Annotated in this window: 31 protein-coding genes (2 of these 31 cut by a window edge); 14 read left to right on the top strand and 17 right to left on the bottom strand. The window is 74.3% G+C overall.

What is annotated here, in order from left to right; genetic code table 11:
* Together ACQYWQ_RS24765 and ACQYWQ_RS24760 are read right to left on the bottom strand one after the other, a co-directional pair.
* Positions 1-328, bottom strand: partial view of a thioesterase domain-containing protein gene (locus tag ACQYWQ_RS24765; RefSeq protein ID WP_431037577.1) — the beginning only. It extends 536 nt beyond the left edge of the window; 328 of the gene's 864 nt are visible here — the first part of the coding sequence; the start codon lies at positions 326-328; its stop codon lies beyond the left edge, outside the window.
* Positions 306-578 carry an acyl carrier protein gene (locus ACQYWQ_RS24760; protein WP_431037576.1) on the bottom strand — a complete coding sequence of 91 codons (273 nt, stop codon included), beginning with the start codon at positions 576-578 and terminating at the stop codon, positions 306-308. The genes ACQYWQ_RS24765 and ACQYWQ_RS24760 overlap by 23 nt, the downstream gene beginning before the upstream one ends.
* A 1602-nt stretch (positions 579-2180) precedes the next feature.
* Here ACQYWQ_RS24760 and ACQYWQ_RS24755 point away from each other — a divergent pair.
* The 4 genes from ACQYWQ_RS24755 to ACQYWQ_RS24740 all read left to right on the top strand — a co-directional run bounded on the left by ACQYWQ_RS24755 (position 2181) and on the right by ACQYWQ_RS24740 (position 8508).
* Entirely contained in the window at positions 2181-2753 is a 573-nt protein-coding gene (locus ACQYWQ_RS24755; protein ID WP_431037575.1) for a PadR family transcriptional regulator, read from the top strand.
* A gap of 1002 nt (positions 2754-3755) precedes the next feature.
* Positions 3756-5441 (top strand): ABC transporter ATP-binding protein, encoded by a 1686-nt coding sequence (locus ACQYWQ_RS24750; RefSeq protein WP_431039334.1) that lies wholly within the window; start codon positions 3756-3758, stop codon positions 5439-5441.
* Entirely contained in the window at positions 5438-7333 is a 1896-nt protein-coding gene (locus ACQYWQ_RS24745; RefSeq protein ID WP_431037574.1) for an ABC transporter ATP-binding protein, read from the top strand. The genes ACQYWQ_RS24750 and ACQYWQ_RS24745 overlap by 4 nt, the downstream gene beginning before the upstream one ends.
* A 56-nt stretch (positions 7334-7389) precedes the next feature.
* A complete protein-coding gene (locus ACQYWQ_RS24740) occupies positions 7390-8508 on the top strand; it encodes an iron-siderophore ABC transporter substrate-binding protein (protein ID WP_431037571.1) in 1119 nt (372 codons plus the stop codon).
* A gap of 69 nt (positions 8509-8577) precedes the next feature.
* Here ACQYWQ_RS24740 and ACQYWQ_RS24735 read toward each other — a convergent pair whose 3' ends face one another.
* Both ACQYWQ_RS24735 and ACQYWQ_RS24730 read right to left on the bottom strand, forming a co-directional pair.
* The gene (locus ACQYWQ_RS24735; protein ID WP_164282069.1) at positions 8578-8781 is read right to left on the bottom strand and encodes an MbtH family protein; all 204 of its coding nucleotides are present in this window, start codon (positions 8779-8781) and stop codon (positions 8578-8580) included.
* Positions 8782-8819: 38 nt separating this feature from the next.
* A complete protein-coding gene (locus tag ACQYWQ_RS24730) occupies positions 8820-30926 on the bottom strand; it encodes a non-ribosomal peptide synthase/polyketide synthase (RefSeq protein ID WP_431037569.1) in 22107 nt (7368 codons plus the stop codon).
* A gap of 203 nt (positions 30927-31129) precedes the next feature.
* Between ACQYWQ_RS24730 and ACQYWQ_RS24725 the strand changes: the two genes are divergently transcribed.
* From ACQYWQ_RS24725 to ACQYWQ_RS24715, 3 genes are read left to right on the top strand one after another with little or no spacing between them, the layout of a single operon-like run.
* The gene (locus ACQYWQ_RS24725) at positions 31130-32164 is read left to right on the top strand and encodes a FecCD family ABC transporter permease (RefSeq protein WP_431037567.1); all 1035 of its coding nucleotides are present in this window, start codon (positions 31130-31132) and stop codon (positions 32162-32164) included.
* Positions 32165-32167: 3 nt separating this feature from the next.
* Entirely contained in the window at positions 32168-33265 is a 1098-nt protein-coding gene (locus ACQYWQ_RS24720) for a FecCD family ABC transporter permease (RefSeq protein WP_431037565.1), read from the top strand.
* A 4-nt stretch (positions 33266-33269) separates the two neighbouring features.
* Complete coding sequence (locus ACQYWQ_RS24715; protein ID WP_431037564.1) at positions 33270-34256, top strand: ABC transporter ATP-binding protein; 987 nt, start codon at positions 33270-33272, stop codon at positions 34254-34256.
* On the opposite strand, the gene ACQYWQ_RS24710 is transcribed toward ACQYWQ_RS24715, so the two are convergent.
* Positions 34235-35188, bottom strand: coding sequence for a methionyl-tRNA formyltransferase (locus tag ACQYWQ_RS24710; RefSeq protein ID WP_431037563.1), 954 nt, complete (start codon positions 35186-35188; stop codon positions 34235-34237). The genes ACQYWQ_RS24715 and ACQYWQ_RS24710 overlap by 22 nt on opposite strands.
* A gap of 80 nt (positions 35189-35268) precedes the next feature.
* Here ACQYWQ_RS24710 and ACQYWQ_RS24705 point away from each other — a divergent pair, with 80 nt between their 5' ends.
* Positions 35269-36588, top strand: a complete 1320-nt coding sequence (locus ACQYWQ_RS24705) for a lysine N(6)-hydroxylase/L-ornithine N(5)-oxygenase family protein (RefSeq protein ID WP_431037561.1) — start codon at positions 35269-35271, stop codon at positions 36586-36588.
* Positions 36589-36895: 307 nt separating this feature from the next.
* Here the strand turns inward: ACQYWQ_RS24705 and ACQYWQ_RS24700 are convergent, their stop codons facing one another.
* From ACQYWQ_RS24700 to ACQYWQ_RS24685, 4 genes are read right to left on the bottom strand one after another with little or no spacing between them, the layout of a single operon-like run.
* Entirely contained in the window at positions 36896-37339 is a 444-nt protein-coding gene (locus ACQYWQ_RS24700; RefSeq protein ID WP_431037560.1) for an RDD family protein, read from the bottom strand.
* A gap of 14 nt (positions 37340-37353) precedes the next feature.
* A complete protein-coding gene (locus ACQYWQ_RS24695; protein WP_431037558.1) occupies positions 37354-37620 on the bottom strand; it encodes a hypothetical protein in 267 nt (88 codons plus the stop codon).
* Between the two features lie 13 nt (positions 37621-37633).
* A complete protein-coding gene (locus ACQYWQ_RS24690; RefSeq protein WP_431037557.1) occupies positions 37634-38524 on the bottom strand; it encodes a hypothetical protein in 891 nt (296 codons plus the stop codon).
* Between the two features lie 21 nt (positions 38525-38545).
* Positions 38546-39583, bottom strand: coding sequence for a hypothetical protein (locus tag ACQYWQ_RS24685; protein WP_431037555.1), 1038 nt, complete (start codon positions 39581-39583; stop codon positions 38546-38548).
* Between the two features lie 326 nt (positions 39584-39909).
* On the opposite strand from ACQYWQ_RS24685, the gene ACQYWQ_RS24680 reads away from it, so the two are divergent.
* The 3 genes from ACQYWQ_RS24680 (at position 39910) to ACQYWQ_RS24670 (ending at position 45417) form a co-directional block, all read left to right on the top strand.
* A complete protein-coding gene (locus ACQYWQ_RS24680) occupies positions 39910-40914 on the top strand; it encodes a LacI family DNA-binding transcriptional regulator (RefSeq protein ID WP_431037554.1) in 1005 nt (334 codons plus the stop codon).
* Positions 40915-41217: 303 nt separating this feature from the next.
* Positions 41218-43389: an RICIN domain-containing protein gene (locus ACQYWQ_RS24675; RefSeq protein ID WP_431037552.1), complete on the top strand. Its 2172-nt coding sequence runs from the start codon at positions 41218-41220 to the stop codon at positions 43387-43389.
* 99 nt (positions 43390-43488) lie between these two features.
* On the top strand, positions 43489-45417 hold the full coding sequence (locus tag ACQYWQ_RS24670) for a ricin-type beta-trefoil lectin domain protein (RefSeq protein WP_431037551.1): 1929 nt from the start codon (positions 43489-43491) through the stop codon (positions 45415-45417).
* Here ACQYWQ_RS24670 and ACQYWQ_RS24665 read toward each other — a convergent pair.
* Positions 45414-46421 (bottom strand): LysR substrate-binding domain-containing protein, encoded by a 1008-nt coding sequence (locus ACQYWQ_RS24665; protein ID WP_431037549.1) that lies wholly within the window; start codon positions 46419-46421, stop codon positions 45414-45416. The two genes, ACQYWQ_RS24670 and ACQYWQ_RS24665, sit on opposite strands and share 4 nt — an antisense overlap.
* 102 nt (positions 46422-46523) lie before the next feature.
* On the opposite strand from ACQYWQ_RS24665, the gene ACQYWQ_RS24660 reads away from it, so the two are divergent.
* On the top strand, positions 46524-46889 hold the full coding sequence (locus tag ACQYWQ_RS24660) for a YybH family protein (protein WP_431039333.1): 366 nt from the start codon (positions 46524-46526) through the stop codon (positions 46887-46889).
* A gap of 153 nt (positions 46890-47042) precedes the next feature.
* Positions 47043-48125: a winged helix DNA-binding domain-containing protein gene (locus ACQYWQ_RS24655; RefSeq protein ID WP_431037547.1), complete on the top strand. Its 1083-nt coding sequence runs from the start codon at positions 47043-47045 to the stop codon at positions 48123-48125.
* 15 nt (positions 48126-48140) lie between these two features.
* Here ACQYWQ_RS24655 and ACQYWQ_RS24650 read toward each other — a convergent pair whose 3' ends face one another.
* The 7 genes from ACQYWQ_RS24650 to ACQYWQ_RS24620 all read right to left on the bottom strand — a co-directional run bounded on the left by ACQYWQ_RS24650 (position 48141) and on the right by ACQYWQ_RS24620 (position 57288).
* The gene (locus tag ACQYWQ_RS24650; protein WP_431037545.1) at positions 48141-49340 is read right to left on the bottom strand and encodes an acyl-CoA dehydrogenase family protein; all 1200 of its coding nucleotides are present in this window, start codon (positions 49338-49340) and stop codon (positions 48141-48143) included.
* 163 nt (positions 49341-49503) lie between these two features.
* Complete coding sequence (locus ACQYWQ_RS24645; RefSeq protein WP_431037543.1) at positions 49504-49731, bottom strand: hypothetical protein; 228 nt, start codon at positions 49729-49731, stop codon at positions 49504-49506.
* Positions 49732-49826: 95 nt separating this feature from the next.
* Positions 49827-50585, bottom strand: a complete 759-nt coding sequence (locus tag ACQYWQ_RS24640) for a hypothetical protein (RefSeq protein WP_431037542.1) — start codon at positions 50583-50585, stop codon at positions 49827-49829.
* 981 nt (positions 50586-51566) lie between these two features.
* Positions 51567-52877, bottom strand: a complete 1311-nt coding sequence (locus ACQYWQ_RS24635) for an MFS transporter (protein ID WP_431037541.1) — start codon at positions 52875-52877, stop codon at positions 51567-51569.
* Between the two features lie 299 nt (positions 52878-53176).
* The gene (locus tag ACQYWQ_RS24630; protein WP_431037540.1) at positions 53177-55246 is read right to left on the bottom strand and encodes an iron ABC transporter permease; all 2070 of its coding nucleotides are present in this window, start codon (positions 55244-55246) and stop codon (positions 53177-53179) included.
* A 189-nt stretch (positions 55247-55435) separates the two neighbouring features.
* Positions 55436-56419 (bottom strand): ABC transporter substrate-binding protein, encoded by a 984-nt coding sequence (locus ACQYWQ_RS24625; RefSeq protein WP_431037539.1) that lies wholly within the window; start codon positions 56417-56419, stop codon positions 55436-55438.
* Positions 56416-57288, bottom strand: a complete 873-nt coding sequence (locus ACQYWQ_RS24620) for an ABC transporter ATP-binding protein (protein ID WP_431037537.1) — start codon at positions 57286-57288, stop codon at positions 56416-56418. The genes ACQYWQ_RS24625 and ACQYWQ_RS24620 overlap by 4 nt, the downstream gene beginning before the upstream one ends.
* A gap of 208 nt (positions 57289-57496) precedes the next feature.
* Between ACQYWQ_RS24620 and ACQYWQ_RS24615 the strand changes: the two genes are divergently transcribed.
* Positions 57497-57671 carry the 5' portion of a fatty acid desaturase family protein gene (locus ACQYWQ_RS24615; RefSeq protein WP_431037535.1) on the top strand. 908 nt of this gene lie beyond the right edge of the window, so the window shows 175 of its 1083 coding nt (coding positions 1-175); the start codon lies at positions 57497-57499; the stop codon falls past the right edge of the window.

The raw sequence follows: 57671 nt of genomic DNA, 5'->3' as shown, positions 1-57671 counted from the left end.
CGTGCGCGACCACCCCGCCGAAGGACCAGCCGGCGAGCAGGTAGCGGCCGTCACCGCAGCCGACACGCACCGCCGTCATCAGGGAGGCGGCGAGCGCGTCGAGAGTGGTGTCGGCGTGACCCCCGGTCAGGGCCGCCTGCCAGTACTCGGCGACGCCCGCCAGGTCGAGCACGGTGAGCCCGGTCCCTTCGGGGAGGGCGTCGGCCAGGGCGTGGTGCACGGAGGCGTCCAGCGCCCCCGGATGCACCAGGTACACCGTGTGCCGGCCATCGGCCGCCGCCTTGAGGCGGTGGACGACGGGCTGTTCAGGCTTTCCCGGCCGCCGCATGGTTGTCACTCTCCTCGGCGAGGTGGGCGGCCAGGTCCTTGACGGTCGGGTGGTACCAGAGAGTGGTGGTGCTCAGCTCGAAGCCCAGCCAGCTCTCGATCTCCCCGGCGAGGATCAGCGCCTCGGTGGAGTCCAGGTCCATCTCGTCGAAGTACATCTCGGGCGAGACCCCGGCAGGCTCGGTGCCGAGGCGATGCGCGATCTTCTCGATCAGCCACTGCTGCGCCTCAGGCTGGCTCACTGCGGGCATGATGATTCCTTCCGGTAAACGGGGCTGGTTCCGGAACTGACGATCCGGCATCACGTACGCGTCGTCGCGTCAACGTGCCGGAGAACCGCGAAATGGCACAGGACGGCCAGGCGAATAAGGCTCTCCACCTGCCGGGAAATAATCGGCCGGCCGAGTAGGGGGACCCCTACCCGGTGGCAACACGAGGATATTACAACCGAATCCAGTGACCACCAGCGGGCGCCACGTTAAGTTTAAGTGTCCAAAGGATCTACGCGGCACGAAGCATTTTTCGGCCACCGCGTGTCCGGTTCTCGCGAGAGAGCAGACCCGCGCGCACGGCGAGACCGCCCGCCTCCCAGAGGCGAACACCCCGCCTTTCTCTTGTTCGAAAGTTCATGTTTACAACGGAGGGCGGCAGGCGCGATTACGGAATCCGGGATTCCGGGAAACCACGCGCAGCGGAGGAGGGGAAGGGCAGCGGGATGCGCGGTCCACGGGGCCACGAGGGACCATGAGGGGTCACGCCGGGGGCCGGAGCCGGTGATCGGAGCCGGGGACTAGCGCCGGTGACCAGAGCCGGTGACCGGAGCCGATGAGCAGCGGAAACGACGGGATCGCACCGAGGCCGGGCCTCCGGGTGCACACCACCCGCCCGCGCATCCGTCCGCCGTCACGGGTCGAACGGGAAACCGTCGGCACGGAATCCAGACGGAAAAGGGCATGGGTTTATCACGGAAACAGCCCGCCGTCACCGGGGCATCAAGAAACAGCGCACCAACGACGAGGGAACCCGAATGAGCAGGCATATGCCAATTCACTCGGCGGAAACAATCCGCCCCCCGGAAAAAGGTCTCACCGCAAAAGACCCAAGAAACCGGAGCGCAGATTTCAGGGCGCGAACGCCTCTGGATTTGCTCGCGCGAAAAGCACCCCCCGATCGGCACCCGCCGGTAATCACGACTGAAAGATCACTCGCCTGATAAACACGGCAGAGTTTCACCGCGAACGCAAATCCCACCGCGCCGAAGCGCCGGGCGGTGAGAGGACATCCGGCACGGGAGGAACACGTCGCCCGGAACGCCCGCCTACGGGGTCGTCGCCCGTGAGGCGAGGCACCCTCTCGCGCGGCGCCATCGCCTCGCGGAGCGGGGCGTCATCGCCCCGGCACCCCTGCGCGCGGCGTCGCCACCCGGCGAGGTGCGGCGCCCTCTCCCGCGGCGCCCTCTCCCCGTGAGGCCGGGCACCTTCCCGGACGGCGGCCGGTACGGCAGGCCCCATCGACCGGGCCGCCGCGGAGGCGGGCCGTGGCCCGCTCCCCGCCGGAGCGGCCGACACGACCGGCCGCGCGGACCCGCCCCGGAACAACACCCGTGTCCGGCCGTAGAGTTCACTCCGGCCGTACAGTTCGCTCCGCTCGCGCGCCGCGCACCACAGGTGTCACGCGGCCGGGCGGCCGATAACCCGCCGTACCTCTCCACACGCCCCACCCCCGGCCCCCGCCCTCACCCAAGTCGAGACTTCCCCAGCCCCGTTGGACATGCCACAGTGGACCAACCACAGTGGACCATCGCCGCTCGCCAGATTGCACCGTCCACTGAGGAGTGTCAAGGGAGACCCGGAATGCACAACCTCAACTCCACCGCCGCCACCATCCTCGGCCTGCTGCACGGCGGTGAGGCGAGCGGCTACGAGCTGCTGGCCGTCGCCGAGAAGACGGTCGGCGCCTTCTGGACGCTGACGCGCAGCCAGGTGTACCGCGAGCTGACCGCCCTGGCGCATCGCGGGCTCATCACCGGCGGCGACGCGGGTCCCCGTACGCGCGTCCGCTACCACCTCTCGGACGCGGGGCGCGAGGCGTTCGCCGAGTGGATAGTGCAGCCGCCGGGCACGGAACAGATCCGTTACCCGCTGCTCCTCTCCATCGTCTTCGGCGGCCATCTCGACAAGCGGACGCTGATGCGCTTCGTCGAGGGCCACCGCACCATCCACCAGAAGCGCCGCGACGACTACCGCGCCCGCCTCGCCCTCCCCGACGGCGACGCCCATCTGCGCGCCACCCTCGCCTTCGGCCAGCGCTACGAGGAGGCGGTGCTGGCCTGGATGGACGACCTGCCGGAGCTGCTCGACACCGCGGGGCCGACGGCCGCCGAGGCGCCCGCCCCGGCCCTGGAAGGGCAAGGAGGAGGCGCCTGACCCGCGCGCCGTCCGCTCACTGCGACGGCGCGTGCGCGCGCCGCCCGGCGGCTCCTCGCACTGTCGGCCCGTACCGCCCCGGCAACGGACGGCCCGCACCACGACTCCCCCGCACCCGCGACTCCCCCGCACCCGCGACTCCCCCGCGACCGGGGCACACCGCAGGCCCGCGGACGCGGCGGCCCACGTCGCGGAGCGGTCCCCGGCGGCGCACGGCCACCGGTGAGGGACGCCGGGACGTACGAACGGGCCGCTTCCCGGCCGGGTGGCCCGGGACACCACACCGTCACGTGCCCGGCTTCCTGCCGGGACCCGGGCGACGGGTCGGCCGCGCGGTGCCGTGCGCACTCGCCGGGCCCCAGCGGCGCCCCGGACGAAGGAGCTTGTGACGCACGGCTCGTGGCACCTGTACGGGGCGCCGCTGGAGTCCGGGTCTGGTGCGGGCCGTCCCACCGCCCGCCGCGACGGCGCCCACACTGCCGCACGGCGGACCGTGGCACGGCGGGCCGCCGCGCCCGGTCGCCACGACGCACCGCCGCGGGATCTCGTGGGCCCTCGGCCCCGGGGCACGGCAGGTACTGCGCGAGTTCGGGGACCCGTGGACACCGTCACCCGCTTCACCGACGACACCGGGCGAAGCGTCGCACGGCGTCCTCGGGCCGCGCACCCGCCCCCGGACCGCGCACGCCGCCCGCGCGGCCCGCTTCCCGGATGGACACGGCGGCCTCCCGGCCCGCGCCCTCACGGGCCGGGCTCCTACCCGCACGCCACGGCCTCGTGGGCCGGAAGGCCGTGCCGTGCGTCGCGCGCCCGGTGCCGCGCGAGGGCAGGGAGACGCTGGTCCGGGCGCTCCCGCGCATCCGGCGCGCGGTGGCGGATGCCGTCGCGGCGCTCTCCCCCGGCCCCGATGGTGCGGCCCCGGGTACCCGCACCCCGTGGAACTTAGAATAGGCTTCCCTAAGTTGAACCGTCTTCGGAGGGGGAGCGGTGGGAACAGGGGCTGTGGCGGGGCGGGACGTCCTGAGGAGCACCGTCAGAGGGCAGGGGCGGCGGGTCTCCGTCGCCGCTGTGCTCGGCTGCGTCCATCAGCTCGGCGAGGCGATGACGCCCGTGCTCATCGGGGTCGTCATCGACCAGGCGGTGGCGGGGCGGGACGGCGGGCGGCTCGTGCTGTGGCTCGTGGTGCTCGCGGTCGTGTACGTGTGCCTGTCGTGGAGCTTCCGGCTCGGCGCGCTCGCCGGGGAGCGCAGCGCCGAGGAGGCGGGGCACGTCCTGCGGCTCGCCGTCGTGCGGCGGGTGCTCGACGCGCGCGGGGGCGCCGAGAGCGACCGGCTCTCGGGGGAGCTGGCGAACGTGGCGACCGAGGACGCGAAGCGCGTCGGCGCGGTCACGATGGCGCTCATGAATGGCATCTGGGCCCTCGCGGGGATCACCGTGAGCGCCGTCGCGCTGCTCCTCATCTCCGTACCGCTCGGGCTCGTCGTGCTGCTCGGCACCCCTGTGCTGCTGTGGGTGGGTCACCTGCTGAGCAAGCCTCTTGAGCGGCGCAGCGAGGCCGAGCAGGACCAGGCGGCGGCCGCCGCGGGCGTGGCCGCCGACCTGGTCGGGGGGCTGCGAGTGCTGCGCGGGCTCGGGGCGCAGGGGGCGGCCGTGGAGCGCTACCGCCGGACCAGCAGGGTCTCGCTCGTCGCGACGCTGCGGGCCGCGCGCGCCGAGTCGTGGCAGTCGGGGCTCGTCCTCGCGCTCACCGGGTGCTTCCTCGCGCTGATCGCCTGGGTGGGCGGGCGCCTCGCGCTCGACGGCTCGCTCACGCTCGGGCAGCTGGTCTCCGCGGTGGGGCTCGCGCTGTTCCTCGTGGGGCCCCTGGAGACCTTCGCGTGGGTGAACGCCGAGCTGGCGCAGGGGCGGGCCTCGGCGGCCAGGATCGCCAAGGTGCTCGGTGCCGGGCCCGCGGTCGCCGGTGGCGAGGAGCCGGTACCGGCCGGTGGCAGGGGGGAGTTGCGGCTGCGCGGGGTGCGGCTGCGCGGGCTCGACGGAGTGGAACTCCTTGTGCCCGCCGGGTCGTTGACCGGGATCGCCGTGAGCGATCCGCGCGACGCCGAAGCCCTGCTCGATTGCCTGGGCAGAGAGGCCGATCCCGAGGCGGGCACGGTCGAGCTGGACGGGGTGCCGCTGAGCCGTATCGACCCGGCGGAGCTGCGCGGGGCGGTGCTGGTCGCGCGGCACGACGCGGCGCTGTTCGAGGGCTCACTCGCCGCGAACGTCGCCGCGGCGGGCGGTGACCTGGACGACGCGACGACCGCGGCCGCGCTGGCGGCGGCCGATGCCGACGAGGTGGCAGGGGCGCTCCCGTACGGCACCCGGACCGACGTCGGCGAGGGCGGGCGTGCCCTGTCCGGGGGGCAGCGGCAACGCGTCCTGCTCGCGCGGGCCTTGCGCGCTCAGCCGCCCGTACTCGTCGTGCACGACCCGACGACCGCCGTGGACGCGGCGACGGAGGCGCGCATCGCGCGCGGGCTCGCCGGATTCCGGCGGGGCCGCACGACGGTCGTCGTGACGAACAGCCCGGCGCTGCTCGCCGTGACGGAACGCGTCGTGTTCCTGGACGGCGGCCGCGTCGGGGCCGAGGGGACGCACGAGGAGCTGGCGCGGACCCATGAGACGTATCGCGGGACGGTGTGGGCATGACGACGACCGAGGAGAGCACCGGCAGGGACCTCCTGCCGACCGCCACGCCCGCGCGCACCCGCGCCGCCGTGCGCGAACTCCTGCGCCCGCACCGGGTCCTCGCGTGCGGGGGTTTCGCCGTGCTCGTCCTGGCGACGGCGGTGGGGCTCCTGACGCAGCCGCTCCTGGGGCGGATCGTCGATGTCGTGACGCAGGGCCGCTCCCCCGGCGCGCTGACCTGGCCCGTGCTCGCGCTCGCCGGGATCGCGCTCGTGCAGGGCGCTTCGACGGCGTGGGGCATGGCGCTCGTGTCGCGGCTCGGCGAGACGGCGCTCGCGCGACTGCGCGAGCTGTTCGTGGAGCGGGCGCTCTCGCTGCCGCTGGACCGCGTGGAGCGGGCGGGTTCGGGCGACCTCAGCGCGCGCGTGACGCGTGACGTGTCGCGGGTGGCCGAGGCGGTGCGCACGGCGCTGCCCGAACTGGCCAGGTCGGGGCTCTCGATCGTGCTGACCCTCGGCGCGCTCGCGCTCCTGGACTGGCGGTTCCTCGTGGCCGCGCTCGTCGCCGTGCCCGTGCAGGCGTGGACGGCGCGCTGGTACGTGCGCCACGCCGTGCCCCTGTACGCGCGTGAGCGGATCGTGACGGGGGCCCAGCAGCAGCAGTTGCTCGACACGATCGGCGGGGCGCGCACGGTGCGCGCGTACGGGCTCCAGGCGGAGCACGACCGGCGGGTGACCGCGCGTTCGCGCGCCGCCGTCGACCTGACGATGCGCGGGGTGCGGCTCGTGCTGCGCTTCTACGGCAGGCTGCACGTCGCCGAGTACCTGGGGCTCGCCGCCGTGCTCCTCACCGGCTTCCTCCTGGTGCGCGACCACGCGGTGTCGGTCGGTACGGCGACGGCGGCGGCGCTCTACTTCCACAGCCTCTTCACGCCCGTCAACACGGCGCTCGTGCTCCTCGACGACGCGCAGTCGGCGACGGCCGGGCTCGCGCGCCTCGTCGGCGTGGTCGACGTACGGGCGGAGGAGGACGCCACGGACGCCGCGCCGCCCGTGGCGGGCCCGCCGGGCGTGCTGCTCTCGGGGGTCTCGCACGCGTACGTGCCGGGGCAGCCGGTGCTGCACGGCGTGGACCTGGAGGTGCGGCCGGGGGAGCGCGTCGCGCTCGTCGGCACGAGCGGCGCGGGCAAGACGACGCTCGCCAAGCTCGTCGCCGGACTGCACCGCGCGGAGTCGGGGCGTGTGCGCGTCGGCGGCGCCGAGCCCGGTGCCTCGGGGGGCCTGGTGGGGCTCGTGACCCAGGAGGTGCACGTCTTCGCGGGGACGCTCGCCGACGACCTGCGCCTGGCCGGGCCCGGTGCCGACGAGGCGGAGGTGCGCGCGGCGCTCGCCGCCGTGGGGGCGCTGGAGTGGGTGGAGCGGCTGCCGGACGGCCTGGACACGGTCGTGGGCGAGGGCGGGCACCGGCTCACGACCGACCGCGCCCAGCACCTCGCGCTCGCCCGGCTGCTGCTGGCCGACCCGCCGCTCGTCGTACTCGACGAGGCGACGGCGGAGGCGGGGAGTTCGGGCGCGCGGCTCCTGGACGAGGCGGCCGAGCGGGCCCTCGCGGGCCGTACCGCGCTCGTCGTGGCGCACCGGCTCGGCCAGGCGGCCGCGGCCGACCGGGTCGTGGTCATGGACGCCGGGCGGATCGTGGAGCAGGGCACGCACGCGGAACTGCTCGCCGCCGGGGGGCGGTACGCGGACCTGTGGCGGGCCTGGTCGGGGAGCCGCTCCCCCGGCGAAGAAAACCGCTCCCCCGGCGAAGGCAGCACCGCGACGGAGGACGGTGCCCCCGCGGCGCAGGGCCGCTCCGCGCCCGTCCCCTCCCCCTCCCCCGGCCGTCCCGAGGTTTCCGAAGCCCCCCACTGATCGCCGCCCCGAGCCTTCGGGGCCCCTACCGAACCGACGAACAGAAGGATCACCTGATGTCCCGCGCCTCCAGAGCCCTCCGGCTGACCGGCCTGCTCGCCTCCACCGTGCTGCTGACGGCGACGGCCGCCGCCTGCGGCTCCGCATCGGACTCCGGCTCGTCCGCCGACACGAAGGGCTCCGCCGACACGAAGGGCTCCGCCGACACGAAGGGCTCCGCCGACACGGAGGGCTCCGCCCCGGAGAGCGGCGCCTTCCCCGTGACGCTCTCGCACAAGTTCGGCAGTACGACGGTGAAGTCGGAGCCGAAGCGGATCGTCACTGTCGGGCTCACCGACCAGGACGCCGTCCTCGCCCTCGGCAAGGTGCCGGTCGGCACGACCGAGTGGCTGGGGGGCTACAAGGGCGCGATCGGGCCGTGGGCGAAGGACAAGCTCGGCGATGCCAAGGCGCCGACCGTCCTCAAGGACAGCGGTACGGGGCCGCAGGTGGAGCGCATCGCCGCGCTCAAGCCCGACCTCGTCCTCGCGGTCTACGGCGGGCTGACGAAGGCGCAGTACGAGAGCCTGTCGAAGTTCGCGCCGGTCGTCGCGCAGCCCAAGGAGTTCAACGACTACGGCGTGCCGTGGCAGCAGCAGACGGAGGAGATCGGGAAGGCGCTCGGCAAGCCGGCCGAGGCGAAGAAGCTCGTGGCGGGCGTCGAGGACACGTTCGCGGCGGCGAAGAAGGAGCACCCCGAGTTCGTGGGGGCGACGGGGGTCGTGGCGACCCCGTACGAGGGCACGTTCGTCTTCGGCAGCCAGGACCCCCGCTCGCGGCTCCTGGCCGATCTCGGCTTCACGCTGCCGAAGGGCCTGGACAAGGTCATCGGGGACGAGTTCGGCGCCAACATCAGCAAGGAGCGGCTCGACCTGCTCGACCAGGACGCCGCGCTGTGGATCGCGCCCGACACCACGTCCTCGGTGAAGAAGCTGCACGCCGACAAGATCTACGGGGACCTGAACGTCGCGAAGCAGGGGCGTGAGGTCTTCGTCAAGGAGACGAGCGACTACGGCAACGCGGTCTCGCTCTCGACGGTCCTGAGCATCCCGTACGTCCTGGACCGCCTGGTGCCGCAGCTCGCCGCCGCCGTGGACGGCAAGCCGTCGACGAAGGTGGAGAACCCCGCGTCCTGAGGCGCGGGCACGACGAAGGGGGCGGACACCGGGTGTCCGCCCCCTTCGTCGTGCCGTCCGGCCGCGCGCTCAGTCGCCGTCCACGAGGCTCTTGGGGCGCATGTCCGTCCAGTGCGTCTCGATGTAGTCGGCGCACTCCTGCCGCGGCGCCGGGCCGTGGACGACGCGCCAGCCGGCGGGGACCTCGACGAAGTCGGGCCACAGGCTGTGCTGGTTCTCGTCGTTGACGAGGACGGAGTACTGGCCGTCGGGGTTCTCGAAGGGGTTGCTCATGGTGCTTGCCTGCTCCTTGGTGGGTCGGGGTACGGAGGCTAGTCGCGGGTTTCCGCGTGGCGCACGAGTGTTTCCAGGGCGCGGAACCACGTCGCGCCGAGGTCCCGTACGGCGTCCTCGGTGAGGAGCCCGGCGGCGAAGGACCAGTGCGCGGCGAGGCGCGGTCCCTCGGGGCGGTCCTCGGTGAGGGCGTTCAGGGTGAGGGCGTGCGACATCGGCATGTCCGGGTCGGCGTCGAGGTCGGCGGCGTCCTCCTCGGGGGCGTAGGACCAGTCGGCGTCCTCGGGGTGCCCGAAGCGGCCCATGTAGTTGAACTCGATCTGCGGCTCGGCGAGTGCGGCGAGCACGGGGGCCGTTTCCGCGTTGAGGTGGCGCAGGAGCCCGTGGCCCGTACCGGCGGCGGGGAGGGCCGTGAGGTGCGCGCGGACGCGGGCGACGGCGGCGTCGATGCCGTCCTCCTCGGGGGTGCCCGGGTCGAGACGTACGGGGATGACCGTGGTGAACCAGCCGACGGTGCGCGAGAGATCCGCGTCCCCGGCGAGTTCCTCGTCCCTGCCGTGCCCCTCCAGGTCGACCAGGACGGGGCCGCCCGCACCGCCGGGTGCGCCGAGCACGCGGGCGCGCCAGTCGGCCACCGCGAGGGCGAAGGCCGTGAGCAGCACGTCATTGACGCTCGCGCCGAACGCGGCGGGGACGGAGCCGAGGAGGGGCCCCGTGAGGTGCGTGGGCAGGGTCAGCGAGACGTAGCGGGTCGTCGCGACCGTGTCGAGCGCCGGGTCGAGCGGGCGGGGCAGCGGCAGGCCGGCACCCTCGGCGAGCACGTCGGTCCACCACGGCAGTTCGTCGGCCGTCGCGGGCTCCAGGGCCCGCGCGCCGAGCAGCCGCGACCAGCGGGCGAAGGACAGCTCGACGGGCGCGAGCGCGGGGGCCAGCCCCTCCCGTACCGCTTCCCACGCGGCCGCCAGGTCCGGCAGGAGCGCGCGCCAGGAGACGCCGTCGACGGCGAGGTGGTGGACGAGCAGGAGCAGCCGCCCGGCGCGCTCCGGCCCCGCGTCGTACCAGACCGCGCGCACCATCGCCCCCGCCTCGGGGTCGAGACCGGCCCTGGCCTCGTCGGCGTGCGCGGCGATCGTGGTGCGCAGCGCCTCGGGGTCGTCCGCTTCGGCGCGTACGTCCACGCGGCGCAGCCACGCGCGCACGCCGCACTCGGCGGGGACGGTGAGCGCGGGTTCCGGGGAGCGGACGAGGCGGGCGCGGAGCATGTCGTGGCGCGCCGCGAGGGCGCCGAGCACGGTCAGGAGGCCGTCCTCGGTGAGCGCGGCGGGGGTGCGGACGAGCGCGGCCTGGTGGTAGGCGGCGAGGGGGCCGCCGCGTTCCAGGAGGGCGCGCATGATCGGCGTGAGCGGCACCGTGCCCGTGCCGTCGTCGTGCGTGGCGCCGCGCTCCCCCGGGGCGAGCGGGCGGGCCAGTGGCGCGAGCGCGGCGACGGTGCGGTGCTGGAGGAACTGGCGCGGGGTCAGGCGCAGTCCCGCGGCGCGGGCGCGGGCGACGACCTGCATCGCGATGATGCTGTCCCCGCCGAAGGAGAAGAAGTCGTCGTCGGTGCCGAGGGCGTCGGCGGGGACCCCGAGCGCGTCGGCGAAGAGGTCGCGCAGGGTCCGCTCGGTGGCGTTGCCCGGGGCGCGGCCGCTGCCCGCCGCGGTGAAGTCGGGCGCGGGCAGCGCGGCGCGGTCGAGCTTGCCGTTGGGGAGCAGCGGGAGGCGGTCGAGTACGACGACCGCGGCGGGGACCATGTACTCGGGGAGCGTCGCCGCGGCGTGGGCGCGCAGGGCCGCGGGCTCGGGCGCGGGGCCCTGCGGGGCGGCGTAGGCGACGAGCTGCTGGACCCCGGGGCGGGGTTCGCGCGTGACGACGACGGTGCGGGCGACGTTCTCGTGCGTGTCGATCGCCCTTTCGATCTCGGCGAGTTCGACGCGGTAGCCGCGGATCTTGACCTGGTCGTCGGCGCGCCCGGCGAAGCGCAGGAGTCCGTCCTCCGTCCAGCGGGCGAGGTCGCCCGTGCGGTACATGCGCTCCCCCGCCGGGCCGTACGGGTCGGCGACGAAGCGCTCGGCCGTGAGCGCGGGGCGGTCGAGGTAGCCGCGCGCGAGCCCGGGCCCCGCGAGGTACAGCTCGCCCGTGACGCCGGGCGGTACGGGGCGCAGCGCGGTGTCGAGCACGTAGGCGCGGGAGCCGTGCACGGGGCGGCCCACGACGGGCTCGTCCGGGCTGTCGGCGACGCGGCCCACGAGCGCGTCGACGGTGGTCTCGGTGGGCCCGTACAGGTTGACGGCCTCGGTCGCGGGGAGCGCGGCGAGCCTGCGCCACAGGGCGGGCGGCACGGCCTCGCCGCCGAAGCCGACGAGTGCGAGCGGGCAGTCGCCCCGCGGGCCGACGAGGCCGCTGTCGGCCATGCGCGCGAGGAGGGAGGGGGTGACCTCGATGAAGTCGATCGCGTGGGCGCGGACGAAGGCGGCGAGGAGTTCGGGGTCGCGGCGCGTCTCCTCGTCGGCGATGTGCAGGGTGTGGCCGTCCAGGAGCCACAACTGCGGCTGCCAGGAGGCGTCGAAGGCGAACGACCAGGCGTGCGCGACGCGCAGGTGCCTGCGGCCCGTGCGGCGGCGCGCGGTCTCGTGGAGGTCGTGCCGGTGGCTGTGGAAGAGGCTCGTGATGTTCCGCTGGGAGATGACGACGCCCTTGGGGCGCCCGGTGGAGCCGGAGGTGAAGATGACGTAGGCGGGGTGCCCGGGCGCGGGCGGGGTGGGGTCGGCCTGGGGCAGCTCGCCGAGCGGGGTGTCGACGAGGAGGACGGGCACCCCGGTCTCCGGGAGCGCCGTCCGCCTCGTGGCCAGGACGAGGACGGGGCGGGCGTCGGTGAGCTGGGCGGTGAGCCTGGCCGCGGGGAGTTCGGTGTCGAGCGGCAGGTAGGCGGCGCCCGCGCGCATGACGGCGAGGATCGCGACGAGGTGTCCGGTGGTGCGGGGCAGGGCGAGGGCGACGGTCCGCTCGGGCGCGGCGCCGTGCGCGGCCAGGACGCGGGCCAGTTCCTCGGTGCGCCGGTCGAGTTCGGCGAAGGTGAGGGTCGTGCGGCCGTCCGTGACGGCGACGGCGTCCGGGCTCTCGGCGACCTGGGCCGCGAGGAGTTCGGGGATCGTGTCCAGGCGCGCGGGCGTGGGGAGCGCGGTGTCGTTCCAGGTCGTGAGGACCTGGTGCCGTTCGGCGGGGGCGAGCAGGTCGAGCCGCCCGACGGGGAGTTCGGGCTCCTCCGCCATCCCGGTCAGCAGACCGGCGAGGGCGTCCGTGATACGCCGCACCGTCGCCGCCTCGAACAGGTCGGGCCGGAACTCGGCCGTCAGGCGCAGGCGTTCGCCCGGCTCGATCGCCCAGGCGAAGGGGTAGTGCGTGGAGTCCTCGTGTTCGCGCACGGTGACGCGCGGGGCCTCCCCCGTCCCTGGCGCGTCGGCGACGGGATACGACTCGAAGACGACGAGTGTGTCGAAGAGTTCGCCGAGTCCGGCGGCGCGCTGGATGTCGGCGAGGCCGAGGTGCTGGTGCGCCAGGAGGCCCGACTGCTCGTCCTGGAGCCGGGCGAGCAGGGCGGTGACGCTCTCGTCCTGGCGCAGGCGGACGCGTACGGGGACGGTGTTGATGAAGAGCCCGATCATCGCGTCGGCGCCGGGGAGTTCGGGCGAGCGGCCGGCGACGGTGGCGCCGAAGACGACGTCGGTGCGCCCGGTGAGCCGCCCGAGGAGGACGCCCCACGCGGCCTGCACGAGGGTGTTGAGGGTGACGCCGCGCGAGCGTGCGAACGCTTCCAGGGCGGCGGTACGGGTCCGGTCCAGCTCCAGGGTGTGGGTGTGCGGGACCGCGGCGGCCCGGTCGGGGTCGGCCTGTGCGAGGCGTGTGGGCTCGGCGAGCCCGGCGAGCGCCTCGGTCCACGCGGTGGCCGCCGCTGCCGTGTCCTGCGCGGCGAGGTGGCGCAGGTGGGCACGGTAGGGGGCGGGCGGGGGCGGGGTGCGGCCCTCGTAGCGGGCCCACAGTTCGGCGGTGAGCAGGGGCAGGGACCAGCCGTCGAGCAGGAGGTGCTGGTGGGACAGGACGAGGCGGTGGCGCTCCGGGCCCGTGCGGGCGAGGAGGAGGCGCAGGAGCGGGGGGCGTGCGGGGTCGAAGCGGCGGCGCTCCTCGGCGAGGAGCCTGGTCCAGGTCTCCTCGGCCGCGCGGGAGGCGGTCGTGCCCGTGTCCGTCCCGCCCGTGCCCGCGTCCGTCAGGTCCACCGTGCGCCACGGCAGCGTCGCCGTGCGCGGGACGACGGCGACGGGGCGGCCCGTGGCGAGGTGGCGGAAGCCGCTGCGGAGGTTGTCGTGGGCGTCGAGGAGGTCCTGGGCGGCGGCGCGCAGGCGCCCGGCGTCGAGGGGGCCTTCGAGGTCGTACGAGACCTGCACGGTGTAGACGTCGGGGCCCTCGTCGCCGGAGTCGAGCGCGGCGTGGAAGAGGAGCCCGGCCTGGAGCGGGGACACGGGCAGCAGCTGGGTCCCCGCGGGGAGCCCGGCGAGTTCGGCGCGTTCGGCCTCGGTGAGGGCGAGCAGGTCCGTGTCCTCGCCCGCTCCGGCGGCGGGGCCTGCCGCCGTGGCGACGGTGGCGAGTCCGGCGACGGACTTGTGGCGGAAGACGTCGCGCGGGGCGAGGGCGAGTCCCGCGGTGCGGGCGCGGGCGACGAGCTGCATCGCGACGATGCTGTCCCCGCCGAGCGCGAAGAAGTCGTCGTCGACGCCGACGCGCGGGAGGCCGAGTACGTCGGCGAAGAGCGCGGCGAGGGTCTCCTCGCGCGGGGTGCGCGGGGCCGCGTCCCCCGCCTCGGCCGCGAAGTCGGGCGCGGGCAGGGCTCGGCGGTCGAGCTTGCCGTTCGGTGTGAGCGGGAGCGCGTCCAGGAGGAGCACGGCGGCGGGGACCATGTGCTCGGGGAGCGTCGCGGCGGCGTGGGCGCGCAGGGCCGCGGGGTCGACGGCGGCGCCGGGGGCGGGGACCACGTACGCGACGAGGCGGTCCTCGCGCAGGACGACGGTGGCGTGCGCGACGCCCCCGTCCCTGCTCAGGGCGGCCTCGATCTCGCCGGGCTCGACGCGGAAGCCGCGCAGTTTGACCTGCTCGTCGGTGCGGCCCAGGTACTCCAGCTCGCCGTCCGCGTTCCAGCGCGCGAGGTCGCCCGTGCGGTACATCCGGGTCCCCGCGGGGCCGTACGGGTCGGCGACGAAGCGCTCGGCGGTCAGGGCGGCGCGGCCGAGGTAGCCGCGCGCGAGCTGGACGCCCGCGAGGTACAGCTCGCCTGCGACGCCCGGCGGGACCGGGCGCAGGCCCGCGTCGAGCACGTACGTACGGGTGTTGCGCACCGGGCGGCCGATCGGCACCGTGGCGGTGATCCCGGGGCCGACCTCGTGCGCGGTGACGTCGACGGACGCCTCGGTGGGTCCGTACAGGTTGTGCAGGCGGCGTCCCGGCAGGACCTCGTGGAAGCGGGCGGCGAGCGGTGCGGGCAGCGCCTCGCCGCTGCACATGACCTGGCGCAGGGACGCGCAGGCGGCCGCGGTCGGCTCGGCGAGGAAGGCGCGGAGCATCGAGGGCACGAAGTGGGCGGTCGTGACGCGCTCGCGCCCGATCAGCTCCGCGAGGTAGGCGGGGTCCTGGTGCCCGCCCGGGCGGGCGACGACGAGCGTCGCCCCGGTGACGAGGGGCCAGAAGAACTCCCACACGGAGACGTCGAAGCCCGCGGGGGTCTTCTGGAGCACGCGGTCCCCCGCGCCGATCGGGTAGTGGTCCTGCATCCAGCGCAGCCGGTTGGCGATGCCCGCGTGGGGCACGGTGACGCCCTTGGGGCGGCCCGTGGAGCCGGAGGTGTAGAGGACGTAGGCGGCGTGGCGGGGGTCGGGCGCGGTGGGCAGGGGCGCGTCGGCGGGGTGCGTGGGAGCGCCGTCGGGGCCGACGGTCAGGCGCGGGACCGCGGTGGCGGGGAGGGCGAGGCCCTCGGTCGTGACGAGGCACGCGGGGCGGGCGTCGTCGAGCAGGTGGGCGAGGCGCTCGGCGGGGTGGTCGGTGTCGAGCGGCAGGTAGGCGGCGCCCGCGCGGTGCACGGCGAGCAGGGTCACGACGAGGGCGAGGGAGCGCGGGAGCGCGACGGCGACGGTCGTCTCGGCGCCCGCGCCCCGCGCGGCGAGGGTACGGGCGAGGGCGTCGACGCGGGCGTCGAGTTCCGCGTAGGTGAGCGCGGTGTCCTCGAAGACGAGCGCGGTCGCCTCGGGGGTACGGGCCGCCTGGGCCAGGAACGCCTCGGGGAGCGTGACGTCCTGCCCGGGCGCCGCGGTGTCATTCCACGTGGTGAGGACGCGGGCGCGCTCGTCCTCGCGGAGGATGTCGAGCGCCGCGAGGGGCAGGCCGGGGGCCGCCGCGGCCTGCTCGAGGAGCGCGACGAGGCGTTCGCCGAGCAGTTCGGCGGTGCGCGCCTCGAAGAGGTCGGCGCTGTACTCGATCCAGCCCTGGATGCCGCCGCCCTCGCCCTGCTCGACGAAGTCGAAGCTGAGGTCGAACTTCGCGGTGTCCTGGCCGAGGCTCTCGCGCCGTGAGGCGAGCCCCGGCAGGAGCGGGGCCTCGGCGCCCTCGCCCGCGAGGTGCACGACCATCACCTGGAAGAGCGGGTGCCTGGCGAGCGAGCGGGTGGGGTTGAGGGCTTCCACGAGGCGCTCGAAGGGGAGGTCCTGGTGGGCGTAGGCGGCGAGGTCGGTCTCGCGGACGCGGGCGAGGAGTTCGGCGAAGCTGGGCCCGCCGGACAGGTCCGTGCGCAGGACGAGGGAGTTGACGAAGAAGCCGACGAGGTCTTCGAGCGCTTCGTCCGTACGCCCCGAGACGGGCGCCCCGAGCGGGATGTCGTCGCCCGCTCCGAGCCGGTGCAGGAGTGCGGCGACGGCGGCCTGCGCGACCATGAACATGCTGACGCCGTGCTCGCGGGCCAACGCGCGCAAGGAGCGCTCCAGTTCGGGCGACACGGTGAAGCCGACGGTGCCGCCGCGCCCGCTCGGCTCGGCGGGCCGTGGCCTGTCGGTGGGGAGGTTCAGCTCCTCGGGGAGCCCGGCGAGCGCGCGGGTCCAGTGGGCGAGGAGCGCGGGCCCTGTCTCGGCGAGGAGGTCCTGCTGCCACAGGGTGTAGTCGGCGTACCGCGCCGCGAGGGGCGCCCGGTCGGGGGCGCGGCCCTCGGTGCGGGCGGCGTAGGCGGCGGCGAGGTCGGCGCGCAGGGGGCGGTCCGACCACTCGTCGGTGGCGATGTGGTGGAGGACGAGGAGGAGGACGTGCTCCTCCGGCCCCGTCCGTGCGAGCGCGGCGCGCACGGGCAGGTCACGGGCCAGGTCGAAGGGCCTGGCGGTCTCGGCCGCGAGGTCCTCGTACCGCACCGTCGTGAGCGGGACCGCGGCCTCCTCGGGGGGCAGGACCCGCTGGTACGGGACGCCTTCGACGGCGGGGAAGACCGTGCGCAGCGGGGTGTGCCGGGCGACGACGTCGTGGAGGGCGGCCTCCAGGGCGGCGACGTCCAGGTCGCCCCTCAGGCGCCAGGCGGTGGGGATGTGGTACGCGGTGCCGCTCTCCTCGACCTGCTGGAGCAGCCACAGGCGCCGCTGGGCCGGGGAGAGCGGGAGGCGCGCGGGCAGGGGGCGCGGGGTGCCGAGCGCGGGGCGCGCGGGGGACGCCGCCTCGTCGAGCACGGCGGCGAGGCGCGCGGGGGTCGGCGCGTCGAAGACGGTCCGCAGGGACAGCTCGGCACCCAGGGCGGCACGGACGCGCGCGACGAGGCGCATCGCGGTCAGGGAGTGGCCGCCGAGCGTGAAGAAGTCCTCGTCGGGGCCCACGTGTTCATGGTCGAGCACGGCGGCGAAGAGGGTGCACAGCAGTTCCTCGCGCGGCGTGCGGGGCAGCCTGCCACCGCGCGGGGCGGAGGACGGCGGGGCGGGCAGGGCCGCCGTGTCGAGCTTGCCGTTGACGGTACGGGGCAGGGCTGCCAGGGCGACGAAGGCGCCGGGGACCATGTGGTCGGGGAGCGCGGCGGCGGCGTGGGCGCGCAGTGCGGCGGGGTCGGCCGTGGTGCCGGGCGCGGCGACCACGTAGGCGAGCAGCCGGTCGTCGCGGACGAGGACGGCGGCGGCGGAGACGGCGGGGTGCCGGGTCAGTACGGCTTCGATCTCGCCCAGTTCGACGCGGAACCCGCGGATCTTGACCTGGTCGTCGGCGCGCCCGAGGAAGACGAGCGTGCCGTCGGGGCGACGGCGCACGAGGTCGCCCGTGCGGTACATGCGGGTCCCAGGGACGGGCGCGTACGGGTCGGCGACGAAGCGCTCCGCCGTGAGCGCGGGGCGGCCGAGGTAGCCGCGTGCCAGGCCCTCTCCCGCGAGGTACAGCTCGCCGGGGACGCCGACGGGTACCGGGCGCAGGGCGGCGTCCAGGACGTGGGCGCGGGTGTTGTCGAGCGGGGCCGCCCGGTCCGGTGCGCCGTCGGGGGTGTGGTGCCAGCCGTAGGCGTCGACGGCGCACTCGGTGGGGCCGTACAGGTCGTGCACGGTGGTGTGCGGGAGTGCGGTGAGGCGCTGCCACAGCGCCGCCGGGGTCGCCTCGCCGCCCACCGCGAGGACGGCGGGGATGTGCGCGGCCTCGGTGAGGAAGCCGTGGTGCAGGAGTTCGCGCAGGTACGTGGGGGTGAGGTCGGCGAAGTCGACGCGCGCGGCGGTCATGCGGGCGAGCAGCGCCTGCGGGTCGCGCATCGTCGTCTCGTCCACGACGTGGAGTTCGTGCCCGGCGAGGAGCCAGAGCAGGGGCTCCCACGAGCCGTCGAAGCTGAACGAGGCGGCGTGCAGGGCGCGCAGGGACGTGCGGCCCGTGGTCCGCACGGCGGGCGCGATGAGGTCGCGCAGGTGGGCGGCGTAGAGGTTGGACAGGCCCCGGTGGGTGCCGATGACGCCCTTGGGGCGCCCGGTGGAGCCCGAGGTGTAGATGGTGTACGCGGCCTGGTCGGGGTGCGGCGCGGGCAGGGCGTCCCGCGGCGCTCCCGGCTCGCCGGGCGCGTCCAGGAACAGGCGGGGGAGGCCGGGGAGTTCGGGCAGGTCCGCCGCGTACTCCGTCGTCGTCACGAGGCACACGGGTGCCGCGTCGGCACACATGAATTCCAGGCGCTCGGCCGGGTGCGCGACGTCGAGCGGGAGGTAGGCGGCCCCCGCGGCGAGGACGCCGAGGAGCCCGGGGACCGTCTCGGCGCGGGGCAGGGCGAGCGCGACGACGGCGCCGGGGGTGGTGACGTGCGGGCGCAGGCGGGCGGCGAGCGCGGTCACGGCGTCCCGCAACTCCGCGAAGGTGGTGCGGCGCGGGGCGTCGTCGGGGCCTGTCACCAGGGCGGTGGCCCCGGGGGTGCGGCGGGCGGCGTCGGCGAGGATCTCGGGCACGGAGCGGGTCTCGACGGGGTACGCGGTGTCGTTCCAGCTGCCCGTCCCGGCACCCGTGCCCGCCCCCGTGGCCTTCGCGTGCTCCTCGGGGGTCAGGATGTCCAGGTCGCGCAGGGGCACGTCGGGCGTGCGGACGGCGCGCTCCAGGAGGAGGACGAGGCGCTCGGCGAGGAGCGCGGCCGTCTCCGGTGCGGCGAGGTCGGTCGCGTACTCCAGGAGCAGCGTGATGCCGCCGTCCGCGTCGGAGGCGTCGACGAAGGTGAAGTCGAGGTCGAACTTGGCGGTGCCCGTGTCCATGTCGTACCACTCGGCGGGCAGCCCGAGGAGGGTCGCCGCGTCGCCGTCGGGGCGGTGGTGGTAGCCCAGCATGACCTGGAAGAGCGGGTTGCGACCGGTGACGCGGGGCGGGTTGACGGCCTCCACGAGCCGGTCGAAGGGCAGGTCCTGGTGCTCGAAGGCGGCGAGGGACGACTCCCGTACGCGGGCGAGGAGTTCGGTGAAGGTGGGGGTGCCCGAGAGATCGGTGCGCAGGACGAGGGTGTTGACGAAGAAGCCCACGAGGTCGTCGAGCCCGCTGTCGGTGCGCCCGGCGATGGGAGCGCCGAGCGGGATGTCCTCGCCCGCGCCGAGCCGGTGCAGGAGCGCCGCTGTGGCGGCCTGGAGGAGCATGAACATGCTCGTGCCGCTCGCCGCCGACAGCTCGCGCAGCGCCTGCCCGGTCGCCGCGGGCACCTCGCGCCGCACGACCGCCCCGTGCCCGGTGGGCGCGGCGGGGCGCGGCCTGTCCAGGGGCAGGGCCAGCTCCTCGGGAATGCCGTCAAGTGCCCGCGTCCAGTAGGCGAGTTGCCGTGCACCGAGCTGTTCCATGAGCTGTGCCTGCCACAGCGTGTAGTCGGCGTACTGGACGGGGAGTGGCGCCCAGGCGGGCGCCGCGCCGCGCGCGCGGGCGGCGTAGGCGGTGTCGAGGTCGGCGAGGAACGGCCGGTCGGACCACTCGTCGGTCGTGATGTGGTGCAGGACGAGCGCGAGTACGTGGTCATCGGGGCCGAGCGTGAACACCTCTGCCCGGAGCGGGAGTTCGGTGGTGAGGTCGAAGGGGCGGCGCTGCGCGGCCTCGATGAGGGCGGGCAGTTCGGCCTCGGTGCGCGCGCTCACCGTGAGCGGCGGCTGGGCCTCGTCGGCGGGCACGAGGAGCTGGTACGGCTCCCCCTCGTGCACGCCGACGAGGGTGCGCAGGGACTCGTGGCGGGCCGTGACGTCGTGGAGCGCCAGGCGCAGGGCCTCCGTGTCGAGGGCGCCGCGCAGCCGCAGGACGAGCGGGAAGTTGTAGGCGGGGCTCGCGCCTTCGAGTTCCTGGACGAGCCACAGGCGGCGCTGCGCGGCCGACAGGGGGACGCGCGCGGGCCGGTCCGCGCGGGCGGTGAGCGCGGGGCGGGCGGGCTTGTCCGTGTGCGCGCGGACGGCGAGGAGCGCGGGCGTGGGGGCCTCGAAGAGGTCGCGGATGGCGAGTTCGGCACCGAGTTCGGCGCGGGCGCGGCTGATGAGGCGGGTGGCGAGCAGGGAGTGGCCGCCGAGGTCGAAGAAGTTGTCCTCAGCGCCCGCCTCCTCCAGGCCGAGCACGTCGGCGAAGAGGCGGCACAGCACCTCTTCGCGCGGGGTGCGGGGCCCGCGCCCGCCGCCGAGCGCGACGGCGGGCTCCGCTTCGGGCAGCGCGCGCACGTCGAGCTTGCCGTTGGCGTTCATGGGGAGCGCGTCGACGGTGACGAAGGCGGCGGGGACCATGTACGAGGGCAGGGTGCGGCCCAGGTCCTCGCGCAGGCGGCGCACGAGCGCGGCGGTCTCGCGCGCGGCCGTGGGGTCGTTGGTGTAGGGCGCGCCGGAGCCGCGCGGGCGGAACAGGCCACCGGCGAGCCGGGGTGCGGGGGCGCCGGGGGCGAGGAAGACGGCCTCGTACGCGCCGTCGAGCGAGGACCACGTGGTCAGCACGTGGCGTCCCGCGGCGGCGCCGAGACGGTGCAGGGACTCGGGCGCGACCCCGTCCGGGCGGGTGCGGCCGTCCGGGATGCCGGTGAGGCGCACGGGCCCGTCGGCCGGGCCGCCCACCCCTGCCGTCCCGTTCGCGCCCGTGGCACCGAGGAGACGGGCCGCTTCCTCCTGCGTCGTCCACGCGACGGCCGGGACCGCGTGGAGGTCCGTGTCGGGGGCGTCCTTGTGCAGCACGACGTCGTAGCGGTGCCTGGTCAGCTCGTTGTCGTGGTGACCGCGCTTGGTGCGCACGTCGGCCCCGTAGCCGAGGCTCGTGAAGTAGTCGGGGTCGACGAGGAGTTCCTTCTCCAGGCGCAGCCCGCGCGCCACCGCGCGCTCCAGGTCGGCGTCGGCGGTGCCGCGCGCCCGCTGGACCTCGGTGTGGAAGGTGCGGGCGAGGCGGAGGTTGCGCACGTCGCCGATGAAGAGGGCGCCCCCTGGGGCGAGGAGGCCCATCGCGCCCTCGATGACGCCGGTCAGGTAGTCGACACCGGGGAAGTACTGGATGACCGAGTTGATGACGATCGTGTCGAACCAGCCGGTGGGCAGGCCGCTCAGGTCGTCGGCGGGACGGCAGCGCAGCTCGACGCGCGAGGCCAGCTCGGGGTCGGTCTCCCGCAGTTCGGCCTCGATCTTGCGGATGACGGGCGCCGCGATGTCGGTCGCCCAGTACGCCTCGGCGTCCTTGGCGAGCCCCGACAGGAGCAGTCCCGAGCCCACGCCGATCTCCAGGACGCGGCGCGGCTTGAGCGCGCGGACGCGGTCGAGCGTGGCGGCGCGCCATTCGCTCATCTCGGCGAAGGGGATGGGCTCGCCGTCGTAGGAGCTGTCCCAGCCGTCGTAGCGCTCGGTGGAGACGGCGGTGCCGATCTTCTCGTACTCGTCGGTGTAGATCTCCCGCCACTCGCCGACCTGCGCCTCCTGCGCCGCGGTGCGCTCGGCGGGCTCGGCGCCCGAGGGGACGACGTAGCCGACGAGGCGGTCGTCGCGGACGACGACGGCGGCCTGCGCGACGAGCGGGTGGCGGCTGAGCGCCGTCTCGATCTCGCCGGGCTCGACGCGGTAGCCGCGGATCTTGACCTGGTCGTCGGTGCGGCCCAGGTAGTCGAGGTTGCCGTCCGGGCGGCGGCGCAGCAGGTCGCCCGTGCGGTACATGCGGGAGCCCGGCGCCCCGAAGGGGTCGGCGACGAAGCGTTCGGCGGTCAGGCCCGGGCGGTCCAGGTAGCCGCGCGCGAGGCCGATCCCGGCGATGTACAGCTCCCCTGGCACGCCGTCGGGCACGGGGCGCAGCCAGGAGTCGAGGAGGTGGGCGCGGGTGCCCCTGATGGGGCGCCCGACGGTGGGCGTGGCGCTGTCGGGGGTGCCGCCGCCGAGGGTGTTGATCGTGTACTCGGTGGGCCCGTACAGGTTGTACCCGTAGGTGCCCCGGGTGTCGCGCAGCGCCGCCCACACGGTCTCGGGCACGGCCTCGCCGCCGAGCAGCACGAGGGGCGGTACGTGGCCTTCGAGCAGGCCCTGCTCGATGAGGAGCCGCGCGTAGGTGGGCGTCACGTTGACGACGTCGACGCGGTGTTCCTCGCAGTAGGCGACGAGCGCTTCGGCGTCGCGGCGCAGGTCCTCGTCGCACACGTGGACCTCGTGGCCCTCGACGAGCCAGAGCAGCTCCTCCCAGGACATGTCGAAGGCGAAGGAGACGGTGTGCGCGATGCGCAGGCCCCGGCCGCCCGCGGCGGCGACGGCGGGCCCGAAGATCTCCCTCCGGTGGTTGATCCACATGTTCGTCAGCCCCCGGTACGGGGTGACGACGCCCTTGGGGCGCCCGGTGGACCCGGAGGTGTAGATGACGTACGCGGGGTGTTCGAGGCTGAAGCGGCGGTGCACGGGTGTGTCGGGCAGCGCGGCGAGTTCGGCTTCCACGGCCGGATCGTCGAGCAGGACGCGGGGGACGTCCCCCGCGAGCGTCGCGGAGACCTCCGTACGGCTGAGCAGGAGCAGCGGGCGGGCGTCGGCGAGCATGTCGGCGAGCCGGTCGGCAGGGTGGTCCAGCTCCAGGGGGAGGTACGCGGCGCCCGTGCGCAGGACGGCGAAGAGCGCGACGACCATGTCGAGCGAGCGGGGCAGCGCGAGCGCGACGACGCGCTCGGGACCGGCGTCGCGCGCGATCAGGAGGCGCGCGACGCGGTTGACGGCCGCGTCGAGCGCGGCGTACGTGAGCGTGCGCTCCCCGAAGACGAGCGCGGTGGCGTCCGGGGTGCGTGCCGCCTGCTCGGCGAGGAGGTCCGCGATGGTCCGCCCGGGCTGCTCGACCTCGCTCGCCGCCCGCTCGGCGCGCAGCGCGGCGTGCTCGGCGGGCAGGAGCGCGTCGAGGGAGCCGACGGGGACGCTGAGGTCGGCGCTCAGGCGGTCGACGAGGAGGGTGAAGCGGTCGAGGAGCGCGCGGGCCCGCTCGGCGGGGATCAGGTCGGGGCGGTGGCTCAGCGAGACGGTGATGCGCTCGCCGGGGGTGACGACGAGGTTGGCCGGGTAGTGGGTGGCGTCGACGTTGGCGACGGCGGTCGCGCCGTACCGGGTGCGGAGGGCTTCGAGGCGGTCCTCGGTGTCGTTGTCGCGCAGGACGAAGAGGGTGTCGAAGAGCTTGCGGTGCCCGGTCTCGGCCTGGAGCACGCCGAGGCTGAGGTGTTCGTACGGCATGAGGCCGAGGCGTTCGTCCTGGACGCGGCGCAGGAGGCCGAGCACGGGCTCGGCGGGGTCGAGTGCGACGCGCGTGGGGACGGTGTTGAGGAAGAGGCCGATGATGCCGCCGACGTCGGGGACCTCGCTGGGGCGCCCCGCGACGGTCGTGCCGAAGACGACGTCGGTGCGGCCCGTCGCGGTGGCGAGAGTCAGGCCCCAGGCGGCGTTGAGGAAGGTGTTGAGGGTCAGTCCGTGGACGCGGCCGCTCTCGCGCAGGCGGGCGCCGAGCGCGGCGGGGAGCCGGATGTCGAGCTGTTCGGGGATGACGGGTTCGAGGCTGTCGGAAGCGCCGGGGGCGAGCAGGGTCGGCTCGTCGAGCCCGGCGAGGGCGGCGCGCCAGGCGGCGGTGGCCGCGGTGTCGTCCTGGCGGGCGAGCCAGGTCAGGTAGTCCTGGTAGCTGCCGGGCGCGGGCAGCGCCGCCGCGTCGCCCCCGTTCTCGTAGAGCGCGAACAGCTCGTCGAGGAAGAGCCAGGCGGACCAGCCGTCCCACAGGATGAGGTGGCGCCCGATGACGAGCCGGTCGCCGCGTCCCTCGCCGAGGCGCAGCAGGAGCAGCCGGAAGAGCGGGGGCGCGGACAGGTCGAAGCGGCGCGCGCGCTCGGCGTCGGTCAGCTCCCTGACCTGTGCGTCCTGTGCGTCGGCGGGCAGCCCGGAGAGGTCCACCTCTTCGAGCGGGATCTCCGGGGTGTCGACGATGAACTGCGCGGGGGCGTCTAGCCCTTCGCTCGTGAAGCCCGCCCGCAGGCCGGGGTTGCGGTCCAGGAGGATGCGCACGGCGGCGCCGAGCCGGCCGGCGTCGATGCGCTGGGCGAAGTCGAAGGTCTCGTGGACGGTGTAGACGTCGAGAGCGCCCTCGTCGTACGCGGAGTGGAAGAACAGGCCCTCCTGGAGGGGGGCCAGGGGCCACACGTCGGTGACGGCCGCGGGCGCGGCGAGCGCGCGGACGCGGGCGAGCGCGGCATCGGGGAGGTCGAGCGCGGCGGGCGGCGCGGCGGTCTCGGGGGTGGTGCGCGCGGCGGCGCAGTGCGCGGCGACGGCCGCGGGGGTGCGGTGCGTGAAGATGTCGCGCGGGCTGACGTCGAGTCCCGCGGCGCGGGCGCGGCTCGCGACCCCGATGGAGCTGATGCTGTCCCCGCCGAGCCGGAAGAAGTCGTCGTCGGGGCCGAGGTCGTCGACGCCGAGGACGGAGGCGAAGACGGCGACGAGCGTCTCCTCCCGCTCGTTCGCGGGTGCCCGGCGCACGGCGCGCGCGGCCTCGGGCGCGGGCAGCGCGTTCTGGTCGAGCTTGCCGCTGGGCGTGAGGGGCAGGTCGGCGAGGACGACGTAGTCCTCGGGTACGAGAGCGGCGGGCAGCGCGCGGGCGAGCGCGGCGCGCAGCGCGGCGGGGTCGACGTCCGTGGTGCCCGTGGCGGGGACCGCGTACGCGACGAGGCGCTGTTCCCGTACGAGCACGGCGCCGCGCGCGACCTCGGGGAGCCGCGTGAGCGCCGCCTCGATCTCGCCGGGCTCGATGCGGTTACCGCGCAGCTTGACCTGCCTGTCGGTGCGGCCGAGGTAGTCGAGCGTGCCGTCGGGGCGGCGGCGCACGAGGTCCCCTGTGCGGTACATACGGGTGCCGGGGGCGCCGTACGGGTCGGCGACGAAGCGTTCGGCCGTGAGCGCGGGCCGCCCGTGGTAGCCCCGCGCGAGCTGGACCCCGGCGAGGTACAGCTCTCCCGGCACCCCGTCGGGGACCGGGCGCAGGCAGGGGTCGAGGACGCGCAGCCCGGTGTTCCAGACGGGGCGGCCGATGGGCACGGTCGTGTCGGGCGCCCCGTCGAAGGCGTGGTGCGTGACGTCGACGGTGGTCTCGGTGGGCCCGTAGAGGTTGTGCGGGCGCACACCGGTGAGCGCCGTCCAGCGCGCGGCGGCCTGCCCGGACAGGGCCTCGCCGCTGCTGAACACGAGCCGGAGCGAGGCCGCCCAGGACGGGTCGGCCGTCACCTCATCGGAGGCGAGGAACGCCTCCAGCATGGAGGGGACGAAGTGCATCGCGGTGATGCGCTCGGCGCGCACGGTGCGGGCGAGGTAGGCGGGGTCGCGGTGGCCGTCGGGCGCGGCGAGGACGACGGCGGCGCCTTCGCGCAGGGCCCAGAAGAACTCCCACACGCTCACGTCGAAGCTCGCCGGTGTCTTCTGGAGCACCCGGTCGGCCGCGGTGAGCCCGAAGGCGCCCTGCATCCAGGCGAGCCGGTTGGCGAGGGCGCGGTGCGTGACGACGACGCCCTTGGGACGGCCGGTGGAGCCCGAGGTGTGGATGAGGTAGGCGGGGTGGTCGGGGCCGGGCGCCTCGTACGGGACCGCCGGGGCGTGGTCGGCGCGCGGGGCGCCCTGGCCGTACGGGGGCTCCGCGTCGTCCGGCGCGTCGGCCGCGTGTCCCTCGCCATCCACGAGCACCGTGCCCAGTCCGTGGTGCGCGGGCAGGCGTCCGGCGTCCGCGACGGTCGTGACGACGGTGCGGGCGCCCGCGTCGGCGAGGACGTGCGCGAGGCGCTCGGCGGGGTGGTCGAGGTCGATCGGCACGTACGCGGCACCGGACTTGAGGACGCCGAGCAGCGCGACCATGAGTCCCGCTGAGCGTGGCACGGCGACGGCGACGAACTCCTCGGGCCGGGCGCCGCGGGCGCGCAGCCTGCGGGCCAGCGCCTCGGCGCGGGCGTCGAGTTCGGCGTACGTGAGGCGCGTGTCCCCGGCCACGACGGCGGTCGCGTCCGGGGTACGGGCGGTCTGCGCGGCGACGGCTGCGGGGAGCGTGCGGGGCTCGACCTCGCGGGACGCGCCCGTGCCGTGCGCGACGACGCGCGCGTGCTCCTCGGGGCCGAGCAGGTCGAGCGCGGCGGCGGGGCGCGCGGTGTCGCCGGCGAGCGCGTCGAGCACGCGTGTGAGGCGCTCGGCGATCAGGCGCACCGCCGCCGCGTCGACGCGTTCGGCGTGGTGCTTGAGGCGCAGGTCGAGGCGGCGGCCCGGCTTCACGATGAGCGCGAGCGGGTAGTGCACGGCGTCGTGGAAGGTGTGCCCGGTGAGGCGGACCGTTCCCGTGGGGTCGCTGAGGTCGTCGTCGGCCGGGTAGTTCTCGAACACCACGAGGGTGTCGAAGAGTTCGCCCTCACCCGCGTGCCCGGCGAGGCGCTGGATCTCGGCGAGCCCGATGTGCTGGTGGTCCAGGAGGGCGCTCTGCTCGCGCTGGAGACGTTCCAGGAGGGTGCCGAGCGGCTCGGCGGGGTCCCAGGCGAGGCGCGCGGGCAGGGTGTTGATGAAGAGCCCGACCATCGCCTCGACGCCGTCCACGGCGGCGTCGCGCCCGGAGACGGTCGTGCCGAAGACGATGTCCTGCCGACCGGTGAGCCCGGACAGGAGCAGTCCCCACGCGGCCTGGACGACGGTGCCGAGCGTGACGCCGTGCGCGCGGGCGCGGGCGGCGAGGCGCGCGGTGGTGGCCTCGGGCAGTTCGATCCGGACCTGGGCGGGTTCGATGGGCCCGGCGGGCGGCGCCGCGACGAGGCGCGTGGCCTCCTCGACCCCGGCGAGCGCCGTGCGCCACGCCGCGCGCGCGGCCGTGCGGTCGGCGCGCGCGAGGTGGGCCAGGTGGGCGCGGTACGGGGCGACTTCGGGCAGCGGTGCCGCGTCTTCCCCGTACAGCGCGAGGAGTTCGCGGTGCAGGACGGGGAGCGACCAGCCGTCGGCGACGATGTGGTGGAAGGTGAGGACGAGGTGGCTGTGCGTGTCGTCGAGCCGGACGAAGGCGCAGCGCAGGAGGGGCGGGTGGGCGAGGTCGAAGCGGTGGGCGCGTTCGGCGGCGGCGACGGACGCGGCGCGTGCCGGGTCCTGTCCGGTGAGGTCGGTCTCGCTCCACGGGATGTCGATGCCGGTCGCGACGACCTGTGCGGGGCGCCCGTCGGGGAGCGGCCGGAAGCAGGCGCGCAGCGGCGCGTGCCGGTCGAGCAGGCGTTGCGCGGCGCGGCGCAGCAGGCGCGCGTCGACGGGGCCCGCGAGGTCGATGACCTGCTGGACGACGTAGGCGTCGTGCTCGGCGCCGTCGAGCACGGAGTGGAAGTAGAAGCCCTCCTGGAGCGGGCCGAGCGGCAGGACCTCGGCGATCTCCAAGGTGCCACGGATCGCGGCGAGTTCGGCGGCGGTGGGCGGGTCCCAGGGCAGCTCCTGGCTGTCCTGCGCGGTGTCGGTGGCGGTGCGCGCCGCGGTGGCGAGCTGGGCGACCGTACGGTGCCTGAAGACGTCGCGCGGGGTCAGCGCGAGCCCGGCGGCGCGGGCGCGGACGAGGAGCTGGATCGCGATGATGCTGTCCCCGCCGAGCGCGAAGAAGTCGTCGTCGGCGGTGACGGACGCGACGCCGAGCGTCTCGGCGTACAGGCGGCACAGGAGGCGTTCGCGCGCGGTGCGCGGGGGGCGGCCCGTGCTGAGGAGTCCGTAGTCGGGAACGGGCAGCGCGGCCGCGTCGAGCTTGCCGCTCGGTGTGACGGGGAGCCGGTCGAGCGGGACGAAGGCGGCGGGCACCATGTAGTCGGGCAGGGCGTCGGCGGCGTGGGCGCGCAGCGCGGTCATGAGCGCGGTGACGTTGCGGAAGGGCGCGGGGCGGTTGGCGTGCGGGTGGGGGCGGCCGGGGACGTAGAGCGGGGCTGCCGTGAACTCGCCGTCCGGCAGGGCGTCTTCCGCGAGGGCCCCTCCCGTGAGGGATTCTCCCGTGAGGGATTCTCCCGTGAGGGCTTCTCCCGCGCTCCCCCGCGTGAACACCGCGTCCACGCTGCCGTCCTCCGCGTCGGCGGCCCACGTGAGCGCGGCACGGTGGCCGTGGCGGGCGGCGGTCTCGTGCAGGGTCTCGGGGTCGACGCCGGGCCCGCCCGTGCGGCTGCTGTCGTCCAGGCGGCCGAGCGCGGCGAGGTCGGGGGCGAGGCGCGCGTTGGGGATGCCGGTGACGCGCAGGGGCGCGGTACGGGCGGCGAGCGCGGCGCCCAGCGCCTCGGGGGTGCCGAACGCGGACCAGGGCAGCGTCTCGGGGCCCGGGGCGGCCGCGGCGGTCCCCGGGCGCAGCACGACGTCGTACCGGTAGCGCGTCAGCTCGTTGTGGTGGGTGCCGCGCTTGAGGCGGATGTCGGCGGTGAAGCCGTCGAGCGTGGCGAAGTAGTCGGGGTCGAGGAGGAGTTCGCCCTCCCAGGCCACGGCGCGGTCGACGGCGGCGCGCAGCGCCTCCTTGTCGTCCGCGGGCGTGCGGCCCGCGGCGACGGCGGCGGCGAGGGTGCGGTGCAGGCGCAGGTTGCGCACGTCGCCGACGAAGAGCGCGCCGCCGGGGGCCAGGAGCGCGGCGGCCGAACGGAGCACGCCTGTCAGGTAGTCGGCGTCGGGGAAGTACTGGGCGACGGAGTTGATGACGATCGTGTCGAAGTGCGCTTCGGGCAGCCCGGACAGGTCGTGCGCGGGGCGGGCGCGCAGCGTGACCCGGTCCGCGAGGCCGGGCACGGCGTCCACCTGGGCGCGCAGGGCCCGTACGGCCTCCTCGGAGAGGTCCGTGCCCCAGTACTCGGCGCAGTCGGGGGCGATGCGGGACAGGAGCAGCCCGCTGCCGACGCCGATCTCCAGCACCCGCAGGGGGCGCAGCTCCTGGATGCGGGCGACGGTCGCCTCGCGCCACTCGCGCAGGTCGGCGAGCGGCAGCGGCTTGCCGTCGTACATGCTGTTCCAGCCCGCGAAGTTCTCCTCGAATCCGTCCGATCCCGCGGCGGAGTAGAGGAGTTCGTGGACGTCCTTCCACTCGGCGACGGCCTCGTGCGCCTGCGCGGTGAGCGAGGGGACGACGTACGCGGCGAGGCGGCGCTCGCCCGGGCGGTCCTCGCGGACGACGACGGCGGCCTGCCCGACGGCGGGGTGGGCGCGCAGCACGGACTCGATCTCGCTGGGCTCGATGCGGAAGCCCCTGATCTTCGTCTGGCTGTCGGCGCGGCCGTGGAATTCCAGGCGCCCGTCCGCCTTCCAGCGCACGAGGTCGCCCGTGCGATACAGCCGTTCGCCGGGCGCGCCGAAGGGGTCGGCGACGAAGCGTTCGGCGGTGAGCGCGGGGCGGCCGAGGTAGCCGCGCGCGAGTCCCGCGCCGCCGAGGTACAACTCGCCCACGACTCCGGCGGGTACGGGGCGCAGCGCGGCATCCAGGACGTAGGCGCGCGTGCCGGGGTCGGGGACGCCGATGGGCACGAGGGTCCCCGCGGGCGTGTCCGGGTCGCACAGACCGAGGGTCGAGTTGGTCGTCGCCTCGGTGGGCCCGTACGCGTTGAACATCATCCGGCCGCGCGCGTAGCGCCCGACGAGTTCGGGCGAGACGCGTTCGGTGCCTGCCAACAGCGTGGCCGTGGGCGGCAGTTCGACGTCCTCGGGCAGCGCGGCGAGGAGCGCGGGCGGCAGGATCATGAAGGTGATGCCGTGCGCGTGCGCGTAGTCGGCGAGCGGTGCGCCGGGCACGCGGCGGTCGGCGGGCACGACGACGAGGCGACCGCCGGAGAGCAGGCCGAGGCACAGGTCCCAGAAGGCCACGTCGAAGCTGGGCGAGGCGAACTGGAGCACGCGGCTGTGCGGGCCGATCCCGAAGCGCTCGCGCTGCGTCGCGACGAGCTTCGCGACGCCGCCGTGCGACAGGACGACGCCCTTGGGGCGTCCCGTCGAGCCGGAGGTGTAGATGACGTAGGCGGCGTGGGCGACGGTGAGGCGCGCGGCCTGCGCGGGGTCGTGCGCGGGGTGCCCGGCGAGTTCGGCGACGGTCTCGGGGGCGTCGAGCACGAGGGTGCCCGGGGTGCCGGGGGGCAGGTCCTGGAGCGTCTCGGCGGTCGTGACGAGGCACACGGGCCGGGCGTCGTCGAGCATGTACGCGATGCGGTCCGCCGGGTAATCCGTGTCGACCGGGAGGTAGGCGGCGCCCGCCTTCAGGACGGCGACCTCGGCGACGATCATGTCAGCCGAGCGCGGCACCGCGAGCGCGACGACGCGTTCGGGGCCCGCGCCCCTGGCCACGAGGGCGTGGGCGAGGCGGGCGGCGCGGGCGTCGAGTTCCGCGTAGGTGAGCCGCTCGTCCTCGTGGACGAGGGCGATCTCGTCGGGACGCGCGGCGACCTGCTCGGCGAACATGCGTGGCCAGGTGAGCGCGGGCACGTCGTGGTCCGTGTCGTTCCACTCGACGAGTACGCGGTGGCGCTCGGCGTCGTCGAGGAGCGCGAGCGCGGCGAGCGGGGTGCCGGGCCTGGCGGCCGCGTCGGCGAGGAGGGTGGCGTAGTGGCCGAGTACGCGGTCGACGGTGGCGGGCGTGAAGAGCGCCTCGGCGTACGTGGCGCGTATCTCCTCGTCCGTCACGGTGAGGGCGAGGTCGAGCGGGCCGCCCTCGTCCCAGGCGCGGGGCCCGAACCCTGTGGCGCACAGGAGGGTGCCGCCCCGGCCCTCGTCGGGGCCGAGCAGGGCGAGGAGTTCGCCGGTGGGCAGGCGGTGGGCCTCCGCACGCTCCCGCTCCTCGGCGACGCGGGCGCGCAACTCGGCGAAGGTCGGGGCGCCGTGGAGGCTGAGGCGCAGCGGGAGCCCCGCGTACGCGACGGTGATGTCCTCGGCGCCGCCGCCGTAGCGGTGGAGCAGGGCGACGAAGGCGGCGAGGCGGGTGAGGTCGTCCGTGCCGCGCGCCTCCGCCCCCGCCGCCAGGGCGCGGGTGGCACGGGGGCCGCTCTCGCGCGGGTGCGGGAAGTCCTGGGGCAGCGGAGTGCCAGGGACCTCGGCGGCGAAGCGCGTGGTCCAGTGGCCCTCGGCCGTCGTGGAAGCGGTGGCAGGGGATTCCGGCTTACGCGTGTTGCCCGACACAGCTGTGCGCGCCTCCTGATCGGTACGGAGCGGCCCCGGCGGAACCGCGACGCGGCCCAAGCGGAACCGCGACCCCCCGCATAGTAAGGTAAGGGTTGCCTAACTCAACAGGGCATCAGGCGAGCGACTCACGTCACAGCGGCTGAAGTTACGCTTGCCTTACCTTCTCCCGACAAGGGGAACTACGGCATGGAGACCGGCACGTGACCTCAGGCGGAACCTCCGGAAGACTGCGCACCACGGCTCTGGCGGCCCTCCTCGTCGCCCTGCTCGTGGTCCTGTCCCTGCTCTCCGTGGCGCTCGGGGCGCGGAGCATCCCGCTCGACGACGTCGTGCGCACCCTCTTCGGGCAGCCACCCGACCGGCTCACCGACAACGTGATCTGGTCCGTACGGATGCCCCGCACCCTGCTCGGCCTCGCGACAGGCGCCGCGCTCGGCATGGCGGGCGCCCTCATGCAGGCCCTGACGCGCAATCCGCTCGCCGACCCGGGGATTCTCGGCGTGAGCGCGGGCGCGTCCTTCGCGATCGTCGTCTCGGTCGCCGTGCTCGGAGTCGGATCGCTCTACGGCTACGTGTGGTTCGCCTTCTTCGGCGCCCTCGTCGCCAGTGTCGTGGTCTTCCTCCTCGGGCGCCTGGGACGATCGGGGGCGACCCCGGTCAAGCTGGCCCTTGCCGGGGTCGCCGTCACCTCCCTGCTCTCCTCGCTCACGAGCGCCGTCGTCCTCACCGACGAGGACGCCCTGGACAGGTACCGCTTCTGGTCGGCGGGCACGCTCGCCGACCGCGACGCGGGCGATCTCACACGCATCCTGCCGTTCCTCGCCGTCGGCGCGTTGCTCGCCCTCGCGTGCGCGCCCGCGCTCAACAGCCTCGCGCTCGGGGACGACGTGGCCGCCTCGCTCGGCCGGCGGCTCGGTCTCGTGCGCCTCCAGGGAGTAGTCGCGATCGTGCTCCTCACCGGCGCGTCGGTCGCCGTCATCGGGCCTGTCGTCTTCCTCGGTCTCGTCGTCCCGCACCTCGCGCGGGTGCTCGCGCAGTGGGCGGGGATCGGGCCCGACCACCGCTGGCTGCTCCCGCTGTCGGCGGCGCTCGCCCCCGTACTGCTCCTGTCCGCCGACCTCGTGGGGCGGATGGTGGACCGGCCTTCGGAGATACAGGCCGGGGTCCTCGTCGCCTTCATCGGCGGGCCCTTCTTCATCGCCCTGGTCCGCCGCCGGAAGCTCGCGGAGGTATAGCCCGTGTCCGCCCCGTCCTCCTACGCCGCGCCCGGGACCGCTCCCGCGAAGCGCCCCGTCCTGCGCGACCGCCCCTTCCGGCTGGCCGCTCCCCCCGTCTCCGGCATCCTGCGCCCGCGCCTCCTGCTCACCGGACTCGCCCTCGCCGTCGGCACGTTCGGGCTCTTCTGCTGGGGGCTCGCGCTCGGCGACTACCCCGTGAGCCTCACCGGAGTCGTCAAGGCGCTCTTCGGCGCGGGCGATCCGGGGACGCTCAGCATCGTGCGGGATCTGCGCCTGCCGCGCGCGCTCACCGGGCTGCTCGTCGGCCTCGCCTTCGGCGTCTCGGGCGCCGTCTTCCAGACGATGACCCGCAACCCGCTCGCGAGCCCCGACATGATCGGGCTCACCGAGGGCGCGGGCACCGCCGTCGTCGCCTCCGTCGTCCTCGGCTGGACCGGCGGCCTCGGGCTCTCCACGCTCGGGCTGCTCGGCGCGCTCGCGACCGCGCTCCTCGTCTACGCGCTCGCGTGGAAGGGCGGCGCGACCGGCTACCGCATCATCCTCGTCGGCATCGGCGTCTCCTGGATCTGCACGAGCGCGACGGACTTCCTCGTCGCACGCGGCACGCGCTTCGAGGCGCAGGAGGCGCTCGGCTGGCTCGTCGGCAACCTCAACGGCCGTACGTGGGGCCAGGTCGACACGCTCGCGATCTCCCTCGTCGTGCTCCTTCCGCTCTCCCTCGGCCTCGGCCGCTGGATGCGGACGCTCCAGCTCGGCGACGACGTCGCCGCCGGGCTCGGCACCCCCGTACAGCCCGTGCGGCTCGCGCTGCTCCTCGCGGGCGTCGGCCTCGTCGCCTTCGGTACGGCTGCGGCCGGACCCGTCGCCTTCGTGGCGCTCGCCTGCCCGCAGATCGCCCTGCGGCTCGCCGGTACGGCGACGCCGCCCCCGCTCGTCTCCGGTCTCACCGGCGCGTTCGTCGTCCTCGGCGCCGATCTCCTCGCGCGCGAGGCGATCCCCGGGACCGAACTCCCTGTCGGAGTCGTCACCGGCGCCCTCGGCGCCCCCGTCCTGCTGTGGCTGCTCATCCGCGTCAACCGCGCGGGCTCTGGAGGCTGAACCCATGTCGCTCACCGAGCCGAAGGGACCCGAGCTGCGCGCCCGGGACCTGCACCTCGCCTACGACGGCCGCCCGGTCGTCGCCGGCCTCGACCTCACCGTGCCCACCGGCAGGGTGACGGCCATCGTGGGCGCCAACGCCTGCGGCAAGTCCACACTCCTGCGCGCGCTCGCCCGGCTCCTCGCCCCCCGCGAAGGCGTCGTCGAACTCGACGGAGCCGCGCTCCAGTCGGTACCCACACGCGAACTCGCCCGCAAACTCGGCATCCTGCCGCAGACCCCCGTCGCGCCCGAGGGCCTGACGGTCGGGGACCTCGTGGGCCGGGGCCGCGCCCCGCACCAGACGTGGTGGCGGCAGTGGTCGAAGGCGGACGAGGAGGCCGTGGACGCGGCGCTCGCGGCCACCGGGCTCACGGAACTGGCCGACCGCGCCGTGGACGAGCTGTCGGGGGGCCAGCGGCAGCGCGCGTGGATAGCGATGGCCGTGGCGCAGGGAACGCCCGTCCTGCTCCTGGACGAGCCCACGACGTACCTCGACCTCGCCCACCAGGTCGACGTGCTCGACCTCGTCACGGACCTCAACAGGCGCGAGGGCCGCACGATCGTCATGGTCCTGCACGACCTCGACCAGGCGTGCAGGTACGCCGATCACGTCATCGCCATGAAGGCGGGCAGGATCGTCGCGCAGGGCGCCCCCGCCGATGTCGTCACCGAGACGATCGTCGAGGACGTCTTCGGCCTGCGCTGCCGCATCACGAAGGACCCGGTCAGCCACACCCCGCTGGTCATCCCGCTGAGCAGGCACCACGGGGGCGGGAACGACGACGGCACGGGGCGCGTCGGCGAGGACGGTCGTACGGGGCGCGCCGGCGGGGACGGCGGCACAGAGCGCGCCGGCGGGGACGGTGGCACGGGGCCCGAGGACGCGTCGGCCGTCCCGGTCCCCGTACCCGCGGGGAGCCCCGTCGCTCAGGGCCGCGAGGTCAAGTAGCCGCCCATCGTGCGGAAGTAGTCCTGCGCCGCGTACTCCGTCCCGTCCTCGGTGCGCACCCGCCGCACGAGCAGCCCGGGGTGCCGCCCCGTGTGCGCCTCGGGCCCGGCGACGACCACCACGCCGTCGCCCTCGCGGATGAAGATCCGGCCGGGCGTGCCACCGTAGCGGCCCTCCGATACGGCCGCCGCGACGATACGCAGGCGCTTGCCCTTGTGGAAGGCGTACGCGTTCGGGTACGGGTCCGACTGGGCCCGTACCAGGCGCTCCAGGCGCTCGGCGGGCCAGTGGAAGTCGACGCGGCTGTCCTCGTCGGCGCGCTTGTGGAAGAAGCTCGCGCGGGCGCGGTCCTGCGGGACCCACTGGCCCGCGTCGCGCCCCGAGGCGATGAGGTCGAGCGACTCGCGCACGAGCGGCTCGATGAGGTCGACCGTGCGGTGGAAGAGGTCCGTCGCCGTGTCGGTGGGCCCGACGGGTACCGCGCGCTGCACGAGGACGTCGCCCGCGTCGAGTTCGGCGTTCATGCGGTGCGCGGTGACGCCGACACGCTCCTCACCGTTGAGGAGCGCCCAGATGATCGGCGAGAACCCGGCGTAGGCGGGGAGCAGCGAGTCATGGATGTTGAGCGTGCCGTGCGGGGGCAGGTCGAACAGCTCGGGCGGCAGCCACGTGCGCCAGTTGTTGGCGACGATGATGTCGGGGCGCGCCTCCCTCACGGCGTCGAGGAGTTCGGCGTCGTCGGGCCGGTTGCGGAGCAGCACGGGCACGCCGTTCTTCTCGGCGAGTTCGGCGACGTTGTCGTCCCAGATCTTCTCGTAGGCGTGCTCGCTCCTCGGGTGCGTGACGACGAGCGCCACCTCGTGCCCCGAGTCGAGCAGCGCCCGCAGCGTGCGATGACCCCAGGTCTGGTAGCCGAGCATGACGACCCGCATATGTGCACTCCTCCACGACCGCATTGCTAGGTAAGCCTTACCTTATCTAACATGTCGTTGCCTGAGGAGGCGATGCGAAGGTGAATGCACCGGTTACGGGTTCCGAGCCCGTCCACGACCTGGTCGGGATCGGTTTCGGCCCGTCAAATCTCGCTCTGTCCATAGCTGTTGAGGAACACAACGCGCACCTCGCGGCGGACCGACGCCTCGATGCGCTGTTCCTGGAGCGCCAGCCCCGCTTCGGCTGGCACCGGGGGATGCTGATCGACGACGCCACGATGCAGGTGTCCTTCCTCAAGGACCTTGTCACGCTGCGCGATCCGACCAGCGATTACAGCTTTCTGTGCTTCCTGCGGGAGCGAGGGCGCCTGATCGACTTCCTGAACCAGAAGACCCTCTTCCCGCTGCGCGCCGAGTTCCACGAGTACTTCGAGTGGGCGGCGGAGCGGGTCGCGCACCAGGTCGCGTACGGGAGCGAGGTCGTCTCGGTCGAACCGGTGCGCGCCGAGGACGGCGAGGTGACGTGCTTCGACGTCACCAGCCGGGACGCCGAGGGGGCGCGCACGACGCACCGGGCACGCAACATCAGCGTCGCCCTGGGCCTGGAGCCGCACGTCCCGCCGGGCCTCGCGCTCGGCGAACGCGTGTGGCACAACAGCGCCTTGATCCCGCGCGCGGAGGAACTGGCCCGTTCGGGCGCCCCGGTGCGGCGGGCGGTCGTGCTGGGCGCGGGGCAGAGCGCCGCCGAGTCCGTGGACTACCTGCACCGCACGTTCCCCGAGGCCGAGGTCTGCTCGGTGTTCGCGAAGTACGGGTACACCCCGGCCGACGACAGCCCCTTCGCGAACCGCGTCTTCGACCCCGACGCGGTGGACGTCTACTTCTCGGCGCCGTCGGAGGTGAAGCAGTCGCTGCTCGACTACCACCGCTCGACCAACTACTCGGTCGTCGACATGGACCTCATCGAGTCCCTGTACGCGACCGCGTACCGCGAGAAGGTCGCCGGGCGCGAGCGCCTGCGCTTCCTCAACGTCTCCCGGATCAGGGAGGTGAGGCCGGGCGCCCCGCTGGACGTGACCGTGGAGTTCCTGCCCACGGGCGAGCGCGAGGTGCTGGCGGCGGACATCCTCGTCCTCGCCACCGGTTACCGCCCGCGCGACCTCGGCGCGCTCCTCGGCGACGCGGCGAAGCTGTGCCTGCGCGACGACGGCGACGCGCTGCGCGTCGACCGCGACCACCGCGTCGAGACCACCCCCGAGGTCACGGCCGGCATCTACCTCCAGGGCAGCACGGAGCACACCCACGGCCTCACGAGCACCCTGCTGTCCACGGTGGCGGTCCGCGCGGAGGAGATCCACCGCTCGCTCCTGAACGGGCGGAAGGTGGCCGCGGCGGTCTGAGCCCGGGCCGCGGCGAGGCGCCCGCCCCCGGCGGAACGATTCCCCGGGGGCGGGCGGCCGCGTGCCTCCGCCGTTCGCTCCTCCGGGCACCCCCACGGGCGGGCGGAAGACGTACCGGCACGTACCTCCCGCCACAGCCGTCACGCGCGAGCGGACGCCTCACACGCGAGCGGACGCCGGGCCGGCTCGGTCCCGCCACGCGGGAGCGGGGCGGACCTGGCGTCTCCTCGGCCCGGCCGCCGGGCCGATCGGCCGGGGCCCGCGGCACGTGCCGCCTCCTGTGCGCGGGCCACGTCCCCCGGCCGGGTCAGCGCCGTACCGTGCGCAGGCCCACCGCGTCCTGGTGCTCCACGTCGCTGTCCGTCGCCATGTGGACGGGGACGAACACGATCATCCAGTAGAAGCCGAACAGCCACCGGCCGGCCAGGCGGAGGGGGCCGGGGCGGCGCCCGTCGGCCGCGCGGACCACCCGCAGGCCCGCCAGCAGCTTTCCGAGGCTGGCCCGGGTCGCCCACGTGAGCAGGACCTGGTTGAGGAAGGAGAGGCCGAGGGCCGTGCCGAGCGCCGTCCCCCATACCGCGGGGGAGCCGGGGCGCAGCTCGACGACCCCGTCCACCACCTCCACACCGGCCGCGGCGCCCGCCGCGAGGCCGCACAGCAGGGCGATGAGGGCGTCGACGACCGCCGCGGTGACGCGGCGTGCCTGCGTGGGGGCCGGCTGCCGGCCGATGGTGGGTTGCTGGTCGACCACGGCTCTGCTTTCCACTACTTCCCCGCTCCGGACTTCTTCTTCTCCGCCTCTTCCCTCTCCACACGCTTGAGCGCCAGGTCCATCGCGGCGCGGGCGCGGTCCAGGGCGTCCTTTACCTGCTTCTTGTGGCCGGAGAAATCGCTGCGGAAGCGCTCACTCTTGGGGCCTTTCCACGTGTCCGTGCCGCAGAGCTTCTGGACGTTGTCGACGGAGTTCTCCAACTCGTCGGCGTAGCGCTTGAGTTTGCGCAGGTCCTCACGGCATTCGCTCTCTCGTGACATGACGTCGGCCCTCTCAGTTCGGGCTGATCAGCTTGGTGACCATCGTGCGCAGGGTGTTCTTGCCGACCGGGCGCGCCTCGATGCCGGTCGGGGCATGGGGCTTCTCGACGTACACGGTCCACAGGGCCTTGTCGGTCGCGTACGTCGTCAGGAGCGGCCCAGGGGCGTCCGCCAGAAGGACGGTCTGCCCGACGACGAGGGCGTTGTCGATGGCGTCGCCGAGGGCCCGGCCGACGTTCTCCTGGCTGATCTGCTCGGGCGTGAGCCGCTGGGCCGGTCCGTCCTTGTCGGCGACCTCGAAGGGGTCGACGAAGAGGAGCGCCATGTCCGCCGCGTCCTTCGCGGAAGCGGCGAGGGTGAACATGTGCAGGCCGCCCGAGGTGACGCGCTCCACGAGGTACAGGTCCTCGGCGTGCACGTAGACGAGCAGGTGGGTGAGCCCGCTCGACGTGTGCTGTTCGACGGCGAGGGCCCGCGTGGCGGTCCTGCGCAGCGTGAGGGCGAGACTCACCTCGGGGGTCACCCGCAGGTCCAGGTCGACGCCCGAGGGCCGGGAGCCCGGGTCCGTGCCCTCGGCGGGGGGCTCCCCTGCGGCCTCCGCGGCCTCGCGCCGCTCCTCGGAGGCCCGCAGCACGGCGTCGAGTTCGTCGATGTTGGCGACGTCGACCGCCTCGCGCGAGACGAGGGAGCGCAGCGCGGTGGCGTACACCCACTCGCGTTCCTGGCCGGAGAGTTCGGCGAGTCGCGGGGTCGGGGCGACGCATTCGGTCAGTGACGCGGGATCGAGGATCGCGATCTCTTCGTCGGTGAGCCGCAGCAGGGGCTGCGTGCCCCCCTCCGCGAGGGCCTCGGCCAGAATTCCGCGGAACTCTTGGAGTTCTATGTCGATATCAGGGTTCGGCATGATGGTGCGTCCGCTTCTCGCTTACCAGAACTTGTATTTTTTGACGGTGTTGGGCACCAGGTTGGTGACCGCTTTTTTCGCCCCGTCGACAATCTCGGCCCCCTTGTCCTTGACTTTCCCGCCCCATTCCTTGGTGGCGTTCCAGGCGTGTTTGGCGCCGGACTTGATGTCGTCCCCCCATTTGTCCCACGCCCAGCTGCCCAGGAAGTAGGTGCCCGCCACGCCGAGCGCGACCCAGCCGACCACCGGCACCGCGGCGGCGACGGCCGCCGAGGCGCCGAGCGCCCCCGCCATGCTCGCGCCGCCGAGTACGGCCACGGCCCCGCCCGCTTCCAGGAGCCCCATGCCGCGGTCGGCCACCCCGTACGCGCCCGTGTGCGTGGGCAGGAACATCTGCTTGACGCCGTCGACGATGCTCAGCGGCAGGAAGACCCGCCGCGCGAGCATTCCCGCGCCGGGCGCCTTGTTGAAGAGTTTCGCCGCGTAGGGAATCTTCAGGCGCATGGCGACGCGACGGACGCTCTGCTGCCACTTCCAGGGCTCCTTGTACCAGTTGCGGATCTTCTGGTCCTTGAGGAGTTCCTTCAGCAGTTCGCCGCGCTTCGCCTTGATACGGGCGTCCGCCGACCCGAAGTACTTGTTGAGTTCCCACACCGCGCGGGCGCCCGCGACGTTCTGCCCCTGCGCCCAGCGCTCGTAGAGGTGCATCGTCGCCTCGACGGCCGTGGGGATCTTGAGGATCTTGAAGGGCGTCTTGATGTCCTTGAGGGTGCCCTCCTTGAACTCCTTCCACGTCTCCAGGGCGCCGGAGAGACTGGCGAAGGTCAGGACCGCCTCGGGGTCGTCCTTCGCGATGCCGAGGCGGCGCCGTATGTCCTTGGCCTCGTCCGTCGCCCAGGAAGCCTTCCTGGGGAATGCGGAGACCCCTTCGGCTTTGGCGTCCCATTTGGCGAGAATTCCGCCGATCAATCCGCCCTGGATGGTGAGTGTCCCACCCATGACGTCGACGGCGGCGGCCAGCTTCGGCGCCTGGACGTCGTCCATTCCCTTGAAGCCCACGGTCCTGCTCCTTGAGGTTCGAGCGTGACGAGGAGAGGGCATCCCCCGGTGAACCGACGATATCCGGCCGGGAATCGGCTCCACCACACGCAATATGACGGCAAAGAGTGCATATGGTGAGGACCTGCCGGACGAACCGCGCACGCCGTACGGTGGCCCGCCCCGCCCGCGTCGGCCCGGGTTCAGCGGCCTCCCTCGGGACGGCACCCGGACCGGGCGGGGTCTTCGGCCCGCACCCCCTTCGCGCCTTGCTCTCGCGCGGGCCCCTGGCGGAGGGTGGGGGCCGACGGAGGGGGCGACGTATGGGCAGGCGGCCGGGTGGGCGCGTGACGTTCCGGGCCATCGCGGACGAGGCCGGTGTGTCGATCGCGACGGTCTCGCGTGTGGTCAACGGGAGCACGCGGGTGTCGGAAGGCACGCAGCGGGCGGTGCGCGAGGCGGCGCAGCGGCTCGGCAGCGGTTTCGCGCGGACGCGGGGCGGCGCTCCGCCCGTGCTCGTGTACTGCCCGTACGCGCTGACCGACTACTTCGGCACGATCGTCACCTCCGTCGTGGAGACCCTGGCGCTGCACGGCCGCCGTGCGCTCGTGCTCGCGGGCGAGAGCGCGCAGGACGACACCTCGGCGCTGCTCGCGCTGCCCGAGCAGCAGGGCATCGCGGGCGCCGTGCTCGTCCTGCCGCCCGGCTCGACGCACGACCTGGAGGCGCTGCACGCGCGCCGCTACCCGCTCGTCGTGGTGGACCCGCGCGCCGAACTCCCGGAGACCGTCGCCTCCGTGTCGGCCGCGCACGCGGCGGGGGCGCGACGCGTGACGCGGCACCTGCTCGGGCTCGGTCACCGCAGGATCGGCTTCATCGGCGGGCCCGGCGACTGGCTCGCGAGCCGCAACCGCCTGGTCGGCCACACCGCGGCGCTCGGCGAGACCGGGCTCCTGCCCGACCCCGCGCTCCTGACCGACATCACCGAGCCCACGACGCACGAGGGGCACACGGCGGCCCGGCTGCTCCTGTCCCGTACCCCTCGCCCGACCGCGCTCGTCGCCTTCAACGACAAGACGGCGGCAGGGGCGATCCGCGCGGCGCGCGAGGCGGGGCTCACGGTGCCCGGCGATCTCTCGGTCACGGGCTTCGACGACAGCGAGCTGGGTCAGAGCATCACCCCCGCGCTCACCACGGTCCGCCAGCCCCTGGAGGAGATGGGCCGCATGGCGGTCTCGCTCCTCGTCCGCCTCGTCACGGGCCACGCGGTCGACACGCTGCACGTCGAACTCGCGACGCCCCTGGTCGTACGGGACTCGACGGCGCCGCCTCCCGCGGCATGTCGCGTTTGAAACAGAAAACGGCGGCGAACGGGCCTTCAACCCCTCTCCCGGCTCCATCCCTTGCACACGTGAACGGGCCGGACAGCGGCAGCAAGTGCCGCCGCGACGAGCTGGCGGCACTGCTGACCTGCGGTGCCGTCAATTCCCTTGTGCGTACACGTCATTACTCTTGACGCTCTCCCGGCGTCCCTCTAATTTCACCGGTTGTACGCAGCGGTCCGCACCACTCGTGTAAATGTTTCACGGCCGGTGCGCCGCCCTGTCCTCCTTCCCCACCCCGCCCCCCACCGCCCCCTCAGGAAGGACACCCGCATGCCTCCTGCCCGTACCCGCACCCGCCCGAGACGCCGCCCCAGGACGCTCGCGACGGCAGCGACCGCCGTGCTCCTCGGGGCGGGGACGCTCGTCGCCGTGGACGGCACCGCCGCGAGCGCGGCGACGCCCGGCCCGGTCGTCAGCCAGGGCAACGGCAAGTGCCTCGACGTCAAGGACGGCGCGACGGCCGACGGCACCCCGGCCCAGATGTGGACCTGCTCCCCGGGCCCCAACCAGACCTGGACGCTGAACGACAACGGCTCGCTCACCGCCAGGGGCAAGTGTCTCGACCTCGTGAACGGCGCCACCGCCAACGGCACCGCCACCCACCTGTGGACCTGTTACGACTCCCTCGCCTCGCAGAAATGGCAGTACACGGGCGGGCAGTTCGTGAACCAGGCCGCGGGGAAGTGCCTCGACATCAAGGACAACAACAACGCCGACGGAGCCGCGCTCCAGATCTGGGACTGCGCCGGGACGCCGAACCAGAAGTGGGACTACGCGGGCGGCACGACGACCCCGCCGAACGGCGACGACCCCGATCTCGGACCCAACACGGTCGTCTTCGACCCGTCGATGTCCTCGGCGACGATCCAGGCCCGCCTGAACGCGATCTTCGCGCAGCAGCAGAGCAACCAGTTCGGCGGCCAGCGCTACGCGGTCCTCTTCAAGCCGGGCACGTACGACGCGGACGTCAACGTCGGCTTCTACACGCAGGCAGCCGGGCTCGGCATGAGCCCCGACGACGTCACGATCAACGGCGCCGTCCACGCCGAGGCCGACTGGTTCGACGGGAACGCGACGCAGAACTTCTGGCGCGAGGCCGACAACATGTCGGTCAACCCCACCGGCGGCTCGGACCGTTGGGCGGTGTCGCAGGCGGCCCCCTACCGCCGGATGCACGTGCGCGGGAACCTCAAGCTCGACGACGGCGGCTGGTCGAGCGGCGGGTTCATCTCGGACAGCAAGGTCGACGGCCAGATCCAGTCGGGCTCGCAGCAGCAGTTCCTCACCAAGAACTCCACGATGGGTTCGTGGTCCGGGTCGAACTGGAACATGGTCTTCGTCGGCGCCCAGGGCGCGCCCGCGCAGAACTTCCCGACCTACACGACGGTCGGGGCCGCGCCGGTCAACGCCGAGAAGCCCTTCCTGCACGTCGACGGCGCGGGCGACTGGAAGGTCTACGTGCCCGGCCTCCAGACGAACGCGGCGGCGACTACCTGGAACGGCAAGACGCAGACCGGCAGGGACCTGTCGCTCGACGACTTCTACGTGGCCAAGCCGGGCGCCTCCGCCGCCGACATGAACGCGGCGCTCGCCTCCGGCAAGAACCTGCTCGTCACGCCCGGGGTCTACCACCTGAACCAGACCCTCAAGGTGACCAGGCCCGACCAGGTCGTCCTCGGCATGGGCCTCGCGACGCTCGTCCCCGACAACGGCATCACCGCGCTCACCACGGCCGACGTGGACGGCATCCGCGTCGCCGGGCTGCTCATCGACGCGGGCACCACCACCTCGCAGACGCTCATGGAGGTCGGGCCGAGCGGGGCCTCTGCGAGCCACGCCGCCGACCCGACGGTGCTCAACGACGTCTTCCTGCGCATCGGCGGCGCGACGCTCGGCAAGGCGACGACGTCCCTCGTCGTCAACAGCAACGACACGGTCATCGACCACACCTGGGCCTGGCGGGCCGATCACGGCAACGGCGGCACGGTCGGCTGGAACACCAACACCGCCGACACGGGACTCGTCGTCAACGGGCAGAACGTCACCGCGTACGGGCTCTTCGTCGAGCACTACAAGAAGACGCAGGTCGTCTGGAACGGCAACGGCGGACGCACGTACTTCTTCCAGAACGAACTGCCCTACGACCCGCCGGACCAGGGCTCCTGGATGAACGGCTCGACGCTCGGCTACCCCGCCTACAAGGTCGCCGACGGGGTGACGAGCCACGAGGCCTGGGGCCTGGGCAGCTACGCCTTCGCCCAGGTGAACCCGTCCGTCGTGGAGGAGCGCTCCTTCGAGGTGCCGCGAACGAGCGGCGTCCGCTTCCACGACATGGTGACCACCGTCCTCGGCGGCAAGGGCACCATCAACCACATCATCAACGACGCGGGCGCCAAGGTGACGCCGAGCAGCAACGTCGCCTACCTCACCACGTACCCGTAGGACACCGGGCACCGGTACGTGGCGGGGCGGCCCCTTCGCGGGGGCCGCCCCGTCGCCCCCGCGCACCCCCCACCCCACCCCACCGCGAAGGGCACGCGCATGTCTTTCAGACCCCGACGACAGCCCCGGCACAGGCCCGCTCCCGGCACCCCCGCCACTCCCCCGCGCCGCCTCGTCCGCCTCCTGCTCACCGGCGCGCTCGCCGCCGCCGGGCTCGGAGCGGTGGGCAGCGCCCCCGCGCAGGCGGCGGGCGAGCAGGTCACCGCGTACCTCACGACGACCGACGACTCCGGCGGCAGGCACGTCACGCGCGGCCTGGAGCAACAGGCCCCGTTCGCCTTCCAGTCCGGTACCGCGAACAGCGGCACGACGGTCTCCGTGGACGAGAACACGCGCTACCAGACCTTCACGGGCGGCGGCGCCTCCTTCACCGACACCGCGGCCTACCTCATGAAGGAGAGCGGCGCGCTCTCGCAGTCCACGCTCGACCAGACGATGACGAAGCTCTTCTCGCCGACGGACGGCATCGGGCTCTCGTTCCTGCGCAACCCGATGGGCGGCTCCGACCTCGCGCGCTTCGGCTACACGTACGACGACGTGCCCGCCGGGCAGAGCGACCCCTCGCTCGCGCACTTCTCGATCGCCCACGACCAAGCGGGGGTCCTGCCGCTCACGCAGCAGGCCAAGCGCCTCAACCCGCAGCTCACCACCGTCGCCTCGCCGTGGACGGCGCCCGCCTGGATGAAGGACAACGGGCAGCTCAACGGCGGCTGGCTCAAGGCCGAGAACTACGGCACGTACGCCGACTACTTCGTGAAGTACATCCAGGCGTACGAGGCCGCCGGGGTGCCGATCGACTACGTGACCGCGCAGAACGAGCCGACGTGCTGCGACAGTTACCCCTCGATGAGCTGGAACGGCTCGGGGCTCGCGTACTTCACGAAGAGCGAGCTGCTGCCCAAGCTGGCCTCGGCGGGTCTCGGCACGAAGGTACTCGCGCACGACTGGAACTGGGACACGTACGACGCCTACGCGGCACCCACCGTCGACGACGCCGCCGTGCGCAACCACCCGAACTTCGGCGGCATCGCGTGGCACGGCTACGGCGGCGACGTGAGCAAGCAGTCGCAGATCCACGACAGGTACCCGCAGCTGGACGCCTTCCAGACCGAGCACTCGGGCGGCACCTGGATCGCCAACCAGCAGACCGAGGACATGCGCAACATCATCGACTACACCCGCAACTGGGCGAAGTCCGTGACGAAGTGGTCCCTCGCCGTCGACCAGAACAGGGGCCCGCACAACGGCGGTTGCGGCACCTGCGACGGGCTGATCACGGTGCACGACGGGGACGGCCGCAGCGGGCAGGTCGACTACACCATCGAGTACTACACGATGGGGCACCTCACGAAGTTCGTGCGCCCCGGCGCGAGCCGCATCGCGTCCACGGCGAGCGGGGACGTGCCCAACGTCGCCTGGCGCAACACGGACGGCTCGAAGGCGCTCCTCGCCTACAACGAGTCCTCCTCGGCGCGCACCTTCACCGTCAACTGGGGCGGCCAGCACTTCACTTACCAGCTGCCGGGCAAGACGTCGGCGACCTTCACGTGGGACGGGACGCAGACCGGGGGCCCGGGCGGCACCGAGCGCGCGGGAACGCTCACAGGGATCGGCGGCAAGTGCCTGGACGCCTCGGGCACCACGAACGGCTCCGCGGTGCAGATCTGGTCGTGCACGGGCGCGGACAATCAGCGCTGGACGCTCGGCACGGACGGCACGGTCAGGACCAACGGCAAGTGCCTGGACGTGAGCGGCGGTGCGACGGCGGACGGCGCGAAGGTGCAGCTGTACGACTGCAACGGGACAGGCGCCCAGCGGTGGACGTACGACGCGACGAGCCACGACGTCGTGAACACGGCGGCGGACAAGTGCCTCGACGTGACCGACCGTTCGACAGCGAACGGCGCGCGCGTACAGATCTGGACGTGCACGGGGGCGTCCCACCAGAAGTGGACCTTGGGCAGTTAGGCGGACACGCGCGCCCCGGGGGCCCGTCGCGCTCGCGGCGGGCCCCCGCCCGTGTCCCCGCCTGTACCCCCGGCCGCGCCGAGCGCCGCGTCCGTCTCCTGGCCGGTCTCCGCGCCGGCCTGCGGGCCCGTCCCGAAGGCCGCGTCGCAGTGGGCGAGGAGCGCGGACAGGGCCGGGGCGGCCGGGGCCCGCCGCGTGACGAGCGCGAGTACGCCCCGTACGGCCGTCCCCTCGATACGCAGCGCGCGCAGTCCGGGAACTCCTTCCGCCATCGAGGCGGAGAGCACGGCGGCGCCGAGGCCGCGCGCGGCGAGGTGCAGGACCGCCCCCGGCGCGTTCGCCTCCAGCGCGACGGCGGGCACGAGGCCGTGTTCCGCGCAGGCCGCCTCCAGGCTCGCGCGGATGCCCGTGCCGTGCGGCAGGCACAGGAGAGGGTGCGCGACGAGCGCGTCCAGCGTCACCGACTCGCTTGCGGACAAAGGGTGTCCGGGAGGGACGACGACGGCGAGCGGTTCGTTCAGGACCTCGCGCGCGGCGAGGTCGGCGGGGGCGCGGTGCGCGGCGCCGATCAGGGCGAGGTCGACGGTGCCCTCGCGCACGCGCGCGGCGAGGCGGTCCGAGTCGTCCTCGACGAGGCGCAGCGCGACGCCGGGGTGCGCGCGGTGAAAGGCGGCGAGCGCCGCGAAGAAGGGCTCGACGGTGCAGGCCATGACCATGCCGACGACGAGGCTGCCCCGGACGAGCGCGTTGAGTTCGTCGACCGCCTCGCGCAGCCCGCGTTCGGCGGCGAGCACCTGTCGCGCGTGCCGCCGCACCACCTCACCGGCCTCCGTGAGCCGCACGGCGCGCCCCGAACGGTCGAAGAGCGTGGCACCCAACTCCTTCTCCAGCTGCGCTATCTGCGCGCTGATCCCGGGCTGGCTGACGTGCAGACGCGCGGCGGCGCGGGTGAATCCGCCCTCGTCGGCGACAGCGAGGAAGTATCGCAGGTGACGCAGCTCCATAAGTGGTGATGATAGGACGCATCGAAAGGATTGCTTGGACTTCTGCACGGGGAGCGCATGAGACTCGTGGTGAAGCCGATTCCCGATCTGGAGGCACCGAGCATGACGGAGTACGAGAAGGCCATGCGCCCCGAGGACCTGACCCGGCTCTTCGTGGAGCGTGCGAACGCGGGCGACGCGGACGGGGTCGCCGCGCTGTACGCGGAGGACGCGGTCATGGCGTACCCGCCGGGGAGCGTGACGGTGGGACGCCCGGCGATCCGCGAGCTGCTCGGCAGGATGCTCGCCGCCGCGCCGCGCTTCACACCCGAGGAGCCGCTGCCGACACTCCGCCAGGGCGACCTCGCGCTCACCTCCACACCGCCGAAGGACGGCGCGGGCGCACGCGCGCAGGTCGTGCGGCGGCAGCCGGACGGCAGCTGGCTGCGGGTCATCGACCAGCCGGAATTCCAGCGGCCCACCGGCTGAGCGGGAGGCGGGGCGCGGCCGCGCGGCCGCGCGGACAGGAACGGTCCGCCTGCGCGATTACGGTACGGGGCGAGGCCGCTCGGGGACGGCCTCGCCCCGTACCGCCCCGCCACGTACCGCCCCCGCCCCGCCCGTGCGTATCCGAGGAGCCCCGTGACCGCCGCCGTTCTCAGCGCCCGCGCGCTCAACCGTGCCACGCTCGCCCGCCAGCACCTGGACGCGCGGGTGCGGATGCCCGCGACCGCGATGGTCGAGCACCTCGTCGGGATGCAGGCGCAGGCGCCGTGGCCGCCGTACACCGGGCTGTGGGCGCGGATCGACGGCTTCCGGCACGAGGAGCTGGCCCAGGCGCTCACCTCGCGGCGGCTCGTGCGGGTGCTCCTGCACCGGGGCACGGTGCACCTCGTGAGCGCGGCGGACTGCCTGGCGCTGCGGCCGCTCGTGCAGCCCGTGCTCGCGCGCGGGTACCGGGCGCAGCTGCGCGCCTCGCTCGCCGACGCCGGGCGGATCGCGCGGCTCACGCGCGAAGTGCTGGACGAGCGGGGCCCTTTGACGCCCGGCGAGCTGGGCGCGGCGCTCGCGGAGCTGCTGCCGGGGACACCGGCCAAGGTGCTCACCGATGTCGCGCGGACCACGGTGGCCCTCGTGCAGGTGCCGCCGCGCGCCGTGTGGGGCGCGGGCGGCGCGACGCGGTACGCGACGGCCGAGTCCTGGCTCGGCGCCGGACAACGCGCCGCCGGGCTGCCGGAGCTGGTACGGCGCTACCTCGCCGCCTTCGGGCCCGCGAGCGTCGCGGACGTCCAGGCGTGGTGCGGGCTCACCCGGCTGCGCGAGGTGACGGACGCGATGCCGGACCTGCTGCGGGTGCGTGGCGAGGACGGCGCCGCGCTGCTCGACGTGCCGGACGCGCCGCGCCCGGGCCCCGAGGCGCCCGCGCCCGTCCGCTTCCTCGCCGAGTTCGACAACGTCCTGCTCTCCTACGCCGACAGGAGCCGCATCGTCCCCGGGACCGCGCGCCCGTACCTCTTCTCGAAGAACGGCGTCATCCCCGGCACCGTGCTCGTCGACGGGGTCGTGCGGGCGGTGTGGCGGGCACGGGAGGGGAGCGTCGCGGTCACGCCGTTGCGGAGGCTGACGGGCACCGAGCGGGGCGAGGTCGAGGCGGAGGGGACGCGGCTCGCGAGGTTCCTCGCGGGGGCGGAGGGCGAGGTGCGGGTGGGCCCGGTGGCGGTGTAGCCCCCGCACGCCCGCTCATACGAAGGCGCTCAGGCCCGTCGCCGCGCGGCCCACGATGAGCGAGTTCATCTCGCGCGTGCCTTCGTACGAGTACAGCGCCTCCGCGTCGGCGAAGAAGCGGGCCGCGTCGTGGTCGAGCAGGATGCCGTTGCCGCCGAGCACCTCGCGGGCGCGCGCGACGGTCTCGCGCATCCTGCTCGTGCAGAACATCTTGGCCAAGGCCGCCTGCGCGTCGCTGAGTTCGTCCTTCTCCTCCAGCGCCGCGAGTCGCACGGCGAGTGCCTGGCAGGCGGTGATGTCGGCGAGCATGCGGGCGAGGAGGTCCTGCACGAGCTGGAAGGAGCCGATGGGGCGCCCGAACTGCTCGCGCTCCACGGCGTACGCGCGCGCCGCCTCGTAGGCGCCGAGCGCGCAGCCCGTCGCCGTCCACGCCACGGCGGCGCGCGTCACGCGCAGGACCCGGTTCGTGTCGGCGAAGGAGTTCGCGTGCTGGAGCCTGTCGGACTCGGGGACGCGGACCCCGTCGAGCACGAGGTGGGCGTTCTGCACGCCGCGCAGGGCGATCTTGTGCGGGATGACCTCGGCGCTCAGCCCTTCGGCGCCGTGCTCCACGACGAAGCCCTTGACCCGGTCGTCGGCCTCGTCCCTGGCCCAGACGACGAGGAGGTCGGCGAAGGAACCGTTGCCGATCCACTTCTTCTCGCCGTCGAGCACCCAGGTGTCGCCCTCGCGGCGCGCGGTCGTCGTGAGCCCCGCGGCGGTGCCCGAGCCGACGAGGGGCTCGGTGAGGGCGAAGGCGCCGAGCCGCTCCCAGCGGGTCATCGCCGGCAGCCAGCGCGCCTTCTGCTCCGCCGAGCCGCAGGCCCGTACCGAGCCCATCGCCAGCTCGGCGTGGACCCCGAAGAACGTCGCGAACGAGGGGTCGACGCGGGCCATCTCCATGCCGAGCAGCCCCCGGAAGAGCCGGCCCCGCGTGGGCACCCCCTCGTCGTCGTCCGCCTCGCCCGTGATCCCCAGCTCCGCGAGCCGCCCGCGCAGCGCGAGGGGGCTGCGCCCCTCCTCCCACAGCTCGTTGGCGTGCGGCGCGACCTCGGCACGCAGGAACTCGCGCACCTTCTGGAGGAGTTCGCGCTCCTCGCCGTCCAGCAGGTCCACGATTCCGAAGAAATCCCCCTCGACCGCGCCCGCTTCGCTCCCGTGCCGCCGCTCCGTCATGGTCCGCACCGCCTTCGTCCCGCCGTGCCGCCGTACGGCACGGACTTGATCGCTACTGGCGGGTACCCCGTGGGACGCGGGAGCAGTCGTGACGCCCCGCCCGGCCACCTGAATGCCGGGTGCGCGCGCCCGGTGTCCGCGAGCGCGGCGACCCGCGGCCGGTTCACGCCGCGCGCCGCTCCCCTGCGCTCTCCTGGTCCGATCGGCTCGCCTCCTCGGTGGTGGCCCGGGTGGGCTCGTCGTCCCTGACGAGGCGCAGATGCCGCCCGCGGCGTCCCGCGCGGTGGCCTTCGCCAGGGGGCGCCCCCGATCCCATCCAGTCCTCCACCCTGTCCATCGCGAAGAGCAGGAGGGCGACGAGCGGCAGCAGCAGGGACGCGACAAGCACCACGGTTCCGGACTCCCTCGTACAGGCGGTTCCTCGCGGGTGCCCCCGCGCGCGCCGGGGATCGCGCGGGGGGTGTGAAAGTCCGGTGACGCCCGGGCTCAGCCGCCCGGCGCGTACAGCTCCAGGAGCGGCTGGGCCGAGTCGGCCCCGTCGCGCCCGAACGGCGCGTCGAAGCTCCACACGAGGAAGAGGAGGAAGACGACGAGCGCGCTGAACGTCGTGGCGAGCACGACCTCGCGCGTGGTGCGGCGGATCTGGAGCGTGTAGAGCAGGCCGAGGGTCACGACCCCGCCCGCGATGAGGCCGAACCAGACGGTTCCGGGGAGCGTGGAACCCGCGGACTCGATGCGCTGGTGCCGCGCGTCGTCGGCGGCGGCGACCTGGTCGATGAGCGGCTGGTACGCCTGTGCCTGGAGTTCGTTCGCCGGCTCGCGGTGGGCGAGGTCGGAGCGAATCCTGCCGAGCAGGGCGGCGCCCTTCGCGTCCGGTTCGCGCCCGGCCGTCATCTCGGGCCACTCCGAGGTGACGGTGTGCCGCGCGTAGGCGTCGATGTGGCCGCGTACCTGCTCGCGGAAGGCCGCGGGGTAGACGTCGAGCCGCTGGTCGATCTCGTAGAGCGACTGCGCCTCGCGCTGAACGGTGTCGTCGGCGGCCTCGCGGGCCTCCCAGACACCGGCGATCGCGAGGCCGAGGACGATGGCGTACACGACGCCCACCATCATCACCATGTACTCCAGGACGTCGGGCGTCTCGGAGGTGTCCTCGTCGGTGACGCGGCGCTGTCTGAGCGCGGCGGCGCCGACGACGAGCGCGCAGACGAGCACGGAGGCCAGGGTGTAGATCAGCCATTGGGGCACAGCGAGCCTCCTGGGGCAGGCCGGAGGGAACGGGGGTACGGGTGCGGGGGCCGCGCGCGGCACCCGCGCGGGCGGTCGTCCCGCGAGGGGCGGCGCGCGGGTTCAGCGCCTGCGGCGCCCGCCCGGGCGGAGGGCCACGGCGGTGAGCACGGCGGGGAGCATCACGACGAGGGTCGTGGTGGTGACGGGCATCCCCGCGGGCTTCGGACGCTGCGCGACAGGGCGGTGGGAACGGGGCTCCCACCGGAAACCGGCCGGTGCGGGCCGCGGGGCCGGGACCGCATCGGGTGGTGACGGTTTCGGCGGCGCGGGGCGCGGGCGCGGGCTCGGTGGTGCCGGGGCCGGGGCGGGCCGCGGCGCGACGACGGCGGGGCGGGGCCGCGGGGGCGGAGGAAGCGTGGGACGCGCGGCGGGCGGCGGGGTGGGCGCCGGGGGCTTGGGCGGGGCGGGCTTGGGCGGCGCGGGCCGCGGCGGCTCCGGAGCGGGGGGTGCGGGAGGCGGAGGCGGCGGGGGCGTGGGGACGGGCTCAGGAGGTGGCGGGGTCGGCGGTGGCGGGGTCGGCAGGGGCGGGTGGTGGTGGCCGTTGATCTCGACCCACGCGCGGTCGGTGCAGACGACGAGGTGTCCCCCGACCGGCCCGCCCTCGATGAGCACCGAGGTCCCGCCCGTGTGGCCGGGCAACGGGCAGAACACCGCGGCCGCCATGACCCCGGCCGTGATCCAGCCAGCCATTCGCCCCCTCCTCCTCCGGCGCTCGACGCACCGGACCGCGAACCGCGCCGGGCCCGAGGTCCCGCGCGGGGCGGGAGCGGTTCCGGCGTACGGAGCAACGAACGGGCAGGTCGAAGGGACACGCGACACGAGGGAGCGCGGGAGCGGAGGGGGGCGCGGGCGAAGAGGGTGCGCGCCGGGGAGGCGGGGCCCCGGGCGAAGAGGGGGCGCGCCGGGGAGGCGGGAGCGCGGGAGCCGCGGACGGCCGCGTCACTCGCGCGCGGTCGCGGCGGGTACGTACCGCCAGAAGGCGGGGACCACGAGGGCGAGGAGGACGACGGCGAGGACGACGAGGAGACCGCCGCCCGTCGTCGCGCCCCGCGCGCCGACCGCCTCGCCCACGGTGCCGTGGAGCAGGTCGGCGAGGCGTGGGCCGCCCGCGACGACGACGGTGAAGACGCCCTGCATACGGCCGCGCATCTCGTCGGTGGCCTCCGACTGGAGGATGACGCCGCGGAAGACCATCGAGATCATGTCGGCGGCCCCGGCGAGCGCGAGCAGGAGCGCGGCGAGCCACAGCGAGTGCGCGAGGCCGAGTCCCGCGACGGCGAGGCCCCACGCGGCGACCGCCAGGACGACCATCACGCCGTGGCGGCGGATGTGCGCGTACAGCCCGGAGAAGACGCCGCACAGGAGGGCGCCGACGGGCAGCGCCGCGTAGAGCACGCCGAGCGCCGCGTCGCCGCCGAAGTACGAGTGGGCCATCTCGGGGAAGAGGGCGCGGGGCATCCCGAGGACCATCGCGGCGATGTCGGCGACGAAGGAGACGAGGAGCAGTTTGCGCGGCCAGAGGTAGCGGAAGCCGTCGAAGATGTCCTTGAGCCCCGCGCGGCGCGCGGCGGCCTTGAGCGGGGGCAGCGGCGGCAGCTTCCACACCGCCCACAGCGTGAGGACGAGGGCGAGGGTGTCGATGAGGTAGAGCGTCGAGATGCCGAGCACGGGGGCGAGCGCCCCGGCGAGCAGCGGGCCCAGGATCTGGCCGAACTGGCCGACGGTGGAGGTGAGCGCGGTCGCGGCAGGCAGCTGGGCCTCGGGGACGAGGCGGGCGACCGACGCGGTGCGGGTGGGCGAGTTGATCCCGAAGAGCGCCTGCTGGAAGGCGAGCAGCACGAAGAGGACCGCGACCGAGTGCATGCCGAGCGCGGCCTGCACCCAGAAGAGCAGCGAGGTGACGGCGATGCCCGCGTTGCTGAGGAGGAGCAGCGTGCGGCGGTCGCGCAGGTCGGCGATGGCGCCGCCCCACAGCGCGAAGACGACGAGCGGGACGAGCGCGACGGCCCCCGCGACGCCGACGAGCGCGGACGAGCCGGTGTCGTCGTAGATCTGGAGGGGTACGGCGACGGCCGTGAGCTGGCTGCCGATGGCCGTGACGACCGTGGACGACCACAGGCGGCGGAAGGGCTTGATGCGGAGCGGGGTCGTGTCGACGGTGAAGCGGCGACGGCGCTGCGCCGGGACGGTGACGGGCCCCGGCGGGCTGTCCTCGGTGCTCTCCGTGGGCTGGTGAGCGCTGTCGACCACCGGAAGGACTCCGTTTCCCGGCGGGGCGACGGCCCGCGGGTACGCCGACGCGCCGTCCCCGCCGTGTCGTGCTGGGCAGGAAGCTGGAAGCGCGTTGGCTGACGTTAACGCCTACGGTCGCGGGTCCGGGCGCGCGAGCGCGGAACCGTACCGCGAAAACCTAACCGGAACGGATGACACCGGTCAACACGGGTCCACGCGGGGGGGCGGATGACGTGGCGGAGCCCGGCGGGGCTCGCGTTCTCCGGCCCGGGGCACCGGCCCTCGCCCCGCCCACCGCCTGGTGCTACCGCCTCGTACTACCGCCTCGTGCGCACCAGCAGGTAGATGAAGTACGGCGTGCCCACCAGCGAGGTCATCAGGCCGGCGCCCAGCTGCGAAGGCGCGATCACCGTCCGCCCCAGCGTGTCCGCCAGTGTCACCAGGCAGGCCCCCAGGAGTACGGCCGTCGGCAGGACGCGGGCGTGGCGGCGGCCCACAAGCGCGCGGGCCGCGTGCGGGGCGACGAGGCCCACGAAGCCGATCGTCCCCGCCGCCGCGACCGCCGTCGCCGTCAGGACGACCGCCGTGCCGAGCAGCAGGAGCCGCCGGGGCGGGAGCGCCAGGCCGAGCAGGCGCGGTGTGTCGTCGTCCAGCGAGACGAGGTCGAGTTCGCGCCGCGAGGCCGCGGCGACGGCGCCGCCGAGCAGCAGCGCGACGCCGACGGGGAGCAGGTCGGGCAGCTCGCGCCCGTACGTCGAACCGGAGAGCCACGTGAGGGCCTTGGCCGCGTTGAAGGGGTCGGTCAGGACGATGACCAGCCCGATGAGCGCGGTCGTCGCCGCGGAGACCCCGATCCCGACGAGGATCACGCGGTTCTGCCGGAAGCCGCCCCGCGCGGCGAGCCCGAAGACGAGCACGGCGGCGGCGGCGGAACCCGCGAAGGCGGCGCCCGCGAGGCCCCACGTACCGATGCCGGTGACGGCGGTCGTCGCGAGGACAGCGCCGAGCGCGCCGCCGCCCGAGACCCCGAGCACGCTCGGCTCGGCGAGCGGGTTGCGCGTCACGGCCTGCACGAGGGTGCCGGCGAGGGCGAGCGCGGCCCCGGCGAGGAGCGCGGAGAGGACACGCGGGATGCGCGTGTCGAGGACGAAGGAGATCGCGGAGCCCGCGCGGCCCGTCGCCCAGTTGGTGAGGTCGCCGAGGAGGAGCACGTTGTCGCCGAGGAGGGCGCCCGAGACGACGAGGCCGACGAGGACGAGACCGATGACGGCGAGCGTGGCGAGGTAGGCGAGGCGCCCCGGTATGCGGGTGCGTTCGGGCTCCTGCGCGTCGCCGCCCTCCTTGAGGCGTACCGCCATGACGACGAGGAAGAGCGCGCCGAGCAGGCTTGTGACGGTGCCTGTCGGGATGCCGGTGGAGCGGTCGGCGGTGACGAAGGTGCGCAGCAGGACGTCCGAGCCGAGGACGAGCCCCGCGCCGACGAGCCCCGCGAGGGGGATGTTCGCGCGGGTCTTCACGAAGCCCTTGAAGCGGGCGACGAGGGGCCGGACGAGCGCGGGCGCGCACAGGCCCGCGTAGCCGAGCGGCCCCGTGAGGGTGACGGCGGCGGCGGCGAGGAGTGCGGTGAGCACGACGACGATCAGCCGCGTACGGCCCACGGCGACGCCGAGGCCGCGCGCCGCGTCGTCGCCGAGCGCGAGCGCGTCGAGGCGGCGCGAGACGAGGAGGAGGCCGAGCAGCGCGACGGCGATGACGGGCAGCATCTGGAGGATGCCGTCGAAGCCGTTCTGCGCGATGGAGCCCTGGTTCCACTGGAACAGGCCCTCGGTCTCCTGCGGGAAGAGCAGGAGCAGGGACTGCGTGACGGCGTCGAGGCCGAGCGCGAGCGCGGTGCCGGCGAGGACGAGGCGGACCGTGCCCGTACCGAGGCCGGAGACGCCGAGGACGACGGCGGAGGCGGCGAGCGCGCCGACGAAGGCGACGCCGGAGGAGGCGAGGAGCGGGACCGAGACGCCGGTGACGGCGAAGAGCGCGAGGGCGAGGTAGGACCCGGCGTTGACCGCCAGCGTGTCGGGGGACGCGAGGACGTTGCGGCTCATCGTCTGGAGGGCGCGCCCTGCCGCGCCGAGCGCGAGACCGACGACGAGCCCGGCGACGGCGCGCGGCAGGCGCGAGGCGGCCACGACGGAGGCGGAGGTGTGGTCGCCGTCGCCGATCGCCGCGTGCCACACGTCGGAGAGGCCGACGTCCGATGTGCCCTGCGCGATGTCGACGACGGCGAAGGCCACGACGACGAGGAGGAGCCCGAGGGTGACGGCCAGCGCGCCCCCGCGGTGCACGGGGGCGGTGGACTCCTGGACGGGAGGGCGCGTTGCGGTCGCGGTCATGGGCCTTGTTTCGTCGCGTCAGGGGCGGGTGGAGCGGTGGGGCCGGAGGGGGCAGGGGCGGCGCGGGGCACCCGGCCGGGCGGCGGTACGCGCGCGTCGCGCCCGCACGCCGGGCGGCCCCGGGGGACGCGGGTCCCCGGGGGCCGTCGGGAGCGGCGGGCCGTCAGGGGCGGCGGCCCGCCGGGCGGGTCACTTGGTGAGCGACTTGACGAGGTTGTCGACGTAGGCGGTGCCGGAGGCCGGGCCACCGAACTGCCAGATGCCGTCGTCCATGCGGTACACGTGGTCGTTCTTGACGAACGGCAGCGACTTCCAGACGGAATTCTTGGCGAGCTTGGCGAAGGGGTCGCCGCCGTCCGCGTCCGACGCGATGTAGACGAAGTTGACGTCACCGAGCTTGGTGAGGCCCTCGACGTCCGTCGAAGCGAGGCCGTACGCCTTGTCGCCCTTGAGCTTCCACGCGTTGGTGAGGCCCAGCGCGGAGTTGATCTCGCCGAGGAAGGACTGCTCGGTGAAGGGGCGCACGGAGACCTGGTTGCCGGTGGCCCAGCCGTCGGCGAAGGCGATCTCGCGCTTGTCGGCGCCCGCGGCGGCGAGCGCCTTCTTGCCCTCGGCGAGCGTGTCGCGGAAGTCCTTCTTGACCGTGGTGGCCTTGGCGGTCCTGCCGGTGGCCTCGGCGACGAGGTCGAGGGTGCGGTCGACGGTCTTGAGCTGCTCGCCGCCGGTCGCCGAGTTGACCTCCAGGACGGGGGCGATCTTGCGGAGCTGCTTGATCGCCGCGGCCTTGAGGTCGGTGGTCGCGACGATGACGTCCGGGCTGAGCGCGGCGACGGTGTCCATGCTGGGCTCGCCGCGCATGCCGATGTCCTTGGCGCCGTCCCCGAGCGGGGCGGCCTTGTCCCAGGCGCGGTAGCCCTTGATGTCGGCGACGCCGACCGGCGTGACGCCGAGGCTGAGCGCGGCCTCGGTGACGTTCCACTCCGTGGTGACGATGCGCTTGGCGGGACCGTCGAGCGTGATCTTCTGGCCCTTGTCGTCGGTCACGGTGACCTTCGAAGCGGCGGCCGAACCCTTGGAGGCGGGCTCGTCCTTCGCGGGCTCCGACGAGCCGCAGGCGGCGAGGGTCATCGCGGCGGTGGCCGCCGCGGCCGTGGCGAGGAGGAGTCGTCTCATGGCGTGGGGTGGAGCCTTTCGCTTCGAGTGCTGTGGCGGCCGAGCGCGCGGGTGCGCGGCCGTCCGGTGAGGGGGTCGGTGTCGACCTCGACGCGGATGCCGTAGACCTCGGTGAGGCGCTCGGACAGGAGCACTTCCTCCGGGGTGCCGTCGGCGACGACGCGCCCGTCGCGCAGGAGCGCGATGCGGTCGGCGACGGCGGCGGCCTGGTCGAGGTCGTGCAGGACGACGCCGACGGCGATCGCGTGCTCGTCGGCCAGGTCCCGCATGAGGTCGAGGAGTTCGACCTGGTAGCGCAGGTCGAGGTACGTGGTGGGCTCGTCGAGCAGGAGGATGCCGGTCTCCTGGGCGAGGCAACTGGCGAGCCACACGCGCTGGAGCTGGCCGCCGGAGAGCTGCTCGACGGCGCGCTCGGCGAGGTCCTCGACGCCGGTCAGGCGCAGGGCGCGGTCGATCGCGGCCGTGCCCTCGGGGTCGGTGCCGCCCCAGCGGCCCTGGTACGGGTAGCGGCCGAACTCGACGACGTCGCGCACCCGCAGCCCGCCGGGCGTGGGGCGCTGCTGGGTCAGCAGGGCGACGCGGCGCGCGAACTGCTTGGGCGCGAGCGCGAGCGCGTCGACGCGGTCCGTACCGTCCTCCTCCAGGTGCACGTTCCCCGAACGGGCGCTCTGGAGGCGGGCGAGGGTCCGCAGGAGGGTCGACTTCCCGCTGCCGTTGGGTCCCACGAGCGCGGTGACCTCGCCGGGGCGCAGCGACAGGGCGGCGTCGTGGAGGACGTCCGCGCGGTCGTAGGCCACACAGACGCCCGTCGCGGTGAGGCCGTGGCCGCGCGTACGGGGGGCGGTGTGCGCTCGTTCAGCTGATTTCACGCCACGAAGGCTAGCCTAACCTTAGGCCACCGCGTAACCCACCCCCGGGCGCCGGGCACCTGCCGTCCCGGTCCCGCGCGCTCCTGGTCCTCGCAGGTCACGGAGGTGTTACGGGGGTTAGCCCCCGAGCCTGTCACCGGGTGGCACCCCCCTCGGTCCGGGCGTCAGCAGGCTGCCGCCGCGCGCCCGTGGCGCGAAGACTCGGAGCATGACGACGACTCCCCTCGCACCCCGCCCGGTGCCGGCGCCCCGCGGCGCCGGTGAACGGAGTGGCGGCAGCGATTTCGCCCGCCTCGCCCAGCGGATCGGCGCGGCCGGCCTGCTCGACCGGCGACCCGGTTACTACACCCTGCGACTCGGCCTCGTGACCGCGGCCCTCGCGG

The organism is Streptomyces sp. P6-2-1 (assembly GCF_050613165.1).
GTDB lineage: Bacteria > Actinomycetota > Actinomycetes > Streptomycetales > Streptomycetaceae > Streptomyces.
Note: the sequence above shows the minus strand (reverse complement) of the source record. Positions and strands in the feature narration are given on the sequence as shown.

Excerpts from the sequence above, each read along its gene's own strand:
- ACQYWQ_RS24665 (WP_431037549.1), bottom strand. The coding sequence starts at position 46,421 with ATGGAGCTGCGTCACCTGCGATACTTCCTCGCTGTCGCCGACGAGGGC.
- ACQYWQ_RS24715 (WP_431037564.1), top strand. The coding sequence starts at position 33,270 with ATGTCGCTCACCGAGCCGAAGGGACCCGAGCTGCGCGCCCGGGACCTG.
- ACQYWQ_RS24625 (WP_431037539.1), bottom strand. The coding sequence starts at position 56,419 with ATGAGACGACTCCTCCTCGCCACGGCCGCGGCGGCCACCGCCGCGATG.
- ACQYWQ_RS24755 (WP_431037575.1), top strand. The coding sequence starts at position 2,181 with ATGCACAACCTCAACTCCACCGCCGCCACCATCCTCGGCCTGCTGCAC.
- ACQYWQ_RS24740 (WP_431037571.1), top strand. The coding sequence starts at position 7,390 with ATGTCCCGCGCCTCCAGAGCCCTCCGGCTGACCGGCCTGCTCGCCTCC.
- ACQYWQ_RS24675 (WP_431037552.1), top strand. The coding sequence starts at position 41,218 with ATGCCTCCTGCCCGTACCCGCACCCGCCCGAGACGCCGCCCCAGGACG.
- ACQYWQ_RS24695 (WP_431037558.1), bottom strand. The coding sequence starts at position 37,620 with ATGTCACGAGAGAGCGAATGCCGTGAGGACCTGCGCAAACTCAAGCGC.
- ACQYWQ_RS24660 (WP_431039333.1), top strand. The coding sequence starts at position 46,524 with ATGACGGAGTACGAGAAGGCCATGCGCCCCGAGGACCTGACCCGGCTC.
- ACQYWQ_RS24760 (WP_431037576.1), bottom strand. The coding sequence starts at position 578 with ATGCCCGCAGTGAGCCAGCCTGAGGCGCAGCAGTGGCTGATCGAGAAG.
- ACQYWQ_RS24630 (WP_431037540.1), bottom strand. The coding sequence starts at position 55,246 with ATGACCGCGACCGCAACGCGCCCTCCCGTCCAGGAGTCCACCGCCCCC.
- ACQYWQ_RS24670 (WP_431037551.1), top strand. The coding sequence starts at position 43,489 with ATGTCTTTCAGACCCCGACGACAGCCCCGGCACAGGCCCGCTCCCGGC.
- ACQYWQ_RS24710 (WP_431037563.1), bottom strand. The coding sequence starts at position 35,188 with ATGCGGGTCGTCATGCTCGGCTACCAGACCTGGGGTCATCGCACGCTG.
- ACQYWQ_RS24745 (WP_431037574.1), top strand. The coding sequence starts at position 5,438 with ATGACGACGACCGAGGAGAGCACCGGCAGGGACCTCCTGCCGACCGCC.
- ACQYWQ_RS24735 (WP_164282069.1), bottom strand. The coding sequence starts at position 8,781 with ATGAGCAACCCCTTCGAGAACCCCGACGGCCAGTACTCCGTCCTCGTC.
- ACQYWQ_RS24690 (WP_431037557.1), bottom strand. The coding sequence starts at position 38,524 with ATGCCGAACCCTGATATCGACATAGAACTCCAAGAGTTCCGCGGAATT.
- ACQYWQ_RS24650 (WP_431037545.1), bottom strand. The coding sequence starts at position 49,340 with ATGACGGAGCGGCGGCACGGGAGCGAAGCGGGCGCGGTCGAGGGGGAT.